31 protein-coding genes, 1 tRNA gene and 2 pseudogenes are annotated in these 45,442 nt (G+C 57.1%); 23 read left to right on the top strand and 11 right to left on the bottom strand.

Features of this window, described 5'->3' with window-relative positions; genetic code table 11:
• The 9 genes from IQ254_RS11130 to IQ254_RS11090 all read left to right on the top strand — a co-directional run.
• On the top strand, window positions 1-2,431 hold a 2,431-nt coding region (locus IQ254_RS11130), incomplete at its 5' end, for a CHASE2 domain-containing protein (protein ID WP_313887426.1).
• Window positions 2,418-3,137, top strand: coding sequence for a hypothetical protein (locus tag IQ254_RS11125; protein WP_193966225.1), 720 nt, complete (start codon window positions 2,418-2,420; stop codon window positions 3,135-3,137). The genes IQ254_RS11130 and IQ254_RS11125, both read left to right, overlap by 14 nt.
• A 133-nt stretch (window positions 3,138-3,270) precedes the next feature.
• Entirely contained in the window at window positions 3,271-5,631 is a 2,361-nt protein-coding gene (locus IQ254_RS11120; RefSeq protein WP_193966224.1) for a CHAT domain-containing tetratricopeptide repeat protein, read from the top strand.
• Between the two features lie 53 nt (window positions 5,632-5,684).
• Complete coding sequence (locus IQ254_RS11115) at window positions 5,685-6,464, top strand: hypothetical protein (protein WP_193966223.1); 780 nt, start codon at window positions 5,685-5,687, stop codon at window positions 6,462-6,464.
• Between the two features lie 130 nt (window positions 6,465-6,594).
• Window positions 6,595-8,181, top strand: coding sequence for a hypothetical protein (locus IQ254_RS11110; RefSeq protein ID WP_193966222.1), 1,587 nt, complete (start codon window positions 6,595-6,597; stop codon window positions 8,179-8,181).
• Window positions 8,182-8,224: 43 nt separating this feature from the next.
• The gene (locus IQ254_RS11105) at window positions 8,225-9,463 is read left to right on the top strand and encodes a tetratricopeptide repeat protein (protein WP_193966221.1); all 1,239 of its coding nucleotides are present in this window, start codon (window positions 8,225-8,227) and stop codon (window positions 9,461-9,463) included.
• 86 nt (window positions 9,464-9,549) lie between these two features.
• Complete coding sequence (locus IQ254_RS11100) at window positions 9,550-10,149, top strand: hypothetical protein (RefSeq protein ID WP_193966220.1); 600 nt, start codon at window positions 9,550-9,552, stop codon at window positions 10,147-10,149.
• A gap of 179 nt (window positions 10,150-10,328) precedes the next feature.
• Window positions 10,329-14,864 (top strand): CHAT domain-containing tetratricopeptide repeat protein, encoded by a 4,536-nt coding sequence (locus tag IQ254_RS11095; protein ID WP_313887425.1) that lies wholly within the window; start codon window positions 10,329-10,331, stop codon window positions 14,862-14,864.
• Between the two features lie 47 nt (window positions 14,865-14,911).
• A complete protein-coding gene (locus IQ254_RS11090; protein ID WP_193966218.1) occupies window positions 14,912-16,231 on the top strand; it encodes a serine/threonine-protein kinase in 1,320 nt (439 codons plus the stop codon).
• 45 nt (window positions 16,232-16,276) lie between these two features.
• Here IQ254_RS11090 and IQ254_RS11085 read toward each other — a convergent pair whose 3' ends face one another.
• Window positions 16,277-17,206 (bottom strand): serine protease, encoded by a 930-nt coding sequence (locus IQ254_RS11085; RefSeq protein WP_193966217.1) that lies wholly within the window; start codon window positions 17,204-17,206, stop codon window positions 16,277-16,279.
• Window positions 17,207-17,362: 156 nt separating this feature from the next.
• Here IQ254_RS11085 and IQ254_RS11080 point away from each other — a divergent pair, with 156 nt between their 5' ends.
• Together IQ254_RS11080 and IQ254_RS11075 are read left to right on the top strand one after the other, a co-directional pair.
• On the top strand, window positions 17,363-19,528 hold the full coding sequence (locus tag IQ254_RS11080; protein WP_193966216.1) for a peroxidase family protein: 2,166 nt from the start codon (window positions 17,363-17,365) through the stop codon (window positions 19,526-19,528).
• Window positions 19,529-19,782: 254 nt separating this feature from the next.
• Window positions 19,783-19,872: transfer RNA gene (locus IQ254_RS11075), tRNA-Ser, on the top strand.
• A gap of 207 nt (window positions 19,873-20,079) precedes the next feature.
• Here IQ254_RS11075 and IQ254_RS11070 read toward each other — a convergent pair.
• Window positions 20,080-20,775, bottom strand: a complete 696-nt coding sequence (locus IQ254_RS11070) for an SIMPL domain-containing protein (protein WP_193966230.1) — start codon at window positions 20,773-20,775, stop codon at window positions 20,080-20,082.
• 153 nt (window positions 20,776-20,928) lie between these two features.
• The gene (locus tag IQ254_RS11065; RefSeq protein WP_193966229.1) at window positions 20,929-23,415 is read right to left on the bottom strand and encodes an endonuclease MutS2; all 2,487 of its coding nucleotides are present in this window, start codon (window positions 23,413-23,415) and stop codon (window positions 20,929-20,931) included.
• A 401-nt stretch (window positions 23,416-23,816) separates the two neighbouring features.
• Here IQ254_RS11065 and IQ254_RS11060 point away from each other — a divergent pair, with 401 nt between their 5' ends.
• Window positions 23,817-25,709, top strand: a complete 1,893-nt coding sequence (locus IQ254_RS11060) for a GGDEF domain-containing protein (protein WP_193966215.1) — start codon at window positions 23,817-23,819, stop codon at window positions 25,707-25,709.
• Between the two features lie 842 nt (window positions 25,710-26,551).
• On the opposite strand, the gene IQ254_RS11055 is transcribed toward IQ254_RS11060, so the two are convergent.
• The 3 genes from IQ254_RS11055 to IQ254_RS11050 all read right to left on the bottom strand — a co-directional run bounded on the left by IQ254_RS11055 (window position 26,552) and on the right by IQ254_RS11050 (window position 29,968).
• Window positions 26,552-27,868, bottom strand: coding sequence for an MFS transporter (locus IQ254_RS11055; protein WP_193966228.1), 1,317 nt, complete (start codon window positions 27,866-27,868; stop codon window positions 26,552-26,554).
• A 309-nt stretch (window positions 27,869-28,177) separates the two neighbouring features.
• A complete protein-coding gene (locus IQ254_RS32070; RefSeq protein ID WP_255526996.1) occupies window positions 28,178-28,306 on the bottom strand; it encodes a hypothetical protein in 129 nt (42 codons plus the stop codon).
• A 120-nt stretch (window positions 28,307-28,426) separates the two neighbouring features.
• Window positions 28,427-29,968 carry a pentapeptide repeat-containing protein gene (locus IQ254_RS11050; protein ID WP_313887423.1) on the bottom strand — a complete coding sequence of 514 codons (1,542 nt, stop codon included), beginning with the start codon at window positions 29,966-29,968 and terminating at the stop codon, window positions 28,427-28,429.
• Between the two features lie 58 nt (window positions 29,969-30,026).
• Between IQ254_RS11050 and IQ254_RS31430 the strand changes: the two genes are divergently transcribed.
• Window positions 30,027-30,365: a hypothetical protein gene (locus IQ254_RS31430; RefSeq protein WP_228040516.1), complete on the top strand. Its 339-nt coding sequence runs from the start codon at window positions 30,027-30,029 to the stop codon at window positions 30,363-30,365.
• Window positions 30,366-30,457: 92 nt separating this feature from the next.
• Here the strand turns inward: IQ254_RS31430 and IQ254_RS33550 are convergent.
• Window positions 30,458-30,592 (bottom strand): annotated as a pseudogene (locus tag IQ254_RS33550) (hypothetical protein); the annotation flags it as partial.
• 153 nt (window positions 30,593-30,745) lie between these two features.
• Complete coding sequence (locus IQ254_RS11045) at window positions 30,746-32,812, bottom strand: HEAT repeat domain-containing protein (RefSeq protein ID WP_193966213.1); 2,067 nt, start codon at window positions 32,810-32,812, stop codon at window positions 30,746-30,748.
• Between the two features lie 262 nt (window positions 32,813-33,074).
• Between IQ254_RS11045 and IQ254_RS33545 the strand changes: the two are divergent.
• A pseudogene (locus IQ254_RS33545) lies at window positions 33,075-33,199 on the top strand (Uma2 family endonuclease); the annotation flags it as partial.
• A 239-nt stretch (window positions 33,200-33,438) separates the two neighbouring features.
• Here the strand turns inward: IQ254_RS33545 and hisG are convergent.
• The 3 genes from hisG to IQ254_RS11030 all read right to left on the bottom strand — a co-directional run bounded on the left by hisG (window position 33,439) and on the right by IQ254_RS11030 (window position 36,141).
• Entirely contained in the window at window positions 33,439-34,080 is a 642-nt protein-coding gene (gene hisG, locus IQ254_RS11040) for an ATP phosphoribosyltransferase (RefSeq protein WP_193966212.1), read from the bottom strand.
• Window positions 34,081-34,162: 82 nt separating this feature from the next.
• Complete coding sequence (locus IQ254_RS11035; RefSeq protein ID WP_193966227.1) at window positions 34,163-34,684, bottom strand: GNAT family N-acetyltransferase; 522 nt, start codon at window positions 34,682-34,684, stop codon at window positions 34,163-34,165.
• A 221-nt stretch (window positions 34,685-34,905) separates the two neighbouring features.
• The gene (locus IQ254_RS11030; RefSeq protein ID WP_193966211.1) at window positions 34,906-36,141 is read right to left on the bottom strand and encodes an LL-diaminopimelate aminotransferase; all 1,236 of its coding nucleotides are present in this window, start codon (window positions 36,139-36,141) and stop codon (window positions 34,906-34,908) included.
• Window positions 36,142-36,279: 138 nt separating this feature from the next.
• On the opposite strand from IQ254_RS11030, the gene purC reads away from it, so the two are divergent.
• The 9 genes from purC to IQ254_RS10985 form a co-directional block, all read left to right on the top strand.
• A complete protein-coding gene (gene purC, locus IQ254_RS11025; protein WP_278000315.1) occupies window positions 36,280-37,044 on the top strand; it encodes a phosphoribosylaminoimidazolesuccinocarboxamide synthase in 765 nt (254 codons plus the stop codon).
• A gap of 130 nt (window positions 37,045-37,174) precedes the next feature.
• Window positions 37,175-39,628 carry a BamA/TamA family outer membrane protein gene (locus IQ254_RS11020; protein WP_193966210.1) on the top strand — a complete coding sequence of 818 codons (2,454 nt, stop codon included), beginning with the start codon at window positions 37,175-37,177 and terminating at the stop codon, window positions 39,626-39,628.
• Window positions 39,628-40,539 carry a UDP-3-O-acyl-N-acetylglucosamine deacetylase gene (lpxC, locus tag IQ254_RS11015; protein WP_193966209.1) on the top strand — a complete coding sequence of 304 codons (912 nt, stop codon included), beginning with the start codon at window positions 39,628-39,630 and terminating at the stop codon, window positions 40,537-40,539. The genes IQ254_RS11020 and lpxC overlap by 1 nt, the downstream gene beginning before the upstream one ends.
• Window positions 40,540-40,669: 130 nt before the next feature.
• Complete coding sequence (fabZ, locus tag IQ254_RS11010; RefSeq protein WP_193966208.1) at window positions 40,670-41,173, top strand: 3-hydroxyacyl-ACP dehydratase FabZ; 504 nt, start codon at window positions 40,670-40,672, stop codon at window positions 41,171-41,173.
• A gap of 48 nt (window positions 41,174-41,221) precedes the next feature.
• The gene (gene lpxA / locus IQ254_RS11005; protein WP_193966207.1) at window positions 41,222-42,052 is read left to right on the top strand and encodes an acyl-ACP--UDP-N-acetylglucosamine O-acyltransferase; all 831 of its coding nucleotides are present in this window, start codon (window positions 41,222-41,224) and stop codon (window positions 42,050-42,052) included.
• A gap of 19 nt (window positions 42,053-42,071) precedes the next feature.
• Entirely contained in the window at window positions 42,072-43,247 is a 1,176-nt protein-coding gene (gene lpxB, locus IQ254_RS11000) for a lipid-A-disaccharide synthase (RefSeq protein WP_193966206.1), read from the top strand.
• Window positions 43,248-43,446: 199 nt separating this feature from the next.
• A complete protein-coding gene (locus IQ254_RS10995) occupies window positions 43,447-44,190 on the top strand; it encodes a MotA/TolQ/ExbB proton channel family protein (protein ID WP_193966205.1) in 744 nt (247 codons plus the stop codon).
• On the top strand, window positions 44,187-44,834 hold the full coding sequence (locus IQ254_RS10990; protein ID WP_193966204.1) for a biopolymer transporter ExbD: 648 nt from the start codon (window positions 44,187-44,189) through the stop codon (window positions 44,832-44,834). Before IQ254_RS10995 ends, IQ254_RS10990 begins: the two co-directional genes overlap by 4 nt.
• A 92-nt stretch (window positions 44,835-44,926) precedes the next feature.
• Window positions 44,927-45,442, top strand: a 516-nt coding sequence (locus IQ254_RS10985) for an ABC transporter permease (protein ID WP_193966203.1), incomplete at its 3' end; no start/stop codon positions are given.

Here is a 45,442-nt window from a genome sequence, read left to right as displayed (position 1 = left end):
CCCCCACCCCTCCATGTACCGCCTCAGCGTTCATCAAATCCAGCAGAGCTGCCTGTTTGAGCTGACCTGGGGACAGGGCCAGCGGCTGGCGGCGAGCCTGGCCTATCCGGCTCAGCTGACGACGCTGTATCAGACCTGGCGGCGGGCCTACCTCAGCTACTATCGGCAGGCGCTGCGGGGACGGGCGGCGGCGGCGGGGCAGGCGGTGTCGCCCCAGGTAGACTGGCACAGTCAGGTGGTGCAGGCAGAGGCGCGACTGCTCTCGGAGTTTCACAAGTGGCTGCGGCACGAGGCCCTGTTTGAGCTGCGGGCGACCCTGGTGAAGGGGCAGAAGACCCTCTCCGGCAAGATGGAGCTGTTTCTGACGTGCACCCCCCTGGAGATTGCCCGGCTGCCCTGGGAGACCTGGGAGATGGGAGCCGATCTGGGCCAGCAGGGCCAGATTCAAATCCTGCGATCGCCCCCTACAATTCACTCGGCCACCCGAGCGCGACAGCAGTTTCGCCGGGGTCGCGCTCGGGTGCTGGCCATTCTCGGCGATGAGCAGGGGCTTGACTTTGCGGGCGATCGCCAGGCGCTGGAGGCTCAGAGGCAACAGCTTGACTTGCACTACGTCGGCTGGCAGCCCAATGAAGATGCAGCAGCGCTGAAGCAACGCATCTGCCAGGCGATCGCTGACCCGACCGGCTGGGACGTGCTGTTTTTTGCCGGCCACAGCAACGAGGAACGGCTGCTGGCGGGTCAAATTGCGATCGCGCCCCACACCTCGATTTCTGTCAAAGAACTCAGCCCCTACCTCAGGCAGGCCCAGCAGCAGGGGCTCCAGTTTGCCCTGTTCAACTCTTGCAGCGGGCTCGATATCGCCAGCGGGCTGATTAGCCTGGGGCTGAGTCAGGTCGCCATCATGCGCGAGCCGGTGCACAACGCGGTGGCCCACAGTTTTTTGCGGCAGTTTTTGCGGCACTTAGCCCGCTACGAAGATGTCGAAACCGCTCTGAACAGCGCCTGCCGCTTCCTCAAGCTGGAGCAGGCGATCACCTATCCGTCGGCCTATCTGGTGCCGTCGCTGTTTCGCCATCCGGACTCGCGGCCCTACCAGATTCAGCCGACGGGCTGGCGACAGCGACTGCGGCAGCTGCGGCCCAAGCGGCCAGAACTGGTGGCCGTCGGGGTGCTGGCCCTGCTGAGTCTGATGCCCCCTATCAACAACTGGCTGCTCGATCAGCGGGTGCTGACCCAGGCTATCTATCGCAACCTGACCGGGCAGCTCGCAGACTCCCCCGCCACCCCCATCGTGCTGGTGCAGATTGACCAGCCCACCTTTGCCCAGCAGGGCATCGACACCTACAAGCCCATCGACCGGGGACTGCTGGCCGACATTGTGAACCGGCTGACGGACCTGGACGCGCCGGTGATCGGCATCGACTACCTGCTCGATTTACCCCAGGCCGAGAACGATACCAAGCTAAATCAGGCTTTGCAGCGGGCGATCGCCCAAAACCAGAGCTGGCTGGTGTTCATTACCGCCAAAAACCCCGGCGGCGACTGGATCGAGGTCTATCCCAAGGTGGCTCAACCGGAGTGGATTTTGCGGGGCGATGCCTGGGTACCCCTGTGGCACATCGCGCCGCTGCGTTCCTCGCGCCGCTACCAGCCCCCGTTTAGCTATCAGTTGGCAACCGCCTATCGCCTCAGCCAGGCCACCCGATCCGGCGACCCGAATTTGCCCCAGCCCAGCCTCGAAGGCCCCTTTCTGCAGTACCAGCTCCAGGCCTTCCTGGACCAAACCGACGGGGCCGACCTCTCCCCCCGAGCCAGCCTGCATCCCCTGACCCAATTTTCCTACCGCTTTCGGCAGCGGTGGCTGCAGCCACTGATCGACTTTTCGCTTCCCCCAGGGCAGGTTTACGCGGCGGTTACCGCCGGGCAGCTGCTGGAATCTCCTGCCGCCGCCCGGCAAAGCCTGAATCGGGAGACGCTGGCCAACTCGGTCGTGATTGTGGCGGCGGGGGGCTACTATGCCGCCGGTATTGCCAGAGACGGCGAAGATAATCTGCCGCTGCCGCCCGCCATCGACTACTGGTTTGACCGCTCCGATCGCGATCGCTCTAACTTTACGGGCGGCGAGGCCCACGCCTATATGACCCATCACTTGCTCCGCGATCGCCTGGTGCTGCCAATTCCCGATCTCTGGATGATTTTAGCGGCGGCGCTGGTGGGTAAGGTGCTGGTCGTTTACCTCAGCGATCGCCGCCGGCTCAGCCCGCTGCGGGTCTATCTCTATCTGGTGGCGTTTACCGCTGGCTACGGCCTGTTCAGCCTGCAGCTCTACCTCAGCGGGGCCATTCTGCTGCCCTGGCTATTCCCCACCTTAACCGTCTGGCTCTACTTCGTACTATCTGTAAGGGAGAATCACCGTGAACGTACCTAAGTGGGTCCTCGTCGCTGCCATCTCCGCAACATGGGGGTTAACCTCTGCTACGGCAGCTCCAGCTCAGTCAACCTCTGGTCCAGGGGCCATTATTCAAGGCATTGTCGACTTTTTCAGAGACGATGATGTGGATGACCGGGGCCGTGGCGCTGCGGGAGGCTCCAGACCAGCCGCGACGTCGATGCCCTATTGCGTGGTTAACCCCGGCAAGAACGAAACCCTTTGGAGTCTGCAACCGCTGTTTGTGCTCCAGCAGGGCGAAACAGAACGAGTTGAGGAAATTGCGGTGCGGCCAAGGGGCGAAACGGCGATATTCTGGAGCGCCCCGGTTTTGCCAGCCGCATCGGACAACCAGCAGATCTATGCAGGCCCCCCACTACAGCCAGGCGTCGAGTATGAATGGCTGTTTTACACCACCTTTTTGGGAGAGGTCTACGTCGATTTCAGCCTCTCGTTTCGGGTGATGGCCGAGGGGGCAGAGCGCGATCGCATTACCACTGAACTCGCCCAGCTCCAGAGCGAACTGGCGGCAACCGCAGCCGATGAGTCTGAGCAGGCGATCGCGATCGCTGCCTATTTCTTCGACAACGACCTGCTGGCCGACGCCCTCCAGTTTCTGTTTTCGGTCAACTCCCCTTCAGAAGACCTGCTCGCAACCCGCGAAACCCTCGTCGAAGCGATTTGCAGCCAGCCATTAGCGCGGTAAATCGAAAGGCCTGGCTGGTTGCTAAAATCCGCCGCCGCATAGAGAACCACAGGCGATCACGATATCGGTGAATAAGTCTTTCCTGGCTAGAGCTATATGCTGATATCAACCCTCACACTTGAGGCAACGTTCCATGCGTAACCCAATCAGGCTACTGAGGTTGGCCGCAGCCACGGCGTTGGCAGTACTGGCGATTCAGATGCCGGGATTCTCTGGAGAATTCTGGGACATTTCCCCGTCGCCAACCGCTACGACGTTGGCACAGGCCGAGGCGGCTAGCGATCGCAAAGCCGAAGCCGATCGCCTTCTGGTGCAGGGTGACCAGCAGTATGGTGTTAGCCAGTTTCGCGAAGCGCTGCAGTCGTTTGAGCAGGCCCTGGCGATTTATCGGGAGATCGGCGATCGCCAGGGCGAAGCGGCTGCCCTCGGCAGACTAGGCAATCCCTATCATTATCTGGGCCAATACGAGCGCGCCATTGACGTTCTCCAGCAAGCCCTGGTGATTTCTCAAGAGATTGATTATGGACGGGGCGAAGCGGCTGCCCTCGGCAATCTGGGCAATCTCTATGCTTCTCTAGGCCAATATGAGCGCGCCATTGACGTTCTCCAGCAAGCCTTAACCATTGCTCGTGAAATGGGTAACAGACGGGGCGAAGCGGCTGCCCTCAGCAGTCTGGGCCTTGTTCATGCTTCTCTGGGCCAACATGAGCGCGCCATTGACTTGCATCAGCAAGCCTTAGCGATTTTCCATGAAATCGGTGACAGACGGGACGAAGCGGCCGCCCTTAACAATCTGAGCGCTGCCCATACTTTTCTGTTCCAATATGAGCGCGCCATTGACTTGAACCAGCAAGCCTTAGCGATTTTCCATGAAATTGGTGACAGAGATGGCGAAGCGGCTGCCCTCAGCATCCTGGGCACTACCTTTTATTTTCAAGGTCAATTTGAGCGCGCCATTGATTTTTACCAGCAAGCCTTGAGCATTAATCGTGAAATCGGTAACTCAGTTGGTGAAGCTAATGCCCTCGCAAATCAGGGAAGCATATTAATTTGGTTAAAACAGCTTCCTGAGGCTGAGCTGGTTTTACGCCAGGCCATAGAAATCTTTGAGTCCCTCCGCATCGATCTAACCGACGACCAGCTCATTTCTATCGCAGATATCCAGGCAGAAGCCTATGTCAATCTAATGGGGGCGTTAGTGTTGCAAAAACAACCGACTGAAGCCCTGGCCGTAGCAGAACGAGGCCGGGCCCGGGCCTTTGTGCTTCTGCTCTCCAGTCGTCTATCTGACCCAGACCGAGCCGATCTGGCTGCTACAGAAGCCCCTACCATTGACAATATCCAGCAGATTGCCCGTGACACCGACACTACCCTGGTCACCTACTCCCTCTTCTTAAATAAGTTCATCCACATCTGGGTAGTGCAGCCCTCCGGCGATATCGCTTTTCGCATAGTGGAACTGCAGAGTTCAGACGATTCTGGTGTGGCTGTTGACCCCATCGCTACCCTAGAAGGCCCACTCTATCGCCAGGCGGGAAACGAGTCTGAGTTGACAGAACTGGTGGCTGATTCCAGAGCTGGCGTCCGGGAAAGTCGGGCGGAGCCGCCAACCGCTCAGCTCCAGGCGCTGCATCGGGTGCTCATCGACCCGATTGCCGAGTTCCTCCCCACCGACCCTGAAGCAAAAGTCGTGTTCATTCCCCAGGGCAGCCTGTTCCTTGTACCCTTTTCGGCCCTGCAAGACGAGAATGGCACCTACCTGATCGAACAACACACCATTCTGACGGCCCCGTCGATTCAGGTGTTTGGCTTAGCGAGCGCGATGGGGCAAACAGCAGAGAATGGCGTCCCCCAGACACCAGAAGCGCTGGTAGTTGGCGATCCGGTGATGCCGTCGGTGTGGCTGCCGGAGGCAAATCAGGAAGTGCAGCTCACCTCATTGCCGGGAGCGAGGGAAGAGGCAGAAGCCATTGGGGAACTGCTGGGGCGATCGCCCCTCACCGGCAACGAGGCAACGGAATCGCACATCAAACAAGTGCTGCCCTCAGCGGATCTGATTCATCTAGCCACCCACGGCCTGCTGGAATATGGCAACCCTGAGACCTCTGGCGTGCTGGACCTGCCCGGCGCGGTGGCCCTCGCGCCGGGGGATGGCGAAGACGGGCTGCTCACTGCCGCCGAAATTCTTGAAATGGATCTGCAGGCCGATCTGGCGGTGCTCAGCGCCTGCGACACCGGACGAGGCCGCATTACCGGCGATGGCGTTGTCGGCCTGTCGCGGGCTTTGATCACAGCGGGGGTGCCCAGCGTAGTGGTATCGCTGTGGGCCGTGCCCGATGCCCCCACCGCGGCCCTGATGACCGAGTTCTACCGCCAGCTGGATGCCGGGCAGGACAAGTCCCAGGCTCTGCGGCAGGCCATGCTGAGCACAATGGAACGGCACCCTAATCCGCGGGACTGGGCTGCATTTACGCTGCTGGGGGCGAGTGAATAAGTCCCAGCGGCTCAGAACTATGGGTGGATAGCTCTTCCCAAAGGAGAACTTCCATGAAAGCAAGTTCTGTAACCGCGACAACCTCAAGTCGGCTGGATCGAGCGATCGCCCTGCCGGTTGAACTGGAGACTCGAGTCAATGCCATCAGCACAGCGGCGATCGCGTATTGCCACGAGGCCCTCGATCGCAGCCGCTTTTTCAACCTGCTAAAAACTACAGACCAGGCGCTGCCCATCATGCAGTATGCCTTTCTGCAATATCGATTTTGGCGCGATCGCCTGCATCAGTGGTTTGGCCTCTGCATTGTCAAAGCTGGCAGTTGCTCTGAGCCTGATCAAAAGGCCGCGCTAATGTCCCTGGCCGATCATATCTTCACTGACCTACGAGATGACCACACCGAGCTGTATCTAGAGTTTCTGCAAGCCCTTCAGCTTGGCCCCGAGGCAATTCAGGCATCGCGCCGCAGCCCGGCAACAGTTGCCTACGAGCGGTCTTTCTTTGATGCCCACGGCTACGGCACCGAAAACTTCTATGCGGCCCTCGTGGCCCTCAGCGGTCGAGAACTCTGCGTATCGATCCGCAATCACCAGATTTTGCGCGATTACTTTGACGCGCAAAATCTGAAGCATCCCCTCTGGTTGGCTCTGCATGCCGAACTGGAGATGGAGCATTTTCAGGATGTGCTGCGCCCCGCCCTGGCTCACTACGCTGGCAGTTCACAAGCGGTGAGCACTCTGCTAGAGACCCTTCAGCGCAGCATCAATCGCCATGTGCAGTATTTCGAGGAAATGCTGTGCGAATACGAAGCGCTGAATTCGGGCTCTGGAACTTAGCGTCGCTCAACAAACCGACGGGATGCTTCTCAGCCTGCCTGGGCTCCAGTCTTCCGCCTTTAAGGCTGCATGAAATCAGGTCGGCACCCTACGGCTACTACCACAGCTCTCTCATCAACCTGAGGTTTCTATGGCAACTACGACTCGCATCGGCACGTTCTTCGGCGAAAGCCCGGTCATTTCATCCAGCGGGCGGTACGTGGTTTTCGCATCTACTCTGACCGAATTCAGCAACGACCCTAACGGCGTTGAGGATGTCGTTATTCAAGATCTCGAAACTGGACAGTTCTTCTTTTTGTCAGTTTCTTCGGATCAAGTTTTTGGCAATGGCTCTTCTGCGGCGTTCGATGCCCCCGCGATCTCTGCGAACGAGCGTTTCGTGGTGTTTGCATCAGATGCCACGAATTTGGTACCGGACGATACTAACGGGGAGACGGACCTATTTGTGCGAGATCGGATCGCCAACACGACGACTCGAGTTTCGTTAGCCGCCGATGGCAGTCAGGTGCCCGCCAACACCTTCGTCAGCCAGTATCGACCCGTCATTTCGGGGGATGGTCGCTATGTGGCTTTTCAATCTGACGCGCTTCTGGCGGGCGTCCCCAATGGTGCAACAGATATCTTTGTGCGAGATACCGTGGCCAATACGACTGAAGTGGTTTCCGTCAGTTCCGATGGCGAGCCAGCCAATGCGGTCTCCTTTGCGCCGTCGATTTCAGCCGATGGCCGCTTTGTGGCCTTTGAGACTCTTGCTTCTAACCTGGATGCGCGAGATACCGCGATTGGCAGTGACTACGATATCTATGTGCGCGATCGCGTTGACCAGACCACTACCCTGGTTTCTGTCAACTCCCAGGGTCAAAAGGGAGATGGGGTCTCGGTCAACGAAATTCCAGACAGCGGCGAAGCCAGCAATCCGGTCATGTCTCCGGATGGGCGCTTTGTCGTGTTTGAATCGACCTTTACTAACCTGGTGCCTAACGACATTAATGGTGTCCAAGACGTGTTTATGCACGATCTTCAAACTGGCAGCACGACCCGCCTCTCGGTCGATTCCAATGGCAATCAGGCAAACGGCAGTAGCGGCATCAGTTTTGTGAAATCATCGGCTATTTCAGCCGACGGGCGCTACGTGGTGTTTCAGTCGATCGCCAATAATCTGGTTCCAGGAGACACTAACAATGCGTTGGATGTATTCGTGCGAGACACCGTAGCCGGTACCACCACTCGGGTATCGGTCAACAACAACGGCGAGGAGCCCGTAGGCGGGTTTCTTGGCACCTCTTCTTTCGGGGGTACGATTTCCGCCGATGGTAGCCGCGTGGTCTTTGTCTCCAATGGCGTCAATCTCAACGATACCGGCACAAATACCGATGAAATCTACCTGCGCACGCTCGATGTAGAGCCCGCTGAGCCCCCCTCACCCCCCGGCACCGATGATGACGATCCACTCACAGGCGGTGGTGACGGCGATCAACTGGTAGGGCCAATAGACTGTAGCCAGGCCAGTTTCACCCCAGCCAAAACCGCTCAGTTCTTCAATGGCTTGGCTGACTTGTTGGAGGAGGTGCCCAACCGTGAAGCGGAAAGTGCCCTCTTGCAGGACGTCACTCAGGCCCTACGGCAAGGCATGATCGCGGCGACCACGCCCGAGGTGGCCGAGCTATTAGAAATTCCGGGATGTGAGCTAGTCGCTAGCAGTCAGCTCACGATGTAGATCCTGCATCCATTTAGTCAAGCAATAATTCGGGAGAAAATTTATGCAGCAGCATCCTCAGGAGCCCAATGCAGACACGCTATTGAACCTGGGCATTAACCAAATTCATCAGTACCAGTTTGCCGTCGCCGTGCAGACTTTGCAGAAGGCATTGGCATTATTTAACCGAGTTCCTGACTATCCAGGCATCGTCAGCGCATTGACCAACTTGGGAGTGGCCTATCGCAATCTCAAGCAGCCTGAGCAGGCCATTTTGTGCTACAAGCAGGCCTTAGACCTGGGGCGACAGATGGGTGCCCAACCGTTTTTTATGGCCAGTGCCCTGAACAATCTAGGCATCTCCTATATCGACAACCAACACTTTCAAAGCGCGTTGGCCTGCTTTCAAAGTGCTCTGCCGATCTATCAACAAATGCGAGACCGGCGAGGCGAGGCAAATGTTTTGGGCAACCTCAGCGCTACCCACCATCACCTAAAGCATCCTCAACAGGCAGGCGATTGCTACCAGCGGGCTATTCAAATAGCGCGATCGCTCCAAGATTTTGGCCTGGAAACAAGCCTTGTACAGTTAGTGACCCTGCATGCCCGTCAGGTGGCGCAATCTGCTTCAGCGGAGGCCAACAGTGGTACGGGCATGACCAGAGAAGCATCTCCCCAGCAATCATCTGGCTCTGAAAAGGCAGCGGGCGCGGATGTTCCCGGGGGGCCAGAAAAGCGATCGGCAGATCTCTGGGTGAAATCTCTAGAAACTCAGCTGCGACAGCAGGGGGCCGATGACTTAGGGGTGCTGGATAAATTTAATCAACTGGGAGAAACCTGCTGCTCAGAGGGCAAAAATGCAGAGGCAGAAGCCATTTGGCTGCGGGCACTAGAGCTGCTGCAACAGATCCATGGCGAGAACAATCTAGCCAGTGGACTATTGCTGAGACGACTCGCCAAATTCTACCGTTCACAACAGCAATATTCCGATGCAGAGTCTGTGATTCAGCGATCGCTCCACATTTTTCAGCAATTATTTGACAACAGTCATCCACTCATTGGTGTTAGTTTCAATGACCTGGCCGGGCTTTATTTTCGGCAGGGACGCTATCGCGAAGCAGAGGCGCTCTATTTGCAGGCAATTCCTATTCTGAAAGCGATCGGAGATCAACATCCGGACACGCAAAACGCGCTGCAAAACTTTCAGCACCTTCTGCAGCAAGCCCAGACGGAAAACAGGCTTGCAGAACTCTCCGACCATCAGCTTACACAAGCTACTTTACGAGCTATCAGCCTACTTTGAATAAGTCTTTTAGCCACAGAGATATATCCTCTCGACCGGCCAGAGTTCACATCATCGTCCGGTTGTCGCAATCAAGAGGATTTGTGATGAAAACCTTACCCATTGCCGCTCAACCCGCCCAGTTCCTGCGCAAACAGCCCTGGATTCGTTTGGCTGTCGTCGTTGCCGTCTTTGGCTTTAGCACTGTTGTAATGAACCAAGTTCGGAGTCCCCAGGCCGAGTTGGTGACCCCTCTGACCCCAAATTTGGACGCGATCGCCCCACCCGAAACGCTAAGGTTGCCGGTTTCTTTGCCTAATGGTGCGGATTTACAGTCGCCGGCAGGCAATACGGGCCATAGCCTACTAACGATTGACAATAGCAATTCAGCGGATGCCGTAGCCAAGCTCGTGGATCGTGAAACTGGGCGCACGGTTCGCTTTGTTTATGTGCGGGCTAATCAAAAGGTAACCTTAGAGGGATTGGGAGTGGGCCTCTACGATCTCAAATTTGCGCTTGGAGTGGATTGGGATGAGACACAGCAGCGCTTCCGCCGCAATCAGTCGTTATCGGTCTTCAGTGAACCTCTGGAATTTATAGTTGCCTTCGAGGGCAACCAGGAGCTGTGGCGTACCTACGAGGTCACCCTGCACCCTGTCCTTTACGGCACCGCTCAAGCAGAACCCATTGACGAGTCTGAGTTTTAGGCGGCAGGTTCACTGGCAGACAGGATCTGGGTTGAAAATTCCGCTTCGATTGATGGTTCATTTTCAGCATTCAACCTATGAAACTTCAGACGTATGGGTTTGTTTTGATAGCCTCGGCGCTTTCGTGGGGGCTGGCGTTGCCGACCAGCTGGAGGAGCCCTTGGGCAGTGCCTTTGCCTGTGGCTGAGGCGAATCCGGGCGCGACCCATCATCTAGATCACCTGCATCAAGCCGGGCTGCGGCTCTACTATCAGGGACGGCTGCCCGAGGCGATCGCGCCTTTGCGAGCCGCCCTAGACCAGGCCCGAACGCGCCAAAACCCCGATGCAGAGGCCGCGACCCTGGTCGCTCTGGCTCAGGTCTACAACTTTCAAGGCCAGCGAGAAACCGCTCTGGACCTGGTCCAGCAGGCCCTGGAGATCTATCGCGGGCTAGAAGATCCTCGGGGTGAAGCCTCGGCGTTGAGAGGGGTAGCCCTGGCTCAGCCCGAGGAGAATCTGGATGCTGCCCAGGACCTACTGGCGACGGCCTTGGACCTGGCTGAAGAAGCCGGGACGCCGCTGCTGCGGGGAATGATTCTGCTGGACATCGGTGCCATCCACATCCGACAGCGGGACACCGCCGCTGGCCTGGAACAGCTGCAATCGGCCCAGGCAGTCCTTGCCACGGCCTCCTCTGAGGATGAGGCTGTGGACTATTTCTCGGCGTTGACCTGGGTGTGGATAGGGTCTGCTCATCTGCAGCTAGAGCAGCCGGATCGCACCCTTGAGAGCCTAGAGCCCGCCTTTGCCCTCAGCCGCGATCGCGACCTGCGCCTGATCGCAGGATTTGCCAGCTTTGTAGCCGGAGCCGCCCACCAGCAAGCAGAAGACTACGACACGGCCATTGAGCAATATCAGCAGGCGTTAGTCATTTTTGAGGCGTCAGAGGTCGCGGCGGTCGTGAATGCGCGGCGGCAACTCGCGACGGTTTACCTGGCGCAGGATGACCCTCCAAAGGCTTTGAAGCAATTGCAGCTCGCCCTCGCCGCCGTAGAACAGCTCAGGTTAGGCGATCGCCAACGACTCGAAATTTGGCAGGGGTTTGCCCAGGTGGCTAGCCAATACATCTCCAAGGGCACTGACCAGCTAGAGAATGGGGAAATTTCAGCGGCCTTACAGCAGTACGAGCAGGCCATCGCCATCTGGCGGCAGGGGCTCGAACCGCTACAGTCTCTGGCCGCTCCGGAACTCCATCAGCAGTATCTGCTGAGCTTATCTCTGGCCCACGGCATCCTCGGGGAGTACCATCGCCGAGATAGTCGCTATGACCAGGCCCTCGAAGCATTGAAGCAGGGATTGGCCTACGGCGATCAGCTTCTAGAGCTGGAGAGCGCTACCGCTGATGTTCATAAACAAGCTCTCGATACCCTGGTAGATCTCTACAACACTCTCGGGGTTACCTACAGCGATCAGCACCGCTACGCCGAAGCTCAGGCGGCCCACCAGCAGGCCCTTGACATTGCCCGACAGCTCGAAGATCCGGCGTTGCAGTCTAGCGCGCTGGGTCTTCTCTACGCGAGCTATTTATTTTTGAATCGGTATCCGGAGGCTCTGGCGGTCAACCAAGAACGGCTGACGATCGCAGGTGCCCTCGACGACCCGGAGCGGCAGCTAGATGCCTTGATTGGCCTGGGCCGCACCTACGATGACATGGGGCATTACCCTGAGGCGCTGGTCGCCTATGAGCGGGCCCTGCCCCTGGCTAAAGCCCAAGCCAGCCTCAGGGATGAGGCCACGATTCTCAACAATCTCAGCCTGATTCACAGCGCCCTGGGGGAATATGACGAGGCGATCGCGATGCTCGATGCCGCCTTTGCCCTGACCCAAGATTTGCGCCGCCGCCTGAGCGCTCCTGACACCCCAGCCCAGCTCGATCAGGATTGCTTTCTAGATATCGACGCCGACGCGGCGGGGGCGGGAATCGCTTCCCTGAGCTATGACGCCACCGCATCGCAACAGCTCTGTATTGAGGGCACCTGGCTGGCTGAAAGCCAAATTCTCAATACCCTGGCGAGCGTCTATGAAGATCAGGGGCGCTACCCTGAGGCTCTAACGCATTTTGAAGCAGCGCTGGCGATCGCCCGCGAGCAGCTCCAGGATAGCCCTCTCTACAGCCGCCACAACGAAGCGACATTTCTCAACAACCTGGGTCGGCTGCATCAGAGCCGGGGGGACTATGCTCAGGCGCTGGCCTTTTACCAGCAGAGCCTCGACATTTTTACCGCTATTCAAGATCGCGAAGGTATTGCCGTAGGGCTGAACAACGTGGGCGCGATCTACAGCAATCAGGGCCGCTATCCCGACGCGATCGCCGTGCTGGATGAGGCCTTGGGGCTGGTTGACACCCTAGACCTGCAAGTCTTGCGGGGCAACGTGTTGAACAATCTGGGGCTGGTCTATCACGGGCAGGGCGACTACGGACGCACCCGCGATCTGTACCAGCAGTCCCTGGAGATCGATCAATCGCTGGGGCGTCCTGCTCAAATTGCCGTCAGTCTGGGTAACCTCGGCACCCTCAGTTTTTCGCGCGGAGACTATACCCAGGCCATTGATTACACTCAACAAGCGCTCGACATTCACCAGACCATCGGTCAACGCGCCAACGAAATCCTAGACCTGACGAATCTAGGTGATTACTACCGGACTCAGGGCCGCTACGCCGAGGCCCTCAAGACTCATCAGCAGGCGCTTGCCCTCGCTCAGGAAATCGGCAATCTTAGCGGCGAAGCCTACGCCTTGCAAAGCCTGGGCATTAATCACCGCTATTTGGGGCAGTATACTCAGGCCCTGGAATTTTATCGGCAGGCGTTGGTTCTGTTTCAAAGGATGGGCGATCGCACTGGCGAAGCGGCTATCCTCGCCGATCAGGGACTGATTTACGAACAGCAAGATCAAGATGAACTCGCCCTCGAAGGGTTTGAGGCCGCCCTAGCCATCGATCGGGCGATCGGCAATGTCGCCGCCGAAAGCATTACGTTGCAGTACATCGGCTTTCTGCAAGCAAAGCTGGGCCGGTACCCGGCTGCCGAAGCCGCTTTTGAGCAGGCCCTAGCCATTCAGCAGCGCATTGGGGCTCGGGGTTTTGCAGGCATTAGCCTACAGGGGTTGGGCGTCACGTATACGGCCCAGGGCGATCCCCAGGCGCTGGACTTTCTGCAGCAGGCGGTCACTCGCCATCGGGAGGTGGGCGATCGCCCCAGTGAAGCTAGCGCCCTCAATCGGCAGGGAGCTGCCCTGCTCAAGCTGGACCAGTTTTCCGAGGCAGAGTCAGTCCTACGCCAGTCCATCGGCATCTTTGAGACTCTCCGCAGCGACCTGGCCGACGACCAACTCATTGCCCTCCTCGACACCCAGGCCAGCGCCTACACCTATCTAGAGCAGGCTTTGATTGCTCAAAACCAGCCCACTGAGGCCCTGGCGGCTTCCGAGCGGGGACGGGCTCGGGCCTTTGTGTTGCAACTCTCCAGTCGTCTGTCTGACTCAGACCGAGCAGATCTGGCCGCTACAGAAGCCCCCACCATTGCTGAAATTCAGCAAACGGCCCGCGATACCGACACGACGTTGGTGACCTATTCTCTGAGTTTCGATCAGACACTCTATATCTGGGTGGTACAGCCTTCTGGCCAGATCGAGTTTCGCTCAGTCGTATTAGCAAGCAGCGGCGACGCTGATGACGGCATCGATCTTATCACCGCCCTTGAAGCTCCGATCTATCGGGGCGGCACCCATGAGTCAGTGCTGCAGGAACAGATCGTCGAGCTGCGAAATAGCGCGATCGCCAGCCCCGCCCAGCCCCCCACGAGTCAGCTTCAGGCACTGCATCAGCTGCTGATTGATCCGATCGCGGAGCTGTTGCCCACCGACCCAGAAGATAAGGTGGTTTTCATCCCCCAGGGCAGCCTGTTCCTGGTGCCCTTTCCGGCCCTGCAAGACGCCGACGGCACCTACCTGATTGAAAAACATACCCTGCTCAGCGCCCCGTCCATCCAGGTGTTTGACCTAGCGAGCGAGCTGAGTAAAGCCAGCGCTGGGCAACAGGGCGAGCCGCTGCTGGTCGGCGATCCGGTAATGCCCTCGGTGTGGCTACCCCAGCAGAATCGGGAGGAACCGCTGCCGTCGCTGCCAGGAACCCGGGATGAAGTGGAGGCGATCGCGCTATTTCTCAACAGTCCTGCCCTGACCGATGGCGCGGCCACCGAAGCCCGCATCAAGCAGCTGTTGCCTTCAGCCAGCCTGATTCACCTGGCCACCCACGGTCTGCTGGAATATGGCAATCCCCAATCTTCCGGGGTGCTGGACCTGCCTGGAGCGGTAGCCCTCGCCCCCGGGGATGGCGAAGACGGACTGCTCACCGCCGCCGAGATTCTGGAGATGGACCTGCATGCCGACCTGGCCGTGCTCAGCGCCTGCGACACCGGTCGGGGGCGAATTACCGGCGATGGCGTTGTCGGCCTGTCGCGGGCTTTGATCACGGCGGGGGTGCCCAGCGTAGTGGTGTCACTGTGGGCCGTGCCCGATGCCCCCACCGCTGAGTTGATGACCGCCTTTTACGAGCAGCTCAGCCAGGGACAAGACAAAGCCCAGGCTCTGCGGCAGGCCATGCTGAGCACGATGGCGCGTCGCCCCAATCCGCGGGACTGGGCGGCCTTCACGCTGCTGGGGGCAAGTGAATAAGTTGCGCTAGCCCAGAAATATAAGCAGATGCCGAGACTGCCTTTCCTATGGACTCTCTCATTGACCGCGTCATTCACCACCGCTACCGTATTCAGTCCCTACTGGGTCGTCAGGTGGGCCGCCGGACGTTTTTGGCCACCGACCTGGAAACCCAAACGTCGGTAGTGGTCAAGCTGCTGCTGTTTGGGCCTGACTTTACCTGGGACGATTTCAAGCACTTTGAACGAGAAGCCGCCACCCTGAAAGTGCTCACTCATCAAGCCATCCCCAGGTACCTCGATTCCTTTGAACTCGACACCGAACTAGGCAGAGGCTTTGTTCTGGTACAAACCTACATTGAGGCTAAATCACTTCAGGAGTGGATGCAGAGCGGACAGATTTTTAGCGAGGTCGAGCTGAAGGCCATTGCCCAACAGCTTCTAGACATCCTGGATTACCTTCATCAGCATCAACCACCGGTTATCCATCGGGATATTAAACCCAGCAATGTTTTGTTGGCCAATTCCAGCGGTAACAGCCCCGGACAGATTTATTTAGTCGATTTCGGTTCGGTGCAAACAACGTCTCACGGCGGCACAGTAACGGTTGTGGGCACCTACGGTTATATGCCGCCAGAGCAGTTTTACGGCCAAGCTGTACCCGCTTCAGATCTCTACAGTCTCGGTGCAACGCTGGTTTATCTGCTCACTAGAACCCACCCGGCTGATTTACCCACGCGCAGGGGGCAAATTCAATTTGAGCCTTTCAGTACAACCAGTAAGTCATTTCAGAGCTGGCTGAGAGGTCTGATTCACCCTGATATTGAGCGGCGATTTGACAGTTCCCGGTCTGCTTTAGCAGCTCTCAGCCAGGGGCTAGTTGCCCGGCAGTCAGTTCAAATTCGAAAGATCGAGAGGTCCAAGAAGACCGTTTACCTTGAAAAAGCGGCTGACTCTTTGATGATTTATGCCTGCAATCCTCCTAAAATTGCTAATTCATGGTTACCCGTTGGCTGTGCTTTTTCAATTGTTACCATAGCAACATTTTTCTTGATCTGGTACAACCTTATTTGGCTACCCATTTTCATACTAGAGATGGCGATCGGCTACTGGTTTGAAGCCAAACTCCATCATTCGAATTATGAGATGTGGAGATTTGAAGGTCATACCTTTACCGTGCGTCAGCTAGCCGCACCAGTGGAGACGATAAAAACAATCGATATATCAGATATTCAGGATATTAAAACCCGCAAGGTTTACAACGACGGCGAGGCTTACTGCTATTTCTTTGTTCTCACTGTCGAGGAGACATTCACGATTCCCATTAATTCCTGTCGGGAAGCCCATTGCCTCGAAGAAGAAATCAAAAATTGGCTGAATAGACGCTGATAAGAGAAGCCGTCATGAAGTCAATTCGAAAGGCTCAATCCTCTATTACTCGGCTGCTAGCTCAGCCTCAATGGCAGTGGTGATGCGCTCAATCTTGACCGCATAGTTGGCGATTCCTTCTCCTGTGGCACGATCGAGACCCTCTGACGTATTCAACGCCACAATTCTGGGTTCGCCATCCACCATAGCTAAAATTGGGCCGCCCGAGGAGCCGCCGTAGGTATCGCACTCATGCACAATCACGTCATTTTCGGTCTCAGCCACGATGCTGCATCCCACATGGGCGCTGGCCGACTCCCCGGGTGCCTCCTGGGGAAAGTCTGCCGAATACCCCACCATCACCAGCTGTTGCTCAAACGGGTCCGCCATCAAATCTTCAGAGTCAACGATCGACAACCCCACCACGCCGTAGATTTGTCCCAGCGGTCGATCGAGCTGCAAGAGTGCCCAGTCATCGGGATGGGGAGGGGTATTGCGATCGCTAAAATCTGTCCCCACAAATACCGCCTCCACTCGCCCAATATCCCCGTCGCTGGCCAGCTGACCGGCGATTAAATTGGGCAGAAAGACGAGGGCCTGGCTCAGCTCGCCGGTTGCGGGATCGAGCACGCAGTGAGCGTTGGTGAGCACGACGTCGTCGGCAATCAGCGTGCCGGTGCAGATATAAAGCTCACCCTCGGCAGTGAGCCCGTTGAGCCGCCCGATCGCCGTCCAGGGAAACGACTGGCTGGTGATCAGGACGCGATCGTCGTGGCTGATCACGCCGCGATCGCGCTCCGCCGGGTAGTCAGACTGGCCGAGGCCAGCGGGGATCTGGCTACCGCCATCGAAATCGAGCCCCAGGGCCGCCACATCCTCCAGCCGCACGGGGGGGCTCGTCGCCGTTTGGGCCATGAGCGCTGAATAGGAGTAAATGATGGCACTGCCTGAGGCCGCCAGGGCTATCCAGATTGCTTTACCAAACGAGATTTTCATGATGGAGAAAACAGAATGCTGCACGTGTACAGCCTCCTATTTCTAAAGTCCATTCACCTATTCACCCCTGTCTGAGGCGGTCTGAATAAGTTGAGCTCATACCGGCAATAGATGCCCTTGAGTGGCCGCTCAAGCTGTGTTTAATCGGTGTGAGTTATGTTTGAACCTCTCGAAAATTCGCCGTCCTCGGCTCTGATTGTTGCCGATCCCTACGCTGCGGGCTCTGATCCATCTCTGCTCAACAGCCCCATCGATGGCTTCGGCAACAATGGGCTGTACCCCCTGTTCGGAGCGGCTGGTTCCCCCCTGCGGGACACCGTTCCCCTCGCCTACGAAAATGGTTTCTCGACCCCAGCCGGTGACGATCGCCCCAATGCTCGCGTCATCAGCAATGCCATCTCTCAACAGGCGGGGGAGGTGCCCGAACCCCGAGGATTGACCAATCTGATCTGGGTGTGGGGACAGTTCCTCGACCACGACATCACCCTCAATCCAGACACGCCAGAGTCGGCTGGTCGCGCGCAGGCGATTCCCATCCCATCGGACGATCCAGCCCTGAATCCGACCAACGTGATCAGCCTGCGGGAGAGCGAATTTGTCCCCGGCACCGGCACCAGCCCGCAAAATCCGCGCCGACTGCCGAACGCGATTACCCACTGGGTCGATGGCTCCAACGTGTACGGTTCCGATGCCCCGCAGGCAGACGCTCTCCGGGCCTTCGTCGGGGGAGAGCTACGCACCAGTGAAGGAGAGCTTTTGCCGCTGTCAACCTCGGGAACGGGCCGCAGTGAATTTATTGCCGGTGACGGGCGGGCCAACGAAAACGCGGCGCTGACCTCGATGCACACCCTGTTTGTGCGCGAACACAATCGGCTGGCCCAGTCGCTGGCCCAGGCCCATCCCGACTGGACTAACGAGCAGCTCTATCAACGAGCCCGACAGATCAACATCGCGCAGATGCAAAACATCACGTTCAATGAGTACCTGCCGACCCTGCTGGGAGAATCGCTGCCGACCTATGACGGCTACGATCCCACGGTGAACCCAAATATCGAGCGGGTCTTTTCGGTGGCCGCGTTTCGGCTGGGGCACACCCAGCTCAGCACCGTGATTCCCCAGCTCGATCCAGAGGGCGATCCCAGCGGCGGCGACCTGCTGCTGCGCGACGTGTTTTTACCGGGGACCACGCTGCTGCAGCGCGAAGGCATCGACGGTATTTTGCGGGGGCTGGCCTCCTCCCAGAGCCAGCGCGTAGACAATCAGGTGATTGAAGATGTACGCAGCCTGCTGTTTGGGGAAGGGGCCAATTCTCCCGCCCGGGACCTGGCGGCGATTAATATCGAGCGGGGTCGCCTCAACGGCCTGGCGGACTACAACACGGTGCGCGCCACCTACGGCCTGCCCAGGGTGGCTAGCTTCGCCGACATCACCGCCGACCCCCAGCTTCAGGCTGCCCTGGCCGCTCTCTACGGCAGCGTTGACGCGATCGACGCCTTCGTCGGGCTCCTGGCAGAGGACCTGCTGCCCGGCAGCAGCGTGGGCGAAACCGTGGCCGCCATTCTGCAGGATCAGTTCACCCGGCTGCGGGACGGCGATCGCTTCTATTTTGAAAATGCCCTACCCTCTCCAGAAGCTGCGGTCATTCGCCAAACAACTCTGGCCGACATCATCCGCCGCAACACCGATACGACGGTGATCCAGGACCAGGCCTTTGCCCTCAGCCAAGTGGGCGGCGACGCCGACGAAACCCTGAACGGCGGCCTGGGGGCAGACCTGATTTTTGGCAATCCCGGCCGCGATACCCTGTGGGGCCACGGCGGCGACGACACCCTCATCGGCGGCAGCGATGACGATAGGCTATTGGGCGGCAGGGGCAGCGATCGCCTCTTCGGCAGCACCGGCAACGACCAGCTGCGGGGAGATACCGGCGACGACACCCTCATCGGCGGCAGCGGTAACGACATCCTCATCGGCACCAACGGCACGGCCCGAGGCGTAGGGGAACACGATGTGCTGATCGGCGGCCTGGGGCAGGACCGCTTCGTGCTGGGCGATCGCGATGGCGTCTACTATCTCGACGGTCATCCGGGACAGCCGGGGTTTGCCGACTTTGCCCAGATTACCGACTTCGACCTCGCCGAAGACTCGATCCAGCTTCACGGTGGCCCGCAGGACTACGCGCTAGAGCTGTTTTCCACCGGAGCGGGAACCGTCGATGCACGCCTGCTCTACCAGTCGGGGCCAACAACCGAGCTGATCGCTGGCCTGGAAAATGTGTCGAGCAACATTACCCTAGACAGCGCAGCCTTTGTCTTCGCGTGAGGGCACAATGGAAATTGAACCGGCCTACACATGGTCTTAGAGTATTCCACCTAAAAAAACATCCCGATCAGGAACGCGAACTTGGCCCAGTGGGCCGGTCGCGGAGAGACACTGGATAGGTATTTAGTTGGAACACTCTTAGCGAATGGCAACCCCCGGTTATGCGGGTTGAGCCCTAGCCAACCCAAAAGAAAGTATAGGCCGGGGGGTTGTCTCTGCTGAGTGTCTGCTAAACTAACAAAGACTAACTCTTTGGAAGCGTGGCTGAGTGGTCGAAAGCGCCTCCCTGCTAAGGAGGTAGGGGAGTAAACCTTCCCTCGTGGGTTCAAATCCCACCGCTTCCGTTTTTGAGCTACAACTCAGTGTGTTGCCTAGCTTGGCTTATCAGACGTACCCTAAGGGGTTACCTGACGCTGTAGTCAACGATTGGGCTGGCAGATGCCGCGATGGACGCGATCGAGCAGGCCAACCCCAAGCCGCTGACGAGGATTTTGTCCGGCCCAATTTTGCCCGCCCATTTGCAACGGGGAGGTGCGATCGCGTCCTGGTTCTTAGTAGCGGATTTGCAGCGTTACCTGGGCTCGGACGGTTTGCTCCCCCCCAATCACTGGGGTGGTGGCATCATCTGAGGCGGCAGCATACTCTGCTGCCCGCTGTAGGGGAATTGGCTGCGGTGGCGCAGCTCCATTGATTTGAATACCAATCACTTCCTGAACAGTCAGGTTAAGGCTGTCGAGTACGGCGCTGGCCTGGGTCTGGGCATCGGCGACGGCTTCGCGCAGGGCCTGCTGGCGGGCCGATTCTAGGGCGCTGTCGGCGGCGACGAAGCTGATGCCGCGAATTTGGTTGGCCCCCGCATTGACCGCATCATCGAGCAGAGAACCGACGCTTTCGGTGGGCATACGGAAGCTGACGGTGTTGCTGCCGCTATAGCCGATCACCTCGGAACGACCATTCTCATAGTTGTAGCGAGGGCTGAGCTGAATGCCGGTAGTTTCGAGCTTCTCGACCGATCGCGATCGCAACAACTCAACTACCGCTGCCGTGCGCTGGGCCACTTCACGCTGTACCGCCGTGGCATCGCTACCCTGCACATCGACGCCCAGATTGACCTGGGTTTTGGTGGTGGGTACCGATTCTTCGCCCTGGCCGGTTACCGTTAGGGTTCTCATTAGGGTCTCCTGGGCCGTCGCCTGGGGGGTAAATACTGGCGCAAAGCTCAGCCCTGAAGCTAGGGCGGCTGACATCAAAGCTGCGGCTGTCAGCCGCCTGGGGGAGTAGCGTTTTAGGGTCATGGGCCTCACACTTAAATAGGAGTTAGCCCATTTACTGTGCCACGTCGGCGCTGAGCCCAAGGCGTTGTTACCAATTTCGATACAGGCAGGTACCGGGCCATCGAGCTAAAAGTAGGCCACCGTGACTCCGGTGCCCCCATCGGCCTGGGCGGCGGGCTCAAACCGCTGAATCTGAGGGTGGCGCTTGAGGTAGTCATGCACCCCGGCCTTGAGCTTGCCGGTGCCATGGCCATGGATAATCCATAGGGCTCCGCTGCCTTTGGCGATCGCCTCTTCGAGCACCGCCTCCGACTCAGCCACCCGCATGCCGCGCAGATCGAGGGTATTGCGACTGGTGCGAATAGCTGGGGCCGGTGGGGCTGCCTGGGCGGCGGGCACCGTGTCGATAGGCTTGGCTTTGACCGGCACCTCAGCCTTCTCGCCCTGCAATGACTCAATATCGGCCAGGCCGACGGTGGTTTTCATCAGCCCAAAGCGCACGGTAATGCGATGGTCATCGTCGGGGGCAGTGATGACCTCGGCGGTTTGTCCCAGACTGGGAATGCGAATGCGATCGCCGACCGCAGGCCGGTAGCCCGCCTTTGCAGCCGGGGACGGCGGCTTAGGCAGGTGCGTCGATGCGATCGCATCGACGGCCGCTGTTGCCTGCTGGGCCGCTTGGGCGGTGGCATCTCCCTGCTGTAGGCGGCGAATTACCCTGGCAATGTCGCGCTTGGCGTCGGCAACGGCCTGCTGCACCGCCGCCTGCTGCTGTAGCTTAAGCGCTTGCTCGCGATCGCGCAGTAGCTCGGCCTTGTGCTGTACCTCAGCGTGGAGTTTTTCAGTGTCAGCCAGTAGATCTGCCGCCGCCTGGGCACGGGTCTCCTGTTGACGACGCTGAGCTTCTAGCCCTGCAATTACCTGGTTGACGTCCTGTTGCGACTCCACCGCCATCTGGGCAGCAGCCTCGTCGATCACATTGGCAGCTAAACCCAGACGACGGGCAATGGCCAGGGCATTCGATCGCCCCGGAATCCCCCATAGCAGGCGGTAGGTGGGCGATAGGGTGGCCTCATCAAACTCCACCGAAGCATTCTCAAAGCGTTCATCTTGATATTTCAGCGCTTTGAGCTCGCCGTAGTGGGTCGTTGCCATGGTCAACCGCGCCCGGTCGGCCAGGTACCGCAGCAGCGCAATGGCCAGGGCTGTGCCCTCAGTGGGGTCGGTGCCCGCGCCGACTTCGTCGAGCAGAACGAGAGTGTTAGCAGGGGGGGGAGCGGCGGATGAAACCACGTCACTGGAGTTAGCCACATCTAAAAGCGGTGAGAATTCGCCCCCTGGCTCCGCCCTCTCCCCTAGCTCCTCAGCCTCTCCAGAGCCCAACGCGGCTAAAATACGCCCAATTCGGCGAATATGGCCGGAGAATGTCGATAGGCTTTGCTCAATCGACTGTTCGTCGCCGATATCGGCCAATACTTGCTCAAACCAGGGCAGCTCCACGGGTTCGCGAGCCGGTATGTAAAGCCCAGCGCGGGCCATCAAGGCGGCCAGGCCCAGGGTTTTGAGGGTGACGGTTTTGCCGCCGGTATTGGGGCCGGTAATGGCCACCACCCGCAGCTCGGGGCGAATCAGCAGGTTAATGGGCACCACCTCTGGCCCTTGCTCGTGGCGCTGCTGCCAGACCAGCAGAGGATGGCGCAGCTGGCGCAGCGTTGTTTGTTCGTGGGCAGCAATAAAGCGGGGCGGGTTGGCCCCCAGCCACAGCGAGTAGCGAGCGCGGGCATGGGCCAGGTCTAGCTCGGTGACGATCGCCAGCAGATGCCGCAGATCGTCGTACACTTCGGCCACGGCGTCGCTCAGCTGCCGCAAAATAATCTCTTCTTCGGTCTTTTCCTGCCGTCGCAGCTGGCGCAGGCGGTTGCCCAACTCGACCACCCCTTGGGGCTCAATATAAAGAGTAGCCCCGCTGGCAGAGGCATCGTGAACGATGCCGGGCACAGCATCTTTTTGCGGAGCCTTCACCGGCAGCACAAAGCGATCGCCCCGCTGGGTGATCAAGGGCTCTTGCATGGCCCCAGCCTGGCGCTGCAAAAGGCGCTGCAACCGCTGCTGAATGTCTTGGCGAGTAGCCTTCATGCGATCGCGAATACCGCCCAACTTGGGGCTGGCCCGGTCAGTCACATCGCCGCGATCGTCAATGCAGTGGTAAATCTGTTTTTCCAGATCCGGGTGGGTGCTGACATCGGCTACCAGCCCCTGGAGCACCGGCAGATTCTCCGGTGGCTGGCCGTCAATCGTGCGGCGGAGCTGGCGAGCGCCATTGAGGGTGGTCGCAATCGCTAACAGGTCTTCACCACCCAGTAGTCCCTGACGGTAGGCCCGGTCGATTGCCCCCCCGACGTCACGAATGCCGCCAAAGTTAAGGCCATTGTTGCTCTGTTCGAGCCCGCTTGCCTCCTGGGTTTGAGCGAGCAGATCTACACTGGCGGCCTGACTCCCTGGCAATGCCAATGCCTGGGCGGCTAAGGTACCTCTCTTGGTCGCCGCAAACGTCGACAGGTGCTGGCAGAGCCGAGGCCACTCCAGCAGGTCTAGGGTTTCTTGCTGAATCAACAACGGGTCAGCCAGGGGATAAAACTCTCTTAACGTCTGATTTCAGTATAGATAACTCCTCTGGGCGCAACCGAGGGGACGTTCCCCAGTTGACCTAGTTAACGGCTTGATCTGAGCGCCTAGATGGCTAAAATGCCGCGCTTAACGCTCAATTTCCCGACTCTTAAGCTCAACTGCCGTAAAAATACTCAACCGTTTTGCCCTCATCCTGGTTAATTCTTGCATCGTATATGGTCTCTGTACTTCCGGCCTTGGGCAGACTGGGTTGTATTGCGATTTACTTTCCATCTATCCTCTATTGTTTTTGTCGGGCTCACCTGTGCTCAGGGACTTGCTTGCGATCCCAAGTCTACTGATCCAACCATCTCAGTTGATATCTTCTCCGTAGGCGCTTAATAGCTGTGCTTGAGAACGAGCGAAAAGAATCTATTATTCCCATCGCCACCGTTGACCCCGAGCCCCTTCGTGTCGAGGCCGGAGACAACTTGCAGCAGGTCATCACGGCTATGGCCAAGGCCCTTAAAACCTATGCTCTGGTTCATCGCGGCACAAGTCTAGTCGGCATTATCAGCTACGACAATGTGGCCCAGGCGGTAGCCCATCAGGTCGATGTTAGCGGTGCAACAGCCGAACGGTGGATGACCTCTCTAGCCGATCTCTCCTGTACCCTGGCCCCCCTCGATTGGCCTCTAGCGCTAGACCAGAAACAGCTCAATCAGCCCTACTTACCTATCGTTAATCAGACCCATAACTGCCTTGGGCTGTTGGCCCCCGATGGATTCTACCCCCTGGCTCCAGCGGCGATCGCAGGCACCCAGACCGAGCTGACCGCCTGCTATCACTCAGCCGCCCTGCTTAACCAGCAGCGAGAGCACCTGGCACTGGCCCTTGAAGGGGCCCAAATGGGCACCTGGGACTGGGATTTAGCCCAGGGCACTATGGTTATCTCTGGCGAGCTAGAGACTCTGTTGGGCCTGGCTCCTGGCGAGTTTGATGGCACCTACGACGCGCTCTTCAACCGCGTCCATGAGCACGACCAGGCCAGGGTACATGAGGTTTTGCAGCAGTCAATTCGCCAGGGGCAGGGTTATAATCTGGAGTTTAGAATTTACCACCGCGATGGCCGCATCCGCTGGCTGTCGTCGCGGGGGCAGGTGTTTGACAATGGGCAGCAGGCCCCCCGACTGGCCGGAGTGACCCTCGATATTTCTGAGCAAAAACGAGCTGAGGCCGAGATCGCGCACCAGTCGCAACGGGAGCGATTAGTGGGCGAAATTGCGCAACGTATTCGTAATCTGCTGGACTTAGACAGCATTCTGGGACAAACCGTAACTTTGGTGCGAGAGTTTATTGCCGCTGACCGGGTAATTATGATTCAGTGTGGAGCCGACATGGGCGGTGAAGTAATCCAAGAATCCTGTGAGGCATCCTACTCGCCAATGCTGGGCTGGGCCTTGCGCGACCCGTGGTCGGTGGGCGAAACCTTTCTCAAACACTACCGCGAGGGACGGGGACTGGCCGTTGAAGACGTCTACACCCAAAACCTGCCGACCAACCAGCTGGAATTTCTGGAGTATTTTCAGATCAAGGCAGAGATTGTGGTGCCTCTACTACACGAACAAACCCTGTGGGGGCTGCTGATTGCCCACCAGTGTAAGGCACCTCGGGCCTGGCGCACGGCAGATGTGCGCCTCCTGCAAAGCTTGGCCACTCAGGTGGGAATTGCGATTCAACAGGCTAAACTGCACCGTGAGCTGACCCTGGCCAACCAGCAACTTAAGCGCATGGCCTATCTAGACGGGCTTACCCAGGTGGCCAATCGTCGCCGCTTTGAGCAGTACCTTGAGCAAGAATGGCGGCGTATGAGCCGCGAAAATGCCCCCCTGGCGATTGTGATGGCCGATATTGACTGTTTCAAGGGCTTTAATGACAAATATGGTCATCAAGCGGGTGACAACTGCCTGCGGCTGGTGGGTCGCGCTATCAGTCGGGCTGCCAAACGCCCTGGTGACTTGGTGGCCCGCTACGGGGGTGAGGAGTTTGTGATTGTACTCCCTAACACCGATGTGGAGGGGGCTGAAAGCGTGGCCGAAGATGCGCGTTTGATGGTGCGTCACCACCGCATTCCCCATGCCGATTCGTCGGTAGCCAAGGTGGTAACCATGAGTTTGGGGGTAGCCAGCCTGGTGCCTGACAGCAGCCAAAGCCCCACTAGCTTGATCAAATTGGCCGATGCCGCTCTGTATGAGGCCAAACGCGCTGGGCGTGACCAGGTTAGAACAGCGTCGGCTTGAGTGAGGTCGGGTGGGCTAGCAACGTGTTGACCTGCTCGGGAGCTAGAAAACAGGCGGCCCTGCCTCGATGTATAGCCGGGGTGGCGCAGTTGTTTAGATGATGGGATGGTCGGGTTGCCCCTGGCGCTGGCGGCATTGCAGGGGGAAGATGGCTACATGATTGCCCGAAGCGCTGGCGATGACCCAGCAAATCCCTGGGCCGCGTTAAATATAGCGGTGTGCAAGTGAAACAAGTACACTCTGTTCCCTGTCACCTACTCCCTGTTCCCTTTGGACTGTACTTAAGCAACATGAATAAGGCTGTATTTCCCGATCGCGCTGTGGTAGATGTCACCCTATCTTAGGGATATAGCATCAGCTTTGACCCAGGGCTATGACAACTCGCATTCTGTAGATTCAACCGGGCCAACCACTTGCCAATTTGCACACTTCTGCTTGAGCATAGAGGGCAAGGTAAGCGGCCATAGCAGCGCGGCGAGGAGGATGAATCCCCAGGCAGCAGGGTTTAAAACAGATGAGTCTGGATCTTGGATTAGGGCTTGAGAGGCAACGGTGGCAACAACGGTGGCCGGCAAAAAGAAGAACAACAACATAGGGTGACCTTTCTGATTTATGTCTGTGGGGTCAGCGTTACTCGCTGTGTATATCCGTCATTATTAGCGACTGGGCCTCGAAATACAGTGCCAAAAATACGCAAATATGTATTATTTAATTCTCAAGATGATCATGAAATTACGTAAGTGCTCGACAAGCTGCCGACCTGGTGCCACAGGATATCTGCGAGCAAATCAGGCCTAACGGTATCAGGATGCGCGCTCATGGTCTTAGATATAGTTGCCGATTTATTTTGAAACTGCCTCAGATTCTAGAGAGGGTTGCAGCGCCGCTGAGACCGTTGGCTGTGCAGTTACCTCTTCCACTCTCAACGTCAGGGGCGCCGCAATTAAAAAGCAAACGCCGCCGAGCACCACCGCCAGCAAACGGTCATTGTCGAGCAGGTTGGCCATAATCCACCCCAGACCTAACGAGATGATGATCTCGGGCAACACAATGAACATATTAAAAATGCCCATATAGATGCCGCCCTTGCGGGCGGGCAAAGCCCCAGCCAGCATGGCATAGGGTAAAGATAGAATGCTCGACCAGGCCACCCCTAGGCCAACCATCGGCAGTAGCACCCAGCCAGGCGATGGCACAAACCAGAGCGAAATTAACCCCAACCCGCCACAGGTGAGGCACAGCGCATGGGCAATGGGGCGACTAGTCGCCGCCGCCAAGCGAGGCAGCAAAAACGATATCCCAAAACAAACTGCGTTGTAAGCCGCAATGCAGATACCCGCCCACTCAATGCCTTGACTGTAGAGCGGCGAAGATTCATTGCCTGCCCCAAACAAGTTGTGGGCCACTGCCGGAGGGAAGTACAAAAAGACGCAGTACATGCCCAACCAGCTAAACGCCTGCACCCAGGCCAATTGCCGCATCGTTGTCGGCATTTGCTGAAAGGCTGTCATAATTTCCCGGGCCGTGGCACCGACACCGAGTCGTCGCTCCTGCTGTTCTCGAAAGGCCTCCATATCCCGGGGGGGCCGTTCTTCGGTGGTGAAAACGGTCCATACAACGGTGCCGAGAAAAAATGCCGCCCCAGTGTAAAACGAAATCTTGACCACCAGGGGCACACCGTCAGTAACACTGTCGTGCACCCCAAAGATATTAGACAACACCCAGGGCATAGCGGACGCCAGCACTGCCCCTAGACCGATGAATAGACTCTGCATGGCAAAGCCCTTGGTGCGCTGCTTGGGAGGCAACAGATCACTCACAAAGGCTCGAAAGGGTTCCATGCTGATATTGGCTGCCGTGTCTAAAATCCAGAGCAGACTGACCGCCATCCAAAGGCTGCCAGCATTGGGCATCCACAGCAACGCCAGGGACCCAAAGATGGCTCCAATCAGGAAATAAGGGCGGCGGCGACCTAAAAGCCCCCAAGTGTTGTCGCTGAGGTTGCCGATGATGGGTTGTACAATCAACCCGGTGAGGGGGGCCGCTAGCCACAGAATCGGAATTTGATCGGCATTGGCGCCTAGGTGCTCAAAGATAGCGCTGGTATTGGCCATCTGCAATCCCCAGCCAAACTGAATGCCGAAGAAGCCAATATTCATATTCCAGAGCTGCCAGAAGGCTAACTTAGGCTTTGCCTGTGGTGAAGTCAAACAATTTCTCCAATTCCATCGGGGGCGGCGGCAATCTACAGCAACCAGAGTGCTTTAGCCCTTGCCGTTACGCCACTATCTGCCACAGTTGGGAAGTCTTCACCTGCCTCTACGGCTATATGACTTCCTAGGGCGAACCAAGAGCAACTTTTTTGCTCTTGATACAGGTCAATATGCCACGTAGCTCTGAATTAGCACTGCTAAACAGACCACAGAAATGGCTATGGGAGCCTTTGGGGATTTTGCTGACAAGTTTTGTCAGGCCATCAGGGCTTTAGATCTGTAGGCGGCGGCGATCGCACCAGCTAAGATCTGTAACCCAGATGGTTTAGACGCTAGCGTGTTGCTGGGATGCTGGAGTTGCCAATACACAGAGCGTACTGCCATTGACTCATACTGCCGTTGACTATTGTGACAAACTTTTGGCCACAGTGCATCTTACCGAAGATCAATGATCGCCTCAGCCATGCCCGTAGTTGGCCTCAGCCATAGAGTCTTGCCGGGAACCTATAACAAAAGCAGCAGGCCAGATATGGCCGGTAGCAGATTGGTACACTCGGCCACCAACTTAGTTGTTTCAGATAACCCTGCGGTGGTGCCCTTCAATATTTTCATCGCTGTTTTAGCGGCCTTTTGCAGGGCACCATCTTCAGGCTTCTGACCGGCCTCTGCCAGGGTCTGAACCTGGGCGAGAGCTTCGGCTTTATCTTCGGGTTCCAGGGCTGGCTCGGCTTCGATCGCATCCTGAAGCTGCTTTAGCAGGGCCTTCAGTTCAGCCTTTTCTGCCGAATCATCGGGGAGTTGAGCAATGGAGTTGGTGACGTTGCCGCTGATGGTGCCAAGGTTCATGACGCCACTGACGTTGCCCCCCACCAGGCCGCTGACGTTGCCGATATCGCCGCCTGCGTTGATGTTGATTGAGCTTTTTTCGGTCACGGTATCCCCCAGGCTGTAAACGGTTTCTACATAAAATTTGTCGCTTTTGATCGCGGTCGTCACCATACTTTCCAGGCTGCGAATGCGCTCGTCTTTTTCGGCCATGCCGGCTAATAGAGATTGTAGGTCGGCATAGGGCATGGCCGACATTTCTCGGTACGCGGCGAAGTACTCGGCACTGAGCTGAGAGCGATCGGCAGCTCCCCTGACCTTGGCCTGCAATCGCACTTTGTCGTCGCCGCGTCCTTCGAGGGCAACGACTTCGAGATCGGCTTCGGGGTAGTGCTCTGAGAGCTGTTTGAGGGCAACTGCCGCAGCGGCGGGGTCAATGCCCTCGTGGTGAAACAAGTCTAGGGTCTTAAACTGCTGCGCCACGACTCGTAGATCAACATTCTGCGTTTGATAGAGGTTCAGCGTTTTGATGATCGGCGCAATGAAGTCGGCAAAATCGCCGGGTTCAAAGTTCTCGTTGCGGTTGTCGGGCTTGCGGCAGGGGTCGGGGTCGGCTTTGGTGGGTAGCTGCATGTAGACGTAGTCGCACTTGACCCCGTCAAAGTTAGTGTCGGTTGAAATACTCCAGTCTTGGATGATCGCCCCGGTTAAGCTGGCACCGCTAAGGTTAGCGCCGTAAAGCTGCGTCTGTACGAGCTTGGCGCGATCGAGGTTGGCCCCTTCTAGCGTTGCTTCGCTGAGCTTGGCACCTATGAAGCTGGCGTCTGCTAAGTTAGCACCCTGCAAATTGAGTCCGCGTAGGTCCATGTGATCAAAATTCTGGTCTTGCCCATTGAGGGTAACCACCAGCTGACGAATTTTGGGATCTTCTAGGTAAGTTCCAGTCGTTCGCGCTTTAGAAAGACTCGCTGCTTGAAACCAGCGAACACGAGTGAGGTTTGCTTGGCGAAAATCAGCCTGCCTGAGCTTCGCCGCAGTGAAGTTGGCATCGGTCAGATCAGTTTTTTGAAAGCTTGTTCCTCTATAGGTACAGATCGCGATCGCAATCTTGCGAATTAGTGCGTATTTAGAATCGCCTTCGACCGCCCGCTTACTAATGTAAACACTTAGGGCTAATAATACCGAAAACGTCAGAACCGCAGCCGCTACCGCTACAATCACAGGTGTTTCCGTTGCGCCCTCAGCTCCAGATACTATCCCTAGCGGAGCACCAGCTAGAATGGCTAGGGTGATCAAGGCAATCATCCATTTGCCAGACGAGATTCGAGCTGCTGTTACAGCAATGGTTCCGGTCACTACGGCAGCGATTTCAACAGCGAGTCCAAATACAAAAATGAGGAATATAAGTTTTGTGTTGTTCATCGTTGGCAGCACAAGGGGAATTGTGATAGCTGCTGTAATAGCAAGCGCAAATCCCCACATCACATTGCCAAAGCCCCGCCAAAGTGAAATTCCAATAAATGCGATAAATAACAGTGACGGGGCTGTGACAGCAAAAGCTTTTCCGGTAACCGTTGCCGTTATTGGAATTGCGGTGGCAACAAATGCTCCTGTATAAGCAGAGATAAGACCGACTATTGCACTTAAAACTAATAAGCCGACTTTTAGGCCTATATTCCATCCGAAACTTAAGCCAGTGCGAGCACCTTCAAGATTAGTAGCTATTAAGCTAATGCTGGAAAAGTTTACTCCTCGAATATCAGCGCTGCTCAAGTCTACACCAGCGAAAATCTCTCCCTGCCGTAGCCTTTTACGTAGATTTTGGTGGTCAATGATTACAGTCATCGTTATGAGCAAGAATGACCCGACCTACTGTATATCGGCTCAGCAACTAGGTGAAACTAAATGTAGACATTTCAAACCAAAAAACAAGTCAGCTGTTAGATGCCCACTGAACACAGCTGTTGCTCAGGTCAAGGCATTCATTTTGGCAAGCCATTAATTACACGACCGCTTTCTAAAGCAGTCTGCTATCGTCTGACCATCGTCACCACAGGCACCGTACTTGATGTACTCACCAATATACTGATTAAAAGCAGAGGAGGAGTCGTCTCCCTTCTCGCGACGAATACTTAAATCTTCAAGATTGTTTTGTGAGAAAAAATCTTGAGTGTCTACCCCCATGTCTTGAAGAGTAGAAGCAGCTCTCCACCGGATGTTAATGTTCTCATTTTGGTTGTTCATCACGGCTTGCAGGGGCTCTACCGCATCAGCAGTTGTATCAGGTGGCATTTCGCCTAGCGTAAAAGCGGCACCATAGCGAACTTTCTCATCTGGGTGCTGTAAAGCCGCTATCAATTCAGGGACAGCTCTAGGACCAATACTAGCGATGGCAAGTGCCACCTTCTCCTGACGAAAAAGAGCTCCAAAGCAATCCCCCTTATCTCTTATGTAAGCAAACTCATCATTTAAGCTTTGTTCTTGAACAGCCAAACTTGATTGTGGATATTCCCAATCGTCAAACAGAGTGATCAGAGTTGGCACGGCTGACTGTGCGGCTGGGCCTATTTCACCCAAAGAATCAATCGTTTGTTCGATAACAAGGAGATTAGGTTCACCTTTATCGTTTAGCAGTTCTATCAAGGGATCAACTGCGTCTTCTGCATTGGGGCCAAACTTCCCGATTGCGCTTAGGGCACTTCTCCTTACAGTATCCCAATCGGCCTTATCTTTTGCGATCGCAAGTAGACTCGGCATAACTCGATCTGCTTCTACTTCGATATCGCCTAGCGCTTCAATGGCAGCTCCTCTAACATCGTTACCGTTACTTTTATCTTCTGCAATTTCAATTAGAGCTGGGACGGCTTGTCTTGCGTCCGCCCCAATACTACCCAGTGCTGCAGCCGTATCAGACCGAACACTATCGTCATCATTTCTATCTTTTGCAATTTCAACCAGATCTGGAATGGCTTGTTTTGCGTCCACCCCGATATTGCCCAGTGCTGCAGCTGCCTGCCATCGAAGTACTTTAGCTGCATTGTTTCGATCAATATTGTCGTAGACGCTTTTATCGTTTGCAATTGCAAGTAAACTGGGAACAACAAGGCCCGGATTAGAGTCCCCAATATAGCCTAACGCCTCAACAGATTTATTTCGAACAGAAGGATCCTCATTCTCGCTGGAGGATAACTCTATAAGGCGAGGAAGGGCTTCTTGTGCATTTGCTCCCATAAAGCTCAACGCTTCAGCAGCACTAGCTCGAATAGAGGCATCATTATCGGAGAGCAATGCTATAAGGGTTGGTATTGATTCTTGGGCATCTGCATTCAAGATACCTAAAACCATAGCTGAATATGTGAAACTATGGTTGTTCTTAGTAGGGTCAGTATATTCTCCGCCGCTCTCCATTCTAGAAATAGCGGTTGAAACAGCTTGAGACTTTTCTGCTGGACGCAAGTTCCTAAGGGCAGGAGCAATGTTCTTAAAAGACCAGGCATCGATATAGTTCACTAAGGCCTCTACCCTTGATGACCAAAGAACTTCAGAATCCAGGGGATCAAAGATGCCGTCTTCTTTTAGACCAAAAAACGTCTCAAATTCCTTTAGAGCGTTTTGAGTCGCTTGGTCAAACTTATTCGTGTCCGCTGCTTCTGGCGATTGTCCTGTCAGCGGAAAACCCCAGTTCTTGAGCTGAGTTTTTAGTAGGCGTACCTCCTCGCCCTCGTCACCGAGCTTGAGGGCGGCGCTATCTTCTGGCGCGTAACACATCTTGCCGTCTTCGATCGCTTTAGCGGTCTGCTCATCTACAACGCCATTCATCAGCAGGCCATGCTGCCGCTGCAAACTCTTGACGGCAGCTACTGTCAGCTCATCATAGCTATCAGCATTCGTCACTACTTGAGGCAAGCACCATGCTTTACGGAGCCGATCTTTTAAGTATTCGACTTCTGTACCTGAGTCTCCAGGCTGCAGGGGGGGGGCGGCTTCAGTCGATTGAGAACCCGTGATGTACGCGCAAACAGCTATGCACAAACCCACCATGCCCCTGAGGGGTTTGAGGGCCATAGGCGGCGTTTCTTCGTTCTGCTCGTAGATGCAGCTGTAGTGTAGATGAGCTAAACCTTCCAGCATTGGCGGGCACAGTGGTAGGGCAATGCACAGTAGTACTCTACCGACCTTCTCAGCAAAGGACAAGCGCCTGATCTGCTTGAGCATAGTTGGCTTTATCAGCAGCACTTGAGGAGCGTATTTGACTGCTGTGAGAATTACTAACCGGCAGTGTAGGCAGAGCGTTGATCACAGATTGATTACCTGCCAGGTCTTAAATTCTCCAGATGCGTCTTGGGTTAGGCGCGATCGCTGGGAAGCGCTGACTCTGGAGCAGCGGGAAGGGCTGATTTGATTCTTCTGTGTCCAGATTTTGTGGTGGAATTTCGGTCTAATACGAAATCCGACTTGGGAAACCCCGGTTCATAATCAGGAACCTCGTAGGGGCATAGCATGCTATGCCCCTACAAACCGGGGGTATTCAGGTAGGATTCGGTATAAGAGTATGCCACCTAAAAAACATCCTGACCAAGAACGCGAACGCAGTTTTATCAGATTTTAGGCTGCCGTTGAAACCCATTGGGGTTGAGTACGTTGTGAATTGCATAGTTCGAAAAGATGGCGCTGGTATGGCCATCTGCTATCTACACCGCAATGGCCTCGGCTCGCAGGCGATCGATCAGCGCCTTCAATCCGTAGGGGTTAACGCGATAGCTGAGGGGATGGGCTATCAACCGCGCGGTGCTGTGGTAGAGCACTTCGAGTTCCATCAGGTTGTTCTCTTTTAGGGTTTTGCCAGTGGAAACCAGATCCACGATCGCCTCCGACATGCCCGTGATCGGCCCTAGCTCCACCGAGCCGTAGAGCGGCACAATCTCCACGGGCAGATCTAGGCTTTGAAAGTAGTCGCGGGCGCAGTTGACATATTTAGAGGCTACTCGGCTATGGGCGGGCAGATCTAGCGCCGAGCGGTAGGGGCTGCTAGTCTTGACCGCGACTGACAGGCGACAGCCACCAAAGCCCAGATCGGCCAAATGGGCGACGGTGGGCTTTTTCTCTTGTAGTACGTCGTAGCCCACTATGCCCAGCTGGGCCTGACCGTATTCCACATATACCGGCACATCTTGGGCGCGCACCAGTAGCCCGTTAGCCTGGCCCGTGGGTTCGGTGATCTGGAGTTGGCGGTTGGCACTGTCTAAAAACAGGCTGAAATCGAGGCCCACGGCCTTGAGCAATACAATACTGTCTTTGAGCATGCCGCCCTTGGGCAGCGCGATGGTAAGCATGGTAGAACGTCTTGAAAGGTGCGTATTGGGAACGTGGATGGTAGAGCCGAACGACAGAATATCTACCCCACGATATCTGTCCTCAGTCCTCAGTGGGGTCAACCGGTGTAGGCAGCACCAGCTCATAGAAGGACAGATCTAGCCATCGGCCAAATTTGAAGCCTGCTTGTCGAATGGTGCCGCAGTGAACGAAGCCCAAACTCTCGTGCAGGTGGATGCTCGCGGCGTTGGTCGCGTCGATACCTGCTACGAGGATATGATAATTCTGCGCCTGCGCGGCGGCGATCAGTTCTTGCAGCAAACGCTTGCCGAGCCCCTGACTGCGAAAGCGGGCATCGACGTAAACCGAGTGCTCGACCGAATACTTGTAGGCTGGCCACGCTCTGAAGGTGCCGTAACTGCCAAACCCCATCAGATCGCCTAACTCATTCTCAATTCCAATCACGGGAAAGTTTCCCGTTGTCTTGGCGCTGAACCACTCGGTCATCATCTCAGGGGTGCGGGGCTTGTAGTCGTAGAGCGCCGTAGAATTGAGAATGGCCTCATTCAATAGCGCTAGAATCTGCTCTCCATGGCGTTCTGGCTCGCACTTGACAATTCGCATCATCTTGCAGCGGTTGACGTTAATAAACAACGGCATAGGTCGAGGGTGGGCTTTGCACTCATCGTCTCTGGCGGAGAAACCTCGACAGCAATGGGTTTTGTTGGGTGCTGTTGAGGCAATTCTGGCCATAGAATTACTTGACAATTTCGCTGCCTCTCAAGGGTGCAGCCCTGCGCCCCTACCTTGGGGGTAGCTTTTTTTCCAGCAGCCTCTTTAGCGCTCTATCCGCGAAACTTTTCGGTGATCCGGCGCATCGCCTCATTCACATTGTCGCGGCTGTTAAAGGCCGAGATCCGGAAATAGCCTTCGCCCGCCGCGCCAAAGCCCGAGCCGGGAGTGCCGACGACGTTGCAGCTGTGCAGCAGCTTGTCAAAAAAGTCCCAGCTGGTGAGGTCGTTGGGGGTTTTGACCCACACGTAGGGGGCGTTGACGCCGCCATAGACGGCGATGCCAGCGGCGGTGAGCTGCTCACGAATAATGCGGGCGTTCTCCATATAAAAGTCGATCAGGGCCTTGGTCTGGGCCTGACCCTCGGGGGAATACACCGCCTCGGCTCCGCGCTGCACGATGTAAGATACACCGTTGAACTTGGTGGACTGGCGGCGGTTCCACAGCCCGTGCAGAGCCACTTCGCTGCCGTCGGCGGCTTTGCCCATGAGGGTTTTGGGCACTACTGTCAGGGCGCAGCGGGTGCCGGTAAAGCCCGCATTCTTAGAAAATGAGCGAAACTCGATCGCACAGTCCCGCGCTCCCTCGATTTCATAGATCGAGTGGGGGATGGTGGGGTCGGTGATAAACGCCTCGTAGGCGGCGTCAAACAGAAGGATCGAGCCGTAGGCGCGGGCGTAGTTGACCCAGGCTTGCAGGTGCTCTTTGCTGGCCACAGCTCCGGTAGGGTTGTTGGGGAAGCACAGGTAGATCAGGTCAACTTTTTCGTTGGGAATACTGGCGGTGAAAGCGTTTTCAGCGCTGATGGGCAGATAGGTGAGCCCCTCGTACTCGCCATTTTCGCTGGCGGGGCCGGTGTGACCGGCCATGACGTTGGTATCGACATAGACCGGATAGACCGGGTCGGTGACGGCGATGGAGTTGTCGCTGCCCAAGATATCGAGAATATTGCCACAGTCACACTTGGAGCCGTCGGAAATAAAGATTTCGCTGGCGTCGATGTCGCAGCCACGGGATTGGAAGTCGTGCTGGGCAATTTTTTCTCGTAGCCAGCCGTAGCCCTGTTCGGGGCCATAGCCTTTGAACCTGTCGCGATCGCCCATGTCCTCTACCGCCTGAATCATGGCGGTGCGGCAGGCCTCGGGCAGGGGCTCAGTGACATCGCCAATGCCCAGTTTGATGATTGGCGCGGCGGGGTTGGCCTCGGCAAAGGCACTTACCCGGCGAGCAATTTCAGGAAACAGGTAGCCCGCTTTGAGCTTGAGGTAGTTGTCGTTGATGGTGGCCATGGGGCGTTGCGCGATGACGCGATGATGAGAGTTACTTAACCCAGGGTACAGCGCGATGGCGATACCAGACCCGGAAACCCCTGGGTCATTCAGAGACTAGCCGGGGACGCTACTATGGGGTGTCCCTGCTACTGCCCTATGACCATGGCTCCCGCCCCATCCACCAGCCAATCTTTCGGCAAAAAACTCTACGAAGGCAAAGCCAAAATCATCTATGCCACCGACGACCCGGCGGTGCTGCTGACCTACTTTAAAGATGATGCTACGGCGTTTAATGCCCAAAAGAAAGGTCAGATTGTCGATAAAGGAAAGATTAACTGCGCGATTTCTACCTATCTATTTCAGCGACTGACCGCAGCGGGCCTTGAGACCCACTGGCTAGAGACCACGGGCGATCGCACCATGCTGGTCAAAGCGCTCGACATCATTCCCCTCGAAGTCGTGGTCAGAAACCTGGCGGCGGGTAGCCTGTGTAAGCAGACCGGCCTGCCCCTGGGCCAGCGATTAGAGCCATCCCTGGTGGAGTTTTACTATAAAAACGACGCCCTGGGCGACCCGCTGCTGACAGGCGATCGCATTCGCGCCCTGGCCCTGGCCAGCGAGGAACAGATTGACACATTGCGCCGTCTTGCCCTCAACATCAACCAAGTCTTGACGGATTTTTTTATGGGCTGTGCCATTACCCTGGTCGATTTCAAGCTTGAGTTTGGTATCGATACCCAGGGGCAGATTTTACTGGGCGACGAAATCAGCCCTGACACCTGTCGCCTATGGGATCAAGCCACCGATGATGAGGCTGGGCGGGTACTCGATAAAGATCGATTTCGGCAAGATCTGGGCCAGGTAGAAGCCGCCTACCAACGGGTGCTAGATAAGGTGGTGGCACAATCCACCAAGAATTAGCGCCATCAATGCGGTAGAATTTGTCCGATTGCGGCGGCTACGGCCCGCCCCAGGGCTATTTCCCCTGGCTCTCAGCCCGGGGAGAGGGTCTTTGATTGGTGTGTGGACGTGTTTAGCAGGTGTGTTTTAGATGCGGGTATCTCCTAAGTTATTAGCGCTTTTGGCTGCCTCAGGGTTGTTGGGGTTAGTTGCTGCTCCAGCCCTGGCCAATCCGACCACTGCCCTCGAGTCGTCTCCAGAGCCCAGCCCTAGCGCAGCTGATGCAGACTATGAGCTAAACGCCTCGAGCCTGGCGGCCCCACTGCCTACCCAGGCCCTGGGCGACAGCGAGCCTACCGACACCCTCGATTTTGGTCGCTTGCAACCCGACTCTAGCCCCAGCCAAGTTGCTGAAACGCTCCAGGGGGCGATCGATGGCTATCGGGGTTCTGGGGGTGACAGGCTTAGCCAAGCGGCAGACTCTGCCGCCCCAACCCAGCTCGATGCGCTAGATAATCTCGAGCTCAGCCAGATCACTGAGGCCCCATCCGACCTTGGAGACGGGAGCGAATTTAGCCAGGCGATCGAAACCCAGGGTGACTTGCCCGACAGCCTCGACCTGAGCCAGACCCCCAGCACCCAGCGAGAGATCACGCCTGAAGAAGCCCAGCGCATCCTTGACGGGGCTGTGCAGCGTCGGAACCAACCGCAGGCCACTCCCGATGAGTCAGGTCAGGTCGATGCTGATGAAGATGTCGATGAAGCCATCGATGAAGCCACAGATGAGTCGGCGGAAGAAGCCCCTGAAGAGCCCGTTGAAGAAGCGGAGGAAGAGCCCCGGGTGCTGGTGGCCGAAGTCGAGGTCCAGGCCAGCCAGGGTGAACTTGACCCAGAATTGGAGAATCTGATCTACAGCGTAGTGGAGACTCAGGCTGGCCGTACCACGACCCGCACCCAGCTACAGCAAGATATCAACAGCATCTTTGCCACCGGTTTCTTTGCCGATGTCGATGCCAGCCCCGAAGATACCGATCTGGGGGTACGGGTGACCTTTATCGTGGCACCCAACCCAGTCCTCACCGACGTCCAGGTTGAGGGTAACGAGGTATTGCCCCAAACCGTAGTTGACGATATCTTTGCCGAGCAAAAGGGTGAAATCATCAATCTGATCGATTTTCAAGAAGGCATTCTAGAGCTCAACCAGTGGTATCAAGACCAGGGCTACGTGCTGGCCCAGGTGGTGGCGGCTCCCCAGGTGTCGCCTGAGGGCGTGGTCACCCTGGAGGTGGCTGAGGGCGTCATCGAAAATATCGAAGTGCGCTACATCAATGAACTAGGCGAGTCCGTCGATGAAGAGGGTAACCCTATACAGGGGCGCACCCGACCATTTATCGTCACGCGCGAATTTGAGACTCAGCCCGGCGATGTCTTCAACCAGGCCGATATCGAAGAAGATTTTCAGCGAGTATTTGGGCTAGGCATCTTCGAAGATGTCGTTCCTGGGCTCGAACCTGCTCCCGAAGACCCACGACAGGTCACCGTAATTGTCAATATCCGGGAGCGCAATACCGGCTCGGTGGCCGCTGGCCTGGGCTTTAACTTTACCGGTGACCTGTTTGGTACCGTCAGCTTCCGCCAAGATAACTTCGGCGGCAACAATCAGAAGTTTAGTGCCGAGGCCCAGATCAGTACCCGAGATTTGTTGTTTGACATATCTTTTACCGACCCCTGGATTGCCGGTGACCCCTTCCGCACCTCCTACACCGCCACGGCCTTTGCGCGATTGGCCAACAACCTCAACTTTGATGGTGGCCCCACCCCGATCAATTTGTCCAATGGCGACCAGGTGCGCATTCGACGATTAGGCACGGGGATTACCTTTAGCCGTCCTCTGGATAATGGCTGGACGGTGGCGGTGGGCACCCTGATTCAAAACGTGTCGTCTCGCGACCAGGGCGGACGAGTCAACGCGGTTGATGCGGCAGGTAACCCCCTCACCGCTAGCGGTACCGGGGTCGATGATCTCTGGACCTTCCCCCTTAGCGCCACGCTGGATAGTCGCAATGACGCGTTTAACCCCACCAGTGGCAGTGTTCTGCGCCTCAATACAGAGCAGTCGGTGCCCTTGGGACGGGGCAGCATCTTTATGAATCGACTGCGGGGCAGCTATAGCTACTACATTCCCTTGAGGCTGTTGAATTTCACCGAAGGACCCCAGGCCCTTGCCCTCAACGTCCAGGCGGGCACAATTATAGGGGATGTGCCACCCTACGAGGCCTTTGCGCTCGGCGGCACCAACTCTATTCGGGGCTATGACGAGGGCGAGGTGGGCAGTGGCCGCAGTTACGCCCAGCTCACCGCTGAATATCGCTTCCCGCTGTTTTCGTTTTTGGGTGGAGCCCTGTTTGTGGATGTGGGGACTGACTTGGGCAGCGGTAACGCGGTGCCCGGTGCTCCAGGGCCATCGCGAGGTAAGCCCGGTAGCGGCATTGGCTACGGGGCCGGGGTGCGGGTTTCAACTCCGCTGGGGCCACTGCGGATAGACTATGGCTTTAATAACCAAGGGCAAGGCCGCATTCACTTTGGTTTTGGGGAGCGGTTCTAATGGTGCAGGTAAACATCGAGCGCGATACCCTGGCCGCTTGGGCCTTTACCGAGGCCCAAACTACCCTGGCGACCACCGTTGAGAGAGCAGGGGTAGGGCTGCATTCTGGGATGACCACTCACGTGACCTTGCGATCGGCAGAGCCCGGCCAGGGACGATATTTTGTGCGTACCGATTTGCCGGGTCAGCCAGTGGTGCTAGCGAACCTGGAAGCTATAAACCCGACCATGCTTTCGACCGAGCTACGCCAGGGAGAGGCGTCGGTACGCACGGTGGAACATCTGCTGGCAGCGCTGGCGGGTTTAGGGATCGACAATGTACGCATTGAAATTTCTGGCCCTGAGGTGCCGCTGCTCGATGGGTCAGCCCTCGGTTGGGTCGATGCCCTGCGCCGAGCGGGGCGACACAGCCAGCCAGTGCCCCGTACCCTAGCCCGCATCGATCGGCCAGTTTCAGTACACCGTGGCGATGCCTTTGTCGCGGCGTTTCCGGCATCATCCTGGCGCTTTACCTATGGCATTGACTTTGAGGTGGCTGCTATTGGCAACCAATGGTTTAGCTGGTCACCTGACCGTAACCCTTTTGGCCCCGAGGGCTTCGCTAACGTCGTGGCTCCGGCTCGCACCTTTGGTCTAGCTCACCAGGTTGAGCAATTGCAGGCCAATGGATTGATTCGAGGTGGTAGTCTCGACAATGCCCTGGTATGCAGCCAAGCAGGTTGGCTCAACCCGCCTCTGCGGTTTGACAATGAACCCGCTCGCCATAAAATGCTCGATTTGATTGGCGATCTCAGCTTGTTAGGCACGTTGCCGGTGGCCCATGTCGTGGCCTATAAGGCTAGTCACAGTCTGCATGGTGAGCTAGCCAAAGCACTGGCTTCAGCCCTAATCTATGGCGAGGGTACCCTCTAGTGGCAAAATCAAGCTAGGCAAATGCCCATGGCTAAGTCTCGGTTTGCGCCTCGGGGTGCTGAACGTTTGCTTGGCGACCCTGTTGACCCCTAATCTATCCATCGTGATTGACGTAACTTCTCCTGGCCCTGTGACTTCGACCCTTGATTCTGCTCAGACAGGAGCGCTAGACTCCACGTCTACTAAGACTGAATACAGCGCTGAAGAAATTTATGCGCTGCTGCCCCATCGCTATCCCTTTGCCCTGGTCGATCGCATTGTCGGCTATGTACCGGGCAAGCAGGCTACGGGCATTAAGAATGTTACGTTCAATGAACCCCAGTTTCAGGGGCACTTTCCGGGTCGACCGATTATGCCGGGGGTACTGATTGTGGAGGCGATGGCCCAGGTGGGTGGGGTGGTGCTGACGCAAATTCCCGGGGTGGAGGGGTTATGTGTTTTTGCTGGCATCGACAAGGTACGCTTTCGTCGCCCGGTGGTACCTGGCGATCGCTTAATTATGACCGTGGAGCTGCTAGCCATAAAACGCCTGCGATTTGGCAAAATGTATGGTCGAGCTGAGGTCGATGGTCAACTGGCCTGCGAAGGTGAAATGATGTTTTCGGTAGTGGCGTCTGCTCCCCCAGGGAGATAGGTAGAGCATGTATCTATGTTACAAACCTTGGGTTCTGGAGGTGGGCCGTTGACTACCCTGATTCATCCAACGGCGGCGATTCACGCTGGCGCAAAGCTACATCCTACGGTAAAAGTGGGGCCCTACGCTGTGATTGGCGCACAGGTCACCATTGGGCCGGATACTGACATTGGTGCCCACGTGGTAATCGATGGCCAAACCACGATTGGCGCCCAGAACCGGATCTTTCCAGGCGCCTGCATTGGTCTAGAGTCGCAGGATCTGAAGTATGACGGCTCGATGAGCCGGGTTGAGATTGGCGACCACAATTTGATTCGGGAGTATGTCACCATTAACCGGGCCACCGATGCTGGCGGCGTCACCCTGGTGGGTAGCCACAATCTGCTGATGGCTTATTCTCACGTGGCCCACAACTGCGTGGTTGAAGATAACGTGATTATTGCCAACTCGGTGGCCCTGGCCGGCCATGTGTATGTGGAGTCGGGGGCGCGCATTAGCGGCATGGTGGGGGTGCATCAGTTTGTGCACATCGGTCGTCTGGTGATGATTGGCGGTCTCAGCCGAATCGATCGCGATGTGCCGCCGTTTACCCTGGTCAATGGCAACCCGGCTGAGGTGCGCGGCCTGAACCAAATTGGCTTGCAGCGGGCGGGGCTAACGACCGACCCGCAGGTGTACCGGGAGCTGAAGCAGGCCTATCGGCTGGTGTATCGCTCGGGTGAGTCGTTTAGTGATGCCGTGGCCAAGTTGGCCCAGGGTGGCAGCAACGACCTCGTGAATCACTTTAGTGACTTTTTGCGGGCGGCACAGCAGCCCGATCGCCGGGGGCTGACCCCTGGCCGACGCCGGGTGGTGCGGCCAAGTACCGATGATGACTAGTCTGGGAGCACAATAGGGGATGACGAATCCCGATCGACGGCGGGTTTTTATCAGCACTGGTGAGGTGTCGGGTGACTTGCAGGGGGCGCTGCTGATTGAGGCGCTGCACCGCCGGGCTGGCGATCGCAACCTTGCCCTTGAGATCACGGCCCTGGGGGGGAAACGGATGGCCAGGGCCGGGGCCACCCTGGTGGGCGAAACCGCCGACATCGGCTCGGTGGGCATTGTGGAAGCGTTGCCCTACATGTTGCCTACCCTGAAAATACAACGCCGGGCCAAGCAGAGGTTAGCCGCTAACCCGCCCGACCTGGTGATTATGATCGACAACATGGTGCCTAACCTAGCCCTGGGCAAATATATGCGCGCCGCCCATCCCCAGGTACCGGTACTGTACTATATCGCTCCCCAGCAGTGGGTATGGGCCTTTTCAGAGCAGGATACTGAGCGGCTGGTGGCCCAGAGCGATCGCATGCTAGCCATTTTTAAGGCCGAGGCCGACTATTACCAGCGTTTTGGCGGCAACGTGACCTGGGTTGGCCACCCCCTGGTCGATCGCCACCCGGCCCCGGCCAACCCGGTCGCGGCTCGGCAGCAGCTGGGTCTAGCGCGCGATGCTGCGGTGGTCACCCTGCTACCGGCCTCCCGCCGTCAGGAGATCCGGTACTTGCTGCCGGTACTGCTCCAGGCGGCACAGATTGTCCTGGCCAAGTACCCAGGGGTAACGTTCCTGATGCCGGTATCGAACCCGGCCATGCAGGCTAGCTTTGAGCGGGGGCTGGTTCAGTACGGTTTGCCCGGGCGAGTGGTGATGGAGGACAGCCAGACCGCGATCGCCGCCGCCGATGTGGCGATTACCAAATCGGGCACCGCCAACCTCGAAATTGCCCTGATGGATGTACCCCAGGTGGTGGCCTACCGCATTAATCCCCTCAGCGCCCGCATTGGCTATTACCTGTTGAAGTTTGATGTGCCCTACGTGTCGCCGGTAAACCTGGTGGTCAATCAGCCGGTGGTGCCAGAATTTTTGCAGTGGGAGGCCACTCCCGAGGCCATTGCTGCCGCTACCCTGGAGCTGCTGCACAACGAAACAGCACGGCAAACCATGCGGCTCGGCTACGCCAAAATGCGCGAAGCAATGGGACCGCCCGGGGCGTGCCAGCGGGCAGCAGATCTGATTCTAGATACCATAGTCTAAGTTCATCTCTTTGGGGTGATGGCGTCTTGCCCCGTTCCTGAAACATGTCAGCAGCATTGCCGCCCTAGAATTGCCTCGACAATGTTGAATTGTCCCCAAAGTCACTACAATTGTTATGCTTTGCCGGAGACGGGCGCGCTATCTAACGAGTGCGACAGCCTGATGGATAGCCCGTCCCTGTGGCGATAGGAGGATTCTCGTGAATATAGCTGATCTATTTGCCCGTGGCGGCATTGCCATGGGGCCGCTGCTAATACTCTCGATTTTAGCGGTGGGCACTATATTTGAGCGCATCTGGTTTTGGTCGCGCACGTTGACTCGCGAGCGCGAGGTGTCTGGGCGGGTGCTTGAGGCGGCTCGCCGTGACTGGTCAGCTGCGGCTGAGATTGCCCATCGCTCTGCTGTGCTGCCGATGGGGCGGTTCTTGGCGGCGCCGCTCAAGCTACAGTCGCCTGATCCTGAGGTGTTTCGCTTGGCCCTAGAGACCTCCGCCAACGAGGAGTTGCTGGCCATGGGACGGGGCGAAAAAATTCTGGAAGCGGTGATCGCGCTTTCGCCGCTGCTAGGGCTATTGGGTACGGTGCTGGGCCTGATCAACTCCCTGGGCTCGATTCAAATTAGCGATCTGGGCAGCGGCGACGCCACCGCAGGCACCTCCCTCGGTATCAGTGAGGCGCTGATTAGCACCGCCGCTGGCTTAATTATTGCCATTACGGCCCTCGCCTTTTATCGCCTCTTTCAGGGGTTTATATTTGGCCAAGCGAAAATGTTTCGCCAGGCAGGTAGCGAGCTAGAGCTGCTCTATCGCCAGAGCTGGGCCAAGGGCGGTGGACAATCACCGCTGACCGGGGCCGTGACGGCCTCTCCAGCAGCAGCAACTATCCCTGAACCACCCCCAACTACCGCCGATGGCGCACCTTCTCAAGAGGTACCTTCTCCATGAAAGTAGATCTGCTTGACACGCCCTCCCAGGAGGTACGCCTGGAGATTATTCCGCTGATCGACGTTATTTTTTGCATTCTGACGTTTTTTATCTTGGCGGCGGTGGGACTTACCCGCCAACAGGCGATCGACTTAGAACTGCCCAGTGCCGATACCGGACAGCCTCTGCCGGGGCAGGAGGGCCAGGGTAGCGATCGCGTCTATGTCAGCATCGATGGGTTTGGCCAGGTCTATCTTGACCAGCAGCCGGTGCCTATCGAGGTGCTACAGGATGTGCTATTTCAGTTTGTGCAGACCAACCCCAACGTGCTAATTGTGCTCTACGCCTCCCGCGATGCCCGCTACGACGATGTGATCACGGTGCTCGACCAGCTGCGCGCCGTGGGGGGCAATCGGGTAGCCCTAGCGACGTTCCCCAGCGACACTAGCCTGAGCCCCGAGGATGCCGCTCCCAATAGCGCCCCTGAGTCCCCCGATGCCTTGCCCCTCGATCAGCCTGGCGATCAGCTGCTGTTCCCCGATGGACAGGAGCAGCCTGGCTTAGATCCCTTTGCTCCCACCTCGCCGTTGTTGCCCAACGATTCCCAATCCCCGCTTGAGCCCGATCCATCGTTAGCTCCATCCCCCAGCCCGACCCAACCTTGACGTTCAGGATTCATCGCTACAACGCGCCATGGGTGAGCTAACGCAGCTCAGTTCAGATCACCCGTCAGATCACCTGCTAACGGTTTTTGGTCATGCTGCCTACGTTTCAATCGGCCTACCAATACGCGCTGGAGAATAGCGATCGCGTCATGACTGCTCTGCAACAGCACCTGTTGCTGGTGGCGGTACCGCTGGCGATCGGGCTGGGGCTGGGGCTGCCGTTGGGGCTCTGGAGTGCGCGATCGCGCCTGGTTTCCACGGTGATGCTCAACAGCTTCAATGCCCTGCGGGTGATTCCCAGCCTGGCGGTATTGTTTTTAGCCGTTCCGGTGCTGGGGCTCAGCTTTTGGTCGGCGGTACTGGCTCTGACGCTGCTGGTGATGCCGCCCATTTTGATCAGTACCGATGTGGCCTTTCGTACTATCAACCCCGCCATTCGGGAGGCGGCTACGGGCATGGGCATGCCCCCTGGCAACCTGCTCAAAACGGTTGAAATTCCCTTGGCGCTGCCGGTGATCATTGCGGGCATCAAAACCGCCACGGTAGAGGTGATTGCCAGCGCCACCCTGGCCGCCTTTATTGGGGCGGGCGGGCTAGGGGCCTTTAGT

It is taken from the genome of Nodosilinea sp. LEGE 07088 (assembly GCF_015207395.1).
Taxonomy (GTDB): domain Bacteria; phylum Cyanobacteriota; class Cyanobacteriia; order Phormidesmidales; family Phormidesmidaceae; genus Nodosilinea.
Note: the sequence above shows the minus strand (reverse complement) of the source record. Positions and strands in the feature narration are given on the sequence as shown.

Bases quoted from the DNA above. Each gene is read 5' to 3' on its own strand.
- IQ254_RS11120 (WP_193966224.1), top strand. From the start codon at position 3,271: ATGCGTAACCCAATCAGGCTACTGAGGTTGGCCGCAGCCACGGCGTTG.
- IQ254_RS11115 (WP_193966223.1), top strand. From the start codon at position 5,685: ATGAAAGCAAGTTCTGTAACCGCGACAACCTCAAGTCGGCTGGATCGA.
- IQ254_RS11110 (WP_193966222.1), top strand. From the start codon at position 6,595: ATGGCAACTACGACTCGCATCGGCACGTTCTTCGGCGAAAGCCCGGTC.
- IQ254_RS11105 (WP_193966221.1), top strand. From the start codon at position 8,225: ATGCAGCAGCATCCTCAGGAGCCCAATGCAGACACGCTATTGAACCTG.
- IQ254_RS11100 (WP_193966220.1), top strand. From the start codon at position 9,550: ATGAAAACCTTACCCATTGCCGCTCAACCCGCCCAGTTCCTGCGCAAA.
- IQ254_RS11090 (WP_193966218.1), top strand. From the start codon at position 14,912: ATGGACTCTCTCATTGACCGCGTCATTCACCACCGCTACCGTATTCAG.
- IQ254_RS11085 (WP_193966217.1), bottom strand. From the start codon at position 17,206: ATGAAAATCTCGTTTGGTAAAGCAATCTGGATAGCCCTGGCGGCCTCA.
- IQ254_RS11080 (WP_193966216.1), top strand. From the start codon at position 17,363: ATGTTTGAACCTCTCGAAAATTCGCCGTCCTCGGCTCTGATTGTTGCC.
- IQ254_RS11070 (WP_193966230.1), bottom strand. From the start codon at position 20,775: ATGTCAGCCGCCCTAGCTTCAGGGCTGAGCTTTGCGCCAGTATTTACC.
- IQ254_RS11055 (WP_193966228.1), bottom strand. From the start codon at position 27,868: ATGAATATTGGCTTCTTCGGCATTCAGTTTGGCTGGGGATTGCAGATG.
- IQ254_RS32070 (WP_255526996.1), bottom strand. From the start codon at position 28,306: ATGGCAGTACGCTCTGTGTATTGGCAACTCCAGCATCCCAGCAACACG.
- IQ254_RS31430 (WP_228040516.1), top strand. From the start codon at position 30,027: ATGGCTAGGGTGATCAAGGCAATCATCCATTTGCCAGACGAGATTCGA.
- IQ254_RS11045 (WP_193966213.1), bottom strand. From the start codon at position 32,812: ATGGCCCTCAAACCCCTCAGGGGCATGGTGGGTTTGTGCATAGCTGTT.
- hisG (WP_193966212.1), bottom strand. From the start codon at position 34,080: ATGCTTACCATCGCGCTGCCCAAGGGCGGCATGCTCAAAGACAGTATT.
- IQ254_RS11035 (WP_193966227.1), bottom strand. From the start codon at position 34,684: ATGCGAATTGTCAAGTGCGAGCCAGAACGCCATGGAGAGCAGATTCTA.
- IQ254_RS11030 (WP_193966211.1), bottom strand. From the start codon at position 36,141: ATGGCCACCATCAACGACAACTACCTCAAGCTCAAAGCGGGCTACCTG.
- purC (WP_278000315.1), top strand. From the start codon at position 36,280: ATGACCATGGCTCCCGCCCCATCCACCAGCCAATCTTTCGGCAAAAAA.
- IQ254_RS11020 (WP_193966210.1), top strand. From the start codon at position 37,175: ATGCGGGTATCTCCTAAGTTATTAGCGCTTTTGGCTGCCTCAGGGTTG.
- lpxC (WP_193966209.1), top strand. From the start codon at position 39,628: ATGGTGCAGGTAAACATCGAGCGCGATACCCTGGCCGCTTGGGCCTTT.
- lpxB (WP_193966206.1), top strand. From the start codon at position 42,072: ATGACGAATCCCGATCGACGGCGGGTTTTTATCAGCACTGGTGAGGTG.
- IQ254_RS10990 (WP_193966204.1), top strand. From the start codon at position 44,187: ATGAAAGTAGATCTGCTTGACACGCCCTCCCAGGAGGTACGCCTGGAG.